This window comes from Bacteroidales bacterium, assembly GCA_014860575.1.
GTDB lineage: Bacteria > Bacteroidota > Bacteroidia > Bacteroidales > JAAYJT01 > JAAYJT01.
On sequence record JACZJK010000011.1, the window covers coordinates 57,672 to 115,342 of the forward strand.

Annotated in this window: 47 protein-coding genes and 1 pseudogene (2 of these 48 cut by a window edge); 27 read left to right on the plus strand and 21 right to left on the minus strand. The window is 44.2% G+C overall.

Annotated elements, in window-relative coordinates:
* Window positions 1-464 carry the 3' portion of a DUF4440 domain-containing protein gene (locus IH597_02160; GenBank protein ID MBE0661246.1) on the plus strand. It extends 37 nt beyond the left edge of the window, so 464 of the gene's 501 nt are visible here — the last part of the coding sequence; its start codon lies beyond the left edge, outside the window; its stop codon occupies window positions 462-464.
* A gap of 5 nt (window positions 465-469) precedes the next feature.
* Here the strand turns inward: IH597_02160 and IH597_02165 are convergent, their stop codons facing one another.
* From IH597_02165 to nuoE, 14 genes are all read right to left on the minus strand, one after another.
* Window positions 470-1,246 (minus strand): SDR family oxidoreductase, encoded by a 777-nt coding sequence (locus tag IH597_02165; protein MBE0661247.1) that lies wholly within the window; start codon window positions 1,244-1,246, stop codon window positions 470-472.
* Between the two features lie 134 nt (window positions 1,247-1,380).
* A complete protein-coding gene (locus IH597_02170; protein MBE0661248.1) occupies window positions 1,381-1,974 on the minus strand; it encodes a heme-binding protein in 594 nt (197 codons plus the stop codon).
* Window positions 1,975-2,123: 149 nt separating this feature from the next.
* Window positions 2,124-2,381: a hypothetical protein gene (locus IH597_02175; protein MBE0661249.1), complete on the minus strand. Its 258-nt coding sequence runs from the start codon at window positions 2,379-2,381 to the stop codon at window positions 2,124-2,126.
* A 22-nt stretch (window positions 2,382-2,403) separates the two neighbouring features.
* Window positions 2,404-2,661, minus strand: coding sequence for a hypothetical protein (locus IH597_02180; protein ID MBE0661250.1), 258 nt, complete (start codon window positions 2,659-2,661; stop codon window positions 2,404-2,406).
* 70 nt (window positions 2,662-2,731) lie between these two features.
* Window positions 2,732-4,162 carry a [FeFe] hydrogenase H-cluster radical SAM maturase HydG gene (gene hydG, locus IH597_02185; GenBank protein MBE0661251.1) on the minus strand — a complete coding sequence of 477 codons (1,431 nt, stop codon included), beginning with the start codon at window positions 4,160-4,162 and terminating at the stop codon, window positions 2,732-2,734.
* 115 nt (window positions 4,163-4,277) lie between these two features.
* On the minus strand, window positions 4,278-5,042 hold the full coding sequence (locus IH597_02190; protein MBE0661252.1) for an MBL fold metallo-hydrolase: 765 nt from the start codon (window positions 5,040-5,042) through the stop codon (window positions 4,278-4,280).
* 238 nt (window positions 5,043-5,280) lie between these two features.
* On the minus strand, window positions 5,281-6,222 hold the full coding sequence (gene ribF / locus IH597_02195) for a riboflavin biosynthesis protein RibF (GenBank protein MBE0661253.1): 942 nt from the start codon (window positions 6,220-6,222) through the stop codon (window positions 5,281-5,283).
* 20 nt (window positions 6,223-6,242) lie between these two features.
* A complete protein-coding gene (locus IH597_02200; protein ID MBE0661254.1) occupies window positions 6,243-6,878 on the minus strand; it encodes a redox-sensing transcriptional repressor Rex in 636 nt (211 codons plus the stop codon).
* 92 nt (window positions 6,879-6,970) lie between these two features.
* Window positions 6,971-8,089, minus strand: a complete 1,119-nt coding sequence (locus tag IH597_02205) for a hybrid sensor histidine kinase/response regulator (GenBank protein MBE0661255.1) — start codon at window positions 8,087-8,089, stop codon at window positions 6,971-6,973.
* Window positions 8,090-8,398: 309 nt separating this feature from the next.
* Window positions 8,399-8,785, minus strand: coding sequence for a response regulator (locus tag IH597_02210; protein MBE0661256.1), 387 nt, complete (start codon window positions 8,783-8,785; stop codon window positions 8,399-8,401).
* A gap of 71 nt (window positions 8,786-8,856) precedes the next feature.
* Window positions 8,857-10,854, minus strand: coding sequence for a 4Fe-4S dicluster domain-containing protein (locus tag IH597_02215; protein ID MBE0661257.1), 1,998 nt, complete (start codon window positions 10,852-10,854; stop codon window positions 8,857-8,859).
* Between the two features lie 79 nt (window positions 10,855-10,933).
* Window positions 10,934-12,655, minus strand: a complete 1,722-nt coding sequence (locus IH597_02220; GenBank protein ID MBE0661258.1) for a (2Fe-2S)-binding protein — start codon at window positions 12,653-12,655, stop codon at window positions 10,934-10,936.
* A gap of 24 nt (window positions 12,656-12,679) precedes the next feature.
* A complete protein-coding gene (locus tag IH597_02225) occupies window positions 12,680-14,626 on the minus strand; it encodes a 4Fe-4S binding protein (protein MBE0661259.1) in 1,947 nt (648 codons plus the stop codon).
* Complete coding sequence (gene nuoE / locus IH597_02230) at window positions 14,623-15,093, minus strand: NADH-quinone oxidoreductase subunit NuoE (GenBank protein ID MBE0661260.1); 471 nt, start codon at window positions 15,091-15,093, stop codon at window positions 14,623-14,625. Before nuoE ends, IH597_02225 begins: the two co-directional genes overlap by 4 nt.
* A gap of 330 nt (window positions 15,094-15,423) precedes the next feature.
* Between nuoE and IH597_02235 the strand changes: the two genes are divergently transcribed.
* Entirely contained in the window at window positions 15,424-16,137 is a 714-nt protein-coding gene (locus IH597_02235; GenBank protein ID MBE0661261.1) for a sulfite exporter TauE/SafE family protein, read from the plus strand.
* Between the two features lie 80 nt (window positions 16,138-16,217).
* Here IH597_02235 and hypB read toward each other — a convergent pair whose 3' ends face one another.
* The 6 genes from hypB to hypF all read right to left on the minus strand — a co-directional run bounded on the left by hypB (window position 16,218) and on the right by hypF (window position 22,368).
* Entirely contained in the window at window positions 16,218-17,030 is an 813-nt protein-coding gene (hypB, locus tag IH597_02240; protein MBE0661262.1) for a hydrogenase nickel incorporation protein HypB, read from the minus strand.
* Between the two features lie 200 nt (window positions 17,031-17,230).
* Entirely contained in the window at window positions 17,231-17,572 is a 342-nt protein-coding gene (gene hypA / locus IH597_02245) for a hydrogenase maturation nickel metallochaperone HypA (GenBank protein ID MBE0661263.1), read from the minus strand.
* Window positions 17,573-17,584: 12 nt separating this feature from the next.
* Window positions 17,585-18,604, minus strand: coding sequence for a hydrogenase expression/formation protein HypE (gene hypE / locus IH597_02250; protein MBE0661264.1), 1,020 nt, complete (start codon window positions 18,602-18,604; stop codon window positions 17,585-17,587).
* Window positions 18,591-19,673 (minus strand): hydrogenase formation protein HypD, encoded by a 1,083-nt coding sequence (gene hypD / locus IH597_02255; GenBank protein MBE0661265.1) that lies wholly within the window; start codon window positions 19,671-19,673, stop codon window positions 18,591-18,593. Before hypD ends, hypE begins: the two co-directional genes overlap by 14 nt.
* A gap of 206 nt (window positions 19,674-19,879) precedes the next feature.
* Window positions 19,880-20,092, minus strand: coding sequence for a HypC/HybG/HupF family hydrogenase formation chaperone (locus IH597_02260; protein MBE0661266.1), 213 nt, complete (start codon window positions 20,090-20,092; stop codon window positions 19,880-19,882).
* Window positions 20,083-22,368 carry a carbamoyltransferase HypF gene (gene hypF / locus IH597_02265; GenBank protein ID MBE0661267.1) on the minus strand — a complete coding sequence of 762 codons (2,286 nt, stop codon included), beginning with the start codon at window positions 22,366-22,368 and terminating at the stop codon, window positions 20,083-20,085. The genes IH597_02260 and hypF overlap by 10 nt, the downstream gene beginning before the upstream one ends.
* A 195-nt stretch (window positions 22,369-22,563) precedes the next feature.
* Between hypF and IH597_02270 the strand changes: the two genes are divergently transcribed.
* The 18 genes from IH597_02270 to IH597_02355 all read left to right on the plus strand — a co-directional run bounded on the left by IH597_02270 (window position 22,564) and on the right by IH597_02355 (window position 35,983).
* Window positions 22,564-23,262, plus strand: coding sequence for a Crp/Fnr family transcriptional regulator (locus IH597_02270; protein MBE0661268.1), 699 nt, complete (start codon window positions 22,564-22,566; stop codon window positions 23,260-23,262).
* Between the two features lie 118 nt (window positions 23,263-23,380).
* Window positions 23,381-24,409: a 4Fe-4S dicluster domain-containing protein gene (locus tag IH597_02275; protein MBE0661269.1), complete on the plus strand. Its 1,029-nt coding sequence runs from the start codon at window positions 23,381-23,383 to the stop codon at window positions 24,407-24,409.
* Between the two features lie 101 nt (window positions 24,410-24,510).
* Entirely contained in the window at window positions 24,511-25,245 is a 735-nt protein-coding gene (locus IH597_02280) for an FAD/NAD(P)-binding protein (GenBank protein MBE0661270.1), read from the plus strand.
* Window positions 25,246-25,263: 18 nt separating this feature from the next.
* Complete coding sequence (locus IH597_02285) at window positions 25,264-25,743, plus strand: 4Fe-4S dicluster domain-containing protein (GenBank protein MBE0661271.1); 480 nt, start codon at window positions 25,264-25,266, stop codon at window positions 25,741-25,743.
* Complete coding sequence (locus tag IH597_02290; GenBank protein MBE0661272.1) at window positions 25,744-26,670, plus strand: NADH-quinone oxidoreductase subunit H; 927 nt, start codon at window positions 25,744-25,746, stop codon at window positions 26,668-26,670. It abuts the gene before it with no gap.
* Between the two features lie 12 nt (window positions 26,671-26,682).
* Window positions 26,683-27,096, plus strand: coding sequence for an NADH-quinone oxidoreductase subunit NuoB (nuoB, locus tag IH597_02295; protein ID MBE0661273.1), 414 nt, complete (start codon window positions 26,683-26,685; stop codon window positions 27,094-27,096).
* A gap of 9 nt (window positions 27,097-27,105) precedes the next feature.
* Window positions 27,106-27,558 (plus strand): NADH-quinone oxidoreductase subunit C, encoded by a 453-nt coding sequence (locus IH597_02300; protein ID MBE0661274.1) that lies wholly within the window; start codon window positions 27,106-27,108, stop codon window positions 27,556-27,558.
* Complete coding sequence (locus IH597_02305; GenBank protein MBE0661275.1) at window positions 27,552-28,742, plus strand: nickel-dependent hydrogenase large subunit; 1,191 nt, start codon at window positions 27,552-27,554, stop codon at window positions 28,740-28,742. Before IH597_02300 ends, IH597_02305 begins: the two co-directional genes overlap by 7 nt.
* A gap of 4 nt (window positions 28,743-28,746) precedes the next feature.
* Window positions 28,747-30,609, plus strand: a complete 1,863-nt coding sequence (locus IH597_02310; protein MBE0661276.1) for a hypothetical protein — start codon at window positions 28,747-28,749, stop codon at window positions 30,607-30,609.
* A gap of 9 nt (window positions 30,610-30,618) precedes the next feature.
* Complete coding sequence (locus IH597_02315) at window positions 30,619-31,176, plus strand: DUF4040 domain-containing protein (protein ID MBE0661277.1); 558 nt, start codon at window positions 30,619-30,621, stop codon at window positions 31,174-31,176.
* A gap of 19 nt (window positions 31,177-31,195) precedes the next feature.
* Entirely contained in the window at window positions 31,196-31,621 is a 426-nt protein-coding gene (locus IH597_02320; GenBank protein MBE0661278.1) for a hypothetical protein, read from the plus strand.
* Window positions 31,618-31,956 (plus strand): cation:proton antiporter subunit C, encoded by a 339-nt coding sequence (locus IH597_02325; GenBank protein MBE0661279.1) that lies wholly within the window; start codon window positions 31,618-31,620, stop codon window positions 31,954-31,956. The genes IH597_02320 and IH597_02325 overlap by 4 nt, the downstream gene beginning before the upstream one ends.
* A 3-nt stretch (window positions 31,957-31,959) precedes the next feature.
* Entirely contained in the window at window positions 31,960-33,498 is a 1,539-nt protein-coding gene (locus IH597_02330) for an NADH/ubiquinone/plastoquinone (complex I) (protein MBE0661280.1), read from the plus strand.
* 106 nt (window positions 33,499-33,604) lie between these two features.
* A complete protein-coding gene (locus IH597_02335; GenBank protein ID MBE0661281.1) occupies window positions 33,605-34,090 on the plus strand; it encodes a Na+/H+ antiporter subunit E in 486 nt (161 codons plus the stop codon).
* Window positions 34,087-34,353, plus strand: coding sequence for a hypothetical protein (locus IH597_02340; GenBank protein MBE0661282.1), 267 nt, complete (start codon window positions 34,087-34,089; stop codon window positions 34,351-34,353). Before IH597_02335 ends, IH597_02340 begins: the two co-directional genes overlap by 4 nt.
* Window positions 34,346-34,702: a monovalent cation/H(+) antiporter subunit G gene (locus tag IH597_02345; GenBank protein MBE0661283.1), complete on the plus strand. Its 357-nt coding sequence runs from the start codon at window positions 34,346-34,348 to the stop codon at window positions 34,700-34,702. Before IH597_02340 ends, IH597_02345 begins: the two co-directional genes overlap by 8 nt.
* Before the next feature lie 107 nt (window positions 34,703-34,809).
* Window positions 34,810-35,421: a 4Fe-4S binding protein gene (locus tag IH597_02350; protein MBE0661284.1), complete on the plus strand. Its 612-nt coding sequence runs from the start codon at window positions 34,810-34,812 to the stop codon at window positions 35,419-35,421.
* A 106-nt stretch (window positions 35,422-35,527) separates the two neighbouring features.
* Window positions 35,528-35,983 (plus strand): hydrogenase maturation protease, encoded by a 456-nt coding sequence (locus IH597_02355; protein MBE0661285.1) that lies wholly within the window; start codon window positions 35,528-35,530, stop codon window positions 35,981-35,983.
* A 189-nt stretch (window positions 35,984-36,172) separates the two neighbouring features.
* Here the strand turns inward: IH597_02355 and IH597_02360 are convergent, their stop codons facing one another.
* Window positions 36,173-37,075, minus strand: coding sequence for an SPOR domain-containing protein (locus IH597_02360; protein MBE0661286.1), 903 nt, complete (start codon window positions 37,073-37,075; stop codon window positions 36,173-36,175).
* Between the two features lie 261 nt (window positions 37,076-37,336).
* Here IH597_02360 and IH597_02365 point away from each other — a divergent pair, with 261 nt between their 5' ends.
* The 7 genes and pseudogenes from IH597_02365 to IH597_02395 form a co-directional block, all read left to right on the plus strand.
* Window positions 37,337-37,672 carry a heavy-metal-associated domain-containing protein gene (locus tag IH597_02365; GenBank protein MBE0661287.1) on the plus strand — a complete coding sequence of 112 codons (336 nt, stop codon included), beginning with the start codon at window positions 37,337-37,339 and terminating at the stop codon, window positions 37,670-37,672.
* A 101-nt stretch (window positions 37,673-37,773) separates the two neighbouring features.
* Window positions 37,774-38,499 (plus strand): 16S rRNA (uracil(1498)-N(3))-methyltransferase, encoded by a 726-nt coding sequence (locus IH597_02370; GenBank protein MBE0661288.1) that lies wholly within the window; start codon window positions 37,774-37,776, stop codon window positions 38,497-38,499.
* A gap of 100 nt (window positions 38,500-38,599) precedes the next feature.
* A complete protein-coding gene (locus IH597_02375; GenBank protein ID MBE0661289.1) occupies window positions 38,600-39,256 on the plus strand; it encodes a DUF4159 domain-containing protein in 657 nt (218 codons plus the stop codon).
* A 386-nt stretch (window positions 39,257-39,642) separates the two neighbouring features.
* Window positions 39,643-46,902, plus strand: a complete 7,260-nt coding sequence (locus IH597_02380) for a right-handed parallel beta-helix repeat-containing protein (GenBank protein MBE0661290.1) — start codon at window positions 39,643-39,645, stop codon at window positions 46,900-46,902.
* 531 nt (window positions 46,903-47,433) lie between these two features.
* Window positions 47,434-52,176, plus strand: a complete 4,743-nt coding sequence (locus IH597_02385) for a fibronectin type III domain-containing protein (protein MBE0661291.1) — start codon at window positions 47,434-47,436, stop codon at window positions 52,174-52,176.
* Window positions 52,177-52,685: 509 nt separating this feature from the next.
* Window positions 52,686-53,152, plus strand: a pseudogene (gene tnpA / locus IH597_02390) (IS200/IS605 family transposase).
* A 439-nt stretch (window positions 53,153-53,591) separates the two neighbouring features.
* On the plus strand, window positions 53,592-57,671 hold the 5' portion of the coding sequence (locus IH597_02395) for a T9SS type A sorting domain-containing protein (GenBank protein ID MBE0661292.1). It continues 450 nt past the right edge of the window; 4,080 of the gene's 4,530 nt are visible here — the first part of the coding sequence; its start codon is at window positions 53,592-53,594; its stop codon lies beyond the right edge, outside the window.

A 57,671-nucleotide genomic window follows, 5' to 3' on the forward strand; every position in this document is an offset into this window, starting at 1 on the left:
CATCAATACTTGTTATTTCATCCTGCTTTCCTGAACCTGATACAAAGCATGAAGCAACCCTTGCAATACGAAACAACTGGGACTCATTTATAAACCATTGGGAAACCCAGGATGCTGCAGGCTGTGCGTCATTTTTTTCTGAAGATGGCTATAACGTTCCGGATGAATTCAGAACCCTGAAAGGACGATCAGAAATAGAATCTTTTTATAACACCTTGTTCTCTGGTAGCCAAAGCAGTAAATATGTGCACAATATCTTATCAGTATCTGTAACAGGCGATGATGCTATAGAACTGGGAGAATTTACAGTTGACTGGTTATCAAATGAAGGTGAGGCCTGGACTTACAAAGCACGCAGTATTGCCCATTGGCAAAAAGATGAAAATGAAAACTGGAAGATCAAAGGGTTCCTTTTCAATAAACCGGCTGCTGACAACGGGTCAATACAGGATCTTACAGAATAAACAAATCATTTTCCTTGTATCCACCTTACACTTTTCACCACCATACTTCTTGGTGAAATGCGAAGCGAAGCAACCATCATGCGGTTCAAAACGCCATGAATGGCAACAGGTTTCCCTTTCATCATGGCCTTGTAACCAAACTCAGCGACTTCTTTGGATGAGGGCATTTTAAACTTCTCAACCAGCTTGATGCCTTTCATATCGGCTACATCCTGAAAGCCAGATTCTGTTGGCCCGGGACAGAGTGCGGTAACTGAAACTCCTTTATCACGAACTTCGTTGTTGATGGCTTCGGAAAAGCTTAAGACAAATGCCTTGGTAGCATAATACACAGCCATGAACGGGCCGGGCATAAAAGAAGCTACCGAACCAACATTCATGATTTTTCCGCTTTCACGTGCAATCATTTCAGGTAGAAAAAGTTTTGTGAGATGAACCAAAGCAGTAATGTTTAACTGTATCATTTGTTCTTCCTTTTCCCACGGATTTCCAACAAAAGCGCCCAGGTGCCCGAAACCGGCATTGTTGATCAGGTAGTCAATCGAAATACCCTGACTCTGAACTTCGTTAAAAACCTCAAGGGCAGCATCTTTCACTGATAAGTCCTTGACGATTAAATGTACAGTTACCTTGTGTGCCTTCTCAATTTCATTTTTCAGCTCATTAAGTTTGACTTTGTTACGGGCAACAAGCACAAGATTGTCGCCGTGGCGGGCATGGATTTTGACAAGTTCAAGCCCGATGCCACTTGATGCCCCGGTGATTAATGCGGTTTTGTTCATTTCTAAATTTCAAGGTTTGATATTTTTAACAAGTTATTTTAATGAGGAATCGTATTATATATTACAGCGATTGGCTCGCAATACAAAAAGCCGTTTACCGATTACTGATAACCCATAACCATTTCTGATCCTCCTTATTCCCAGCCAATCAATTCAACCACGATATCATTGCGCCGGTTAAACATCTGGTAAGGCGGATTGTAGCCAAAATACTGAAAATGGCTGGTATGCGCAATGTTTTCTTTTTCAAGGTAAGACCTGAGTTCCTGAATCTTCTCCTGGATTTTCTGGTCTGAAGTAAATCCGCCAAAACTTAATCCAGCCATAATTACAGCCGGTTTTTTATAAATCTCTATATCGGTACGGCTTGGGGTCGGAAGGTTCTCAAGTGAGTATTTGGATGGCATCATAAACTCCATCACCATACCTTCGCCCCAGCTCATTGCAACTGGCGAAGTCATGGCAATGCTTTCATTGCGTTCGTTACCGCCAAAAATGTAAGATGCAAGAGTTCTAAAGCCATTGCCGGAGCCGGCACGATAGGTTTCAGCATCTATCCTGGTTCTGGCAAAGATCGCACTTTCATATTTCCGAACCTCAAAAGTTTGAAAATCCTGTAATATTGTATAGCTGTATTGTTCAGTTTTATTAGTGCTCATGGAAGCCCAGGTCTGAAATGCTACAAAAAGAAAAATAAGTATCCCAGTAATAATCAAAGAAGTTCTCATTGTTTAATTTTTAAGCTTTAAAGGTAAACAACAAGAAATTGCATCATTTGTTTCAAGCGGTTATAATATCCTTTGGATAATTTCAGAAAAAAATGATATCCGTAGCTGAAACAAAATGAATAAACCGTTAGGTATAATGAATTGTCTCCTTAGGTTCGGAAAATCATTTTCTCAACCTGAACCCCATCAATCTTTAAAAGTTCATTTTCAAGCTTTAACGCCTCTTCCTTGTCGTCGGTAAGTTCGAGCAGGATGAGGCCGCTTGTACTGCACATATTATCAACAACTTCGTGTAATCCCAGACGGGTTTTGATAGAACAGCCAAATTTTGTTAACGCCGATTGCACTTCTTTGGCAGCTTCAAGGCGGTCATTTATAAAAAGACCGAGGACGCGTATTTCTTTCATAGCAATTATTTTATATCAAATGTCAATACACAAAGCTCATCACCTTCACTTCAACTCCACCTATTTGCTCAAGTTCTTGCTGAAACAAATCCCATTCTTCGCTTTTGCCCGAGAGTTGCAAAATCATTATTCCGGTGCGGCTGCATACGTCGGTGGTGACTTCATGGAATCCAAGACGCGAGCGGATCAGATGGGCGTATTGTGTAAGAACACCTTGTGTCCGTCCGCTTTCTTTGATCCTATCCCTGATCAATATTCCTAAAATTCTGCTTTCTTTCATTTCTTATTGAATTATCGTCAAACTAACATAGAAAATCCACAATCCGAAATCTGAAATCGTCAATCGTAAATCAAAAATAGAGATCTCTTTCGCCCTGTTTGATCTTCTCAACCCGTTCCCTAACAGCATGCACATGGTCTTTATTTCCTTCTTCCAATTGCTTGATATTCTTTTCAATCACTTCCCATCCTTTTATCCTGGTATCTTCAGGGGCATAATCTTCAAGATACTCGGCCAGGGTCAAAATGGCGTTGGGTGAGCAAAAGCGTTTGATGAATCCCGGAACAGAGAACTCCATGAAATGCTCGCCGGTTCGCCCTAAACGGTAACAAGCCGTGCAAAATGAAGGAAGATAATCCTGCTCCAGTAATTCATCAATGATCTCGCTCAATGAACGTGTATCGTTGATTTGAAATTGCTCTTTATCAAGATCCTGTGAATGCAGTTTTTCGGCATAGCTGCCGATTTCAATTTTGGTTCCGCCATCAATCTGGGAAACCCCAAATTGCATCACTTCCCTTCGAACCGCGGCGGATTCCCGGGCTGTAAGGATCATGCCGGTGTAAGGAACGGCAAGTCTGAGTATGGCCACCAACCTCACAAATTCTTCATCAGTAACGATGTATTGTTTGCTGATATCCAGCGCCGAAGCATTTTGTATCCTTGGAAAGGAAATCGTGTGCGGCCCAACGTTATAGCAAGCTTCAAGATGATTGGTGTGGCGAACCAGGCCAAGCACTTCATAGCGCCAATCGTACAATCCGAAAAGTGCGCCAATGCCAACATCGTCAAGACCTGCTTCCTGGGCACGGTCCAATGAAGTGAGCCTGTATTCAAAATTCCTTTTAACACCACCCAAATGGTAAAGCTTGTAAATTTCAGGATGATAGGTTTCCTGGAAAACCTGGTAGGTACCTATACCGGAATCTTTAATTACCCGAAAACCGTCAATATCAAGGGGGGCGGCGTTGATGTTGACCCTGCGGATCTCACCATTGCCCTTTTTAACTCCATATACAATGCGAACCGTATGAGCAATGTATTCAGGCGAATAATCGGGATGTTCCCCATAGACGAGAATCAGCCGCTTTTGCCCGTTTTCTTCAAGCGCTTCTACTTCCTGAACCAATTGCTGATCGTCGAGTGTGGAGCGCTTTACTTTTTTATTGGTTGACCTGAACCCGCAATACTGGCAGTTGTTGGTGCATTTGTTGCCAACATACAAGGGCGCAAAAAGAACGATACGGTTTCCATACACTTTCTCTTTCAATGACCGGGCGCCTTGCTTGATTTCTTCAATAAGTTCCGGATCGGTGGCGTTGATCAACACAGCGGTTTCTTCAAGTGTAAGGCGGTTTTTATCAATAGATTTGGCAATCACTTCCCGCACACGTTCCTTAGTTGAAACGGTGTTGTTGATATGGTTCCAGATCTCATCAGGATCAATAAACGGTTTCATCCGCTGATCCTTGATGCTGCATTTTTCGGGTTGGAATATCATTTTTATGAGATGATTTAAGATTTTAATCCCGCCATCGGTGGGTATCGAAACATATATGTGTTATATGAGTGCAAAATTACGCAATTATAAGGGTTAAGGCAGTCTCAATTGCTGATTAATCAATATCTATCACCAGGTTATCGTGTGCAAGGCGAATATGGGCTGGAAGTTTGCGTTCAACTTCTTCATGCAAGCCTAAAAAATGACTGATATGCGTGAGATAGGTTCGCTCAGGCATCAGTTTTTCAACAACTTCAACCGCTTCCTCTAAGGAAAAATGCGATACATGTCTTGAGTTTCTCAAGGCATTGAGAACAAGAATTTTCGTTCCTTTCATTTTTACCATTTCCTCCACCGGTATATAGCTGGCATCAGTAATATAGGTGAAATCACCAATTCTGAATCCAAATACGCTGAGCTTGTTGTGCATTACTTCAACCGGAGTGAATTTCACATCATTGACTGTAAACGGTTTGATATCAATGAGGTGTGTAATAAGTTGCGGCGCCCCGAAAAAGCGGGTTTCAGTGAATATATAGGGAAACTCAATGCGGATGGCTTCCAGCACTTCGGCTGAGCCATAAACGTCAATATTTTTATTTAAGATATAGTTGAAAGCCCTGATATCATCGAGGCCTGCGATGTGGTCGCGGTGGCCGTGTGTGAAAACAATGGCGTCAATGTCTTCAACATTGTGACGAAGCATCTGGATTCGAAAATCAGGGCCGCAATCAATTACAATATTGCGTCCATTGATTGTGAGCATGGCAGAAGTTCTGAACCGTTTATCCCGCAAATCAGTTGATTTGCAAACAACACAATTGCAAGCTATTACCGGAACACCGATAGAAGTACCGGTTCCCAGGAATGTTACTTTCATGCTGTTTGTTGAATGCGCTGTCATTAGGCAATTGTTAGGTGTTTTAGCTTCATCCCATAAAAAGACCCAAGTCTCAAGCCCCAAATTCCAAGTCCCAAGAATTGAATCTACTTTTTTGTGGTTTGAACCATAGTCTTACTTGTTAAGTTACTAATAAAGAATAATTTATAACAATCTGACAAATCTCTTTATGAAGGCCTATACCCAACTCGGATTTTGGGATTTGGGGCTTGGGTCTTCAAAATATAAGTTCATCAATCTCTTGCTTGTCCTTGTTTAGCTGTGTTATCAATTGATTTTCGCTTTCAAAATTCATCTCATCGCGCATGCGCTTATGGAATGATATCATCATCGTTTGACCCGAAAGATCTTCGTTGCAGTCAAACAAATGCAGTTCAACCACGAGTTCCTGACCGTTCGGTTGCGACAATTGATGTGGGTTCGCTACATTGAGCATGCCACGATAGTATTTACCAATATTGCTTACACTGATTGCGTAAACGCCATCGGCGGGAATCAACTTTACGTCTTCATCAATTTGCACACGATAAATTGGTAAACCGGCTTTATCAAGCATGGTTGCTGTTCGGTACAATTCTCCAATGATGATATAATGATGATCGAGGTAGGCGTTGGCGCGCTGGATGCGGCCTTCCCTGATAGCTTCACGTATCTTGGTAGAACTTACGGTTTCGTTGTCAATATCCTGCTGGGGAATTTCTTCCACTTGAAAATTGTAATGTTTGCCTAGCTCATGCAGGTGTTCGAAATCACCTTCACGATTATGGCCAAAATGATGATTAAACCCAATAACCACGGTTCGTGCATGCAATTTCTTCACTAAAATATTCCTGATAAAATCCAATGAGCTCATTTTTGAGAACTCAATACTGAACGGTATAACGATCAGATTCTGAAGCCCAACCTTACGAAGCAACTCAATTTTTTCGCGTTGTGAACTTATCAGCCTAAGCTCTTTGCCAGCGGTATCGGGATACAGGATTTTTCGGGGATGCGGATGGAATGTAATCAGCGTAGATTCACCACCAATCTCCCTGGATATAGCGTTTAAGCGGTTCAGGATAGTTTTATGGCCGATATGCACACCATCAAATGATCCGGTAGTCACAACTGCGTTCTGAATAGGAAGAGTTTGGTTCAGATTAGTAAAGATATTCATAGTAAATTATTGAACCTGTACTATTTAGACTTTTTCTTTTTTACGAAGTATGCAACTTTTTCAAGCGAAGTGATCATGTCATATTCTTCGAGGTAAACATGGGGAGGAACATTTACCGGAGTGGATGTATAATTTAGGATACCCTTGATACCAGCCATTACTAGTCTTTCAGTTGTGTTGACGGCTTCGGAGGGAGGAACGGTAAGTAAGGCAATATCAATATCTTCGGCTTTTATAATCTCACGGAGTTTATCAACCGGGTAACAGGGAACGCCGGCGTAGACGCGGTTCACTTTATCGGGATCAATATCAAAAGCGCCAACGATTGTAAGCTTTGAGCGCTTGCCAGTAAAATAATTTATAATAGCGCTGCCAAGCAATCCAACACCCATTACAATGACTTTCGCACCGGTATCGCTATCAATGATCCGGGATATCATATTCACAAGCTCACGAACATCGTATCCTCGCCGCAGGGTTCCGGTATGGGCGATCAACATAATGTCGCGCCTTACCTGCACGGGAGTTATATGAAGCATGGCAGCCAATTCATGAGAAAATATATGTTGTTTGCCCTGGCCCAGGTGCACCAGCAATACGCGGCGGTATTGGCTCAGGCGCTCAATTGTTTTATCAGGTAAACGGGTTGCTATCATCAAAATATAATATTAATTAATCCAATTGGGTTCTTAATTCCAGATTCAAAATTCAAGATTCAAAATTCGTAAATCGTACGTCTAAAATCATTCTATTTCTTCAACTTAACAGTAAACACACTGCCTTTGTCAAGTATAGTGCTCACTTCAACAGTCCCCTCATAGAGTTCAACAATTTTCTTCAGAATGGACAGTCCCAGTCCGCTGCCAGAGATTTTCCTGGTTTTCGGGTTCTTGATGCGATAAAAATCCTGAAAAATATTATTGACCTCTTCTGCTTTCATTCCAATGCCGGTGTCGCTCACTGAAATTTCAATCTCATCGGTGTTTTGCCTGATGATGCAATCCACGCGCCCTCCCTGCACATTATACTTTACGGCATTTGAGATAAGGTTATTGAAAATTATATCCATCTCGTCGGGATCGGCCAGGTAACTAATTCTTTGTGAAGCATTCAGATAAACATCCACATCTTTCTGTATTGCATAGGGTCGCATAATGTCAATGGCATTGCGGGCAATATCATTGAGAACCACCATTTCTTTTTTCTGGACCCCCTTGCCCGATTCCAGTTTGGTCAGATCGAGCATGTCCATGATCAGGTTGCGCATTCCCTTGATTCTTTCAAGTGAGCGTTCGAGCATTTCATCATAGGCATTCAGGTCGGTGCCAAGTTGCTTTTCCTGCATAAGCAGAAGGTAGCCTTCAATTGCATTGAGCGGGGTTTTGAGCTCATGAGAAAGAACCGAAAGGAACTGGAACCTGATCTGTTTTCCCTCCTTTTTCATTTGCCGGGTCATCCTTTTCAGGAAAAGATGCTTGCTGATATTTTCAATTGAGGCGCGGAGTTCCTGTGGAGTAAATGGTTTTGGTATGAAATCATGAGCGCCATCCCGCGTAGCTTTTACAGCTAATTCGAGCGAAGCATAAGAAGTGATCATGACGACCAGCGTATCAATATTATATTTTTTAATCCATTCCAATACCTCAATGCCCTGTATTCCAGGAAGTTTGTTATCAAGAAGTATGATATCAGGTTTCATTTTCTTAATAATCTCAATACCTTCTTCACCTGAACTTGCTTCGAGCAACTCATATTCTATTGGCTCATCCATGAATGGAAAATCAACCTTGAAATCCCTCAGGATACGCATTATGCCTGAACGAATTCCGGGTTCATCATCAATTACAAGTACTTTCAGTATAGCCATTTGCCCTTATTTAAGTCCGAAGTTCAAAGTTCCAAGTCTCAATATCCAAGTCCCAAGATCCAAGTTCAAAGTCCAAAATTCAAAGATCAAAATTCAAAAGACCAATAAATCAATCCCCCTAACCCCCTTCACCAAGGGGGAATTGCTCTTCGCAAACTTATTTTCAACACTCAACTACTCCTATACACAAACCAATTAACCAATTAACCTCTCCACCTTTACATTACTCCATTACTCCACTACTCCAACCAATCGACCAATTAACCAATTGACTAATCAACCACTGTATCACTGCATCTCTGCATCACATTATATCTTCAACAACTTATTAATCTCCCTGTGCAACTGATCGGCCCGTATGCCTTTATCGAGGAAAAGATCGGCTTTAATCCATTGGCGGTCGCCCTCGGAGCGAACGTCGAAAGTCATTCCAGTTTCCGCTGTCACCGCTGTAGCAATAATGATCGGCACTTCAGGGTATTTTCGCTTCATTTTGTAGGCCAGGATGAAACCACTGTCCTCATTCTCCATCATCAGATCCAAAATGGCCAGGTCAGGCTTGAAGGTTTCAATGATGCGTTCAGCCTCTTGTTGTCCTTCGGCTGTTACCACCTCAAATCCGAATCCTTTAACCTTAAGCTCCATCTGATACAGATAGTCCATGTCGTCGTCAACTATCAGGATAATTTTTTTCATCGTCGTATATTTATTCTTTGGTAGAGACGTGATGCATCGCGTCTCTACGATGCATCGCGGCCCTAATATTTTCATTCTATGCGGTGTCTTGGTAATCGTATTTTAAAAGTTGTTCCGGTTGGCCCTGCATTCGGATCGGCATTTGAGCTCACGGTTACATCGCCTTTATGCATTTTCACAATTCCATAAATTATAGCAAGCCCCAAACCAGTTCCTTTTCCGATTGGCTTGGTTGTAAAAAACGGTGTAAACAACTTACCCAAATTATCTTTTGATATTCCAGTGCCAGTGTCAATAATATTGAAAATCACATCACTGCCTTTTGACTGCATTTCTATTGAAAGATTTCCACCGTCAGGCATAGCATCAATCGAATTTTTAATCAGGTTCGAAAAAACCTGGGTCATCTGATCCCTGTCGGCCATTGCCATAGGATCATCTTTTAGGAATTTAATTTCCACGTTAACATTGGATGGTATAATTACTGAAGAAACACTATGCTGGATTAGTTTATTCAAATCCAATTCAGTGAAATTCACCTGGTTCTTACGGGCAAAATTCAGCAATCCGCCAACGATCTTCTTACAGCGGTCAGCCTGGTCAACTATCAATTGCAAATCATCCTGAATAATTTTATTGTCATGCATTTCATCCTTCAGGATGTTGCTGTACATTGTGATCACACCAAGCGGGTTATTCAATTCATGGGCAATTCCGGCAGACAACTGCCCTAAACTTGCAAGTTTTTCTGATTGTTTCAGGGCTTCCTGGGCATTGTCTAATTTTTCGTTTGATATATTCAGTTCCCGTATGTAGTTATGGAGTTTCTCAATCGTAAATGGCAGGCACATTTCATTCTCAGCCAAACCATTGATGATGGCCACAGCATGGTCAACGCAGGATTCATAGCCGCAAGCAGCACAATCGAGGTAATCTTTTTCGGAAAACTTGCCCATGTGCTGCAATACTGATTCAATCTCTTTCCATGAAGGGCGTAGCATGCTGCGGTCGGATGGTGTAAAGGTTCTGCTGAAATCAAGTTTCGAATATTCTTCTATATCCTTTTTCCATTGTTCCTTATCAAGGTTTTCAAGTTTTACAGCAGCGTATTTACTTACATTGCTGCGCTTTTGATAGCGGCGGGCGTTAGAAGCAAAATAAGGATAAGGCGACATACCCGGGCCCATGATACAGCCCTCGCAGCAAAGCAATTCCAGGTGGTTGTCTTTGATATATCCACTTTCAAATTCCTTTATCGCTTCCTGAAATGCGCTGCGGCCCTCGGCTACGATTATATTGCCTTCAAGTATGTCTTCTTCCATTTCCATGGTTTGAAGCAAACCCCGGCTAATCGGAAACACTGCACCTTTCCCGCTGTGAGGCGGATCGAAATCGCAGGGAACAGTATTTTCGGGATTAATGCCTTTGAGTTCGAACAATTCTCTTAATTCCCTGAATGTGATAGCAACATCAATCTCAGAAGATTCGTCTTTTTTTGCAATGCAGGGGCCAATGAATACAACCTTGATTTGATTGCCAAATTTCTTTCGTAAGACCCTTCCCATGGCAACCATAGGAGATACAATCGGAGCGAGGTATGGAACCAGGTTCGGATGATAGTACTCAATAAAGGTTACTATTGCAGGGCAATCACTTGAAATTTTGGATTGGTTTTCAGTGTCATGCAGAAGCTTTTTGTATTGCAGCGCTATAAGGTCGGCACCAAACGATACTTCCACAACCTGGCTGAATCCAAGCTGTCGTATCATGCCTGCCAGGACTTTATAATCAATATTTTCAAACTCAGCCGGGAAACTTGGAGCAACCATGGCGATTACCTGTTCGTTATTTTCAATTATTTCAAGCACATCGCCGGTATCAATCCTGAAAACCTTTGCATCCTGGCTGCACACCTTTATACAATTGCCGCAGGTGATGCAGCGCTCGTCCAATACTTCGGCCTGGCCATTGATGATTTTAATAGCTTTTGCAGGGCATTCCCTAACACAGGTGTAACACACCCTGCACCGCTCCTTGATGGTATATACTATTTTGGTTTGCTTAGCCAATTTTATTTACGATTTGCGATTTGCGATTTCAGATTTAGGGATTTCTTGGAATTTTGAATTTGGCATTTGGAATTTGAACTTATAAAAGCACCTCCCTTTTGCGATATGCTGTATGAAGCAGAGATTTACAAATTTCACATCCGGGTTCATTGAGGAAAGCATGATATAGATCAGCAACCATAGGGTTTTTATGAGCGGCTTTAATTGAATCTTTTTCGTCAATATCATACAAAGCTTTTGCCCGGGCTTTTACCGAAGCAGGATCAGCAGGTATTGGCTGTCCTCCCCCATTCACACAGCCGCCAGGGCATGCCATAACTTCCACGAAATGAACATCATTTTTGCCGGTCTCTATTTCAGCCATCAGTTCCTTTACGTTGGCCATACCACTTATAATTGCGAACCCAAATTCCTTCGCTCCGATTTTCATTTTAAACTCTTTCCGTCCTTTTCCCTGCCTTGCTTCAGGTAATTTGAAATTTGGCATATCTTTTCCTGTGATCCTGAAATGCAAGGTTCGGATAAACGATTCTGTAACTCCACCACTTGCGCCATATAACTTCCCCGCCGAACTTCTGGTTCCCATCGGCATGTCAGGAAGTTCAGGCTCGTTATGATAAATATCAATACCATTAAGGCGAATCAGTTTTGCAAGTTCGCGGGTTGTAAGCACTGCATCCACATCCGTAATTCCTTTATGAGTCATTTCATCGCGTTGGGCTTCAAACTTTTTGGCTGTGCACGGCATTACTGAAACCGAATAAATATTTTCAGGTGCAATACCTTTACTTTGAGCATAATGACTCTTAATCATTGCACCCATCATTTGCTGTGGCGATTTACATGACGAAATGTGGTTCAACATCCCCGGGTTATATTGCTCAATATATTTCACCCACGAAGGGCAGCAGCTTGAAAACATCGGTAGATTTTCGCCGGCTTCAATTCTTTTTATGAATTCGTCCACCGCTTCAATGGTATTAAGGTCGGCAGCAAACGATGTGTCAAACACTTTTTGAAAACCAATTTTTCTTAGCGCTGCATTGAGTAGTCCATTGATGTCTTTTCCGGGTTTGAGGCCAAATTCTTCAGCAAGCGTAACAGATACGGTTGGTGAGTAATGAATTAGTACATGGAGTTTAGAATTGTGAAGCGATTCCTGAAGCTCCGGGAAATGTGTCTTTTCAAATAGTGCGCCTGTCGGACATACCATCAGGCATTGCCCGCAGGCAATACAGTTCGACAAATTCAGGGGCCGGTCAATGGCTGTTGCAATAAAAGTTTGGTTTCCACGACGAATAAAATCAAGGGTCGAAACACCAATAATTTCTTCACAAACCCTCACACAACGTCCACACAAAATGCATTTTTCAGGATCACGCACGATACTGGAACTGGAAGGATCGGTATTGAATTTGTTCTTCTTTCCGGTAAAACGGCGTTCCCGCACATCAAGTTCTTCGGCAAGTTTCTGGAGCTCGCAATTACCATTTCGTATGCAATACAGGCAATCGTCAGGATGATTTGATAGCAATAATTCCACAATGGTTTTGCGCGCTTTGATAACCTTTGGAGAGTGGGTTCTGATTTTCATCCACTCCTCAACCGGATGGGAACACGCTGGGGCAAGATCGGCCATGCCTTCCACTTCAACCACGCACATGCGGCAGGCACCTGTAGGTGTGAAGCCCTCCATGAAGCATAGCGTAGGCACCTTGATGCCATTTCGCGATAGGGCTTGCAAAATGGTTTCGCCTTGTTTTGCCTTTAGGCTTTTATTGTTGACTTCTATATCGAAAATCATGGTTTCATATTTTTCAGGTGCTTATCTCACGAAAATTGCGCTGAACTTGCACACATCATAGCAGATGCCGCAGCCGGTGCATTTTTCGTCAATAATGAAATATGGATTTCGTGGAGAACCATAAATTGCATTTACCGGACACTTGCTTTCGCAGGCAGTGCAACCGGTACATTTATCTACGTCAATGTAGAATGTCCGCAAATCGTGGCAAACATTAGCGCGGCATTTGCGATCGAAAATATGTTCCTCATACTCGTCTCTGAACCATTTGAGTGTGCTAAGCAAAGGATTTGGCGCCGTTTTCCCCAAGCCACAAAGCGATGTAGTTTTGATAACTTCTGCAAGACCCTCAAGTTGCATAACGCCCTTGAAGCGACCAAGTGTTTCATGCCCAGACTCTTTTAACGGACGACGGGTTATAATCTCCATTATTTCGTTCATCCTGCGTGTACCTTCGCGGCAAGGGATGCATTTCCCACAGCTTTCTTTCTGCATGAATCCGATAAAATACCTGGCTGTGTCAATCATGCAAGTGTCTTCGTCCAACACCACCATGCCCCCACTGCCCATCATCACGCCTTGTTTTTCCATTTCATCGAAATCAACCAACATGTTGAGCATACTCTCCGGAAGGCTGTTGCCAGATGGCCCTCCCAGGTGCAATGCTTTGAAGGCTTTGCCGTTGGCTATTCCACCTGCAATTTCAAAAACTATCTTTTTTAGATTGGTTCCCATAGCAACCTCTATCAGGCCTGTATTAGCAACCTTACCCGAAATTGCAAATACTTTGGTTCCTTTGCTTGAAGCTGTGCCAATTTCAGCATACCATAGTGGCCCTTTGTTGATAATTACAGGTATATTGGCCAGGGTTTCAACATTGTTTACTACAGTTGGCTTACCAAATAAGCCCGATTGAGCCGGATAAGGAGGTTTGTGATGCGGCATTGCGCGCTTACCTTCCAGGCTGCTGATCAACGCAGTTTCCTCACCGCAGACAAATGCCCCTGCACCACTCCGAATGATAATGTTGAGGTTCACACCACTTCCTAAAATATTGTTGCCGAGCAAACCATAATCACGGGCCTCATTTAATGCGATAGTCATCCGGCGCATGGCCAGGTCATATTCTTTTCGGATGTGAATATAAGCTTTGGTGGCACCAATGGCATAAGCCGCAATTGCTATCCCTTCAATAATGAGATGTGGGTCACCCTCAAGGATGGCACGATCCATGAATGCTCCCGGATCGCTTTCGTCGGCATTGCAAATTAGGTATTTCTGATCGCTGCTATGTTCGCGGGCTATCTTCCATTTTTTACCTGCCGGAAAGCCCTTGCCGCCACGCCCACGTAATCCGCTTTTATCAACAACTTCGCATACTTTTTCTGGAGTATAATTGGTGATTGCTTTAACAAACGATTTATAGCCATCAGCGGCAATGTAACTGGCAATGCTTTCAGGATTTATCAAACCACAATTTTTGAGGATCAACCTTAACTGATTATGAAAAAATGGATGTTCATCAATAAATGCTTCGTTGACCCAAGGCTCTTTAAGCCTATCGCGATATTGGCCGAGAATGTTTATACCGGGAATGATATGATGAAAGATGTCAGAAAATATTGATTCAACTTGTGGAACTTCTACGTTGGTAAATGAGATTCGCGGGCGGCCAGGTAATTGTACATCTACTATTGGTTCGGCGCTGCAAAGTCCGATACAGCCTACCTCAATAATTTCGGCATCAATATTATGATCGTTTAAGAATTGCCTGATTGCATCGCGTGTGGCAAGCGCACCTGCAACCACACCGCAACTTCCCGTTCCAACGTATATTGTAGGCTTGTTTACCTTCTCACCACGTAACAAAGCAAGCAACTCGGATTCCTCAGCGTTGAACCAGGGATTTGGATCAAGTAGTAAACGTTGTATCAACCACTCTTTGGATGCTGAATTTGATGAGTTCATGCTTCCTTGATTTTCTTTTTACAATCTTCAATTATTTGCTTCATGTCATTGCCTAAAAGGTTGGTGAAATACTTGTCGTTGATCATTAACACCGGCGCTGAACCGCAGGCACCAATGCAGCTAACCACTTCAAGGCTAAAGAGCCCGTCGCGTGTTATCTGTCCGTTGCTGATCTTAAGTTCGTTTTCAAGTTCCTCAAGTACACTTCCGGTACCCAGTACATGGCAAGCTGTACCATTACATATTTTGATATGGAATTTTGCCCGGGGTTCGAAATGGAAATAGTCATAAAAAGTGGCAACACCGTAGATTTTACTCGCCGGCAGCTTCAGGAAGCGGCTGACCTTGATGATAGCTTCTTCCGAAATATAGCCTTGCTCTTCCTGTATGCATTCCAGGATAGGGATAAGGTTATCACGTTGGGAACCAGAAAATTTCTCAATTATTGTGTCTATTTCCGCTATCATCGAAAGTGTAATTATTGGATCAGAGTATCAAATCCCGGTTGTAATTTTAAATATTAATTTATTTCGCAAATAAATTGCCGACAAAGATAATCATTTGTTATTTGATTAACAGTGTTAAGTTAATAACAGCTCCGTAATTAATCTGTTAAAGTTTTAAATAATCCTGAATATTCCGGATTCGATTAATTAATCATGACCTAAAATCTATCATATCTGTCAATGATTTGATCAGGGCATATTAATAAGCGTATAAAACCTGATAAAAATCATTTTTTTCAACCTAATGAATTTGGTTATTAGCTGCCTGAAACTTAACCCATTTTTACGATGATCACACCCGAACTCCAGCTATTACTAATAACAGCCGCGTCCATTGGGTTCATCCATACACTTATCGGACCCGATCATTACCTTCCTTTCATTGTTATGGCAAAAGCCGGCAAATGGACATTTCGAAAAACAATGCTGGTAACGGTACTATGCGGAATCGGCCATGTAGCCGGCTCAGTGATCCTGGGATTTATCGGTATTGCAGCAGGCATAGTGCTGACCAGATTGGAATTTATTGAAGGATTTCGGGGTGATATTGCCATTTGGGTGCTGATCGCTTTTGGATTGGTTTATATGGTCTGGGGTCTGCGAAGGGCATGGCACAACAAGTCACACACGCACAAGCATATCCACGAAGATGGAACCATTCACACTCACGACCATACACATTATGAGGGGCACGCCCACGTCCACGAGAACGAAAAACAGAAATCCATTACCCCCTGGGTTCTTTTCATTATTTTTGTGCTAGGCCCCTGCGAGCCTCTGATTCCGCTGCTTATGTATCCTGCTGCAATGCAAAGCACAACCGGAATCTGGGCAGTAAGCCTTGTTTTTGCTGCGGCCACAATTGGAACCATGACAACCATTGTAGCATTTGCTTATGCCGGATTAAAACCCATCAGAACCGTATTCCTTGAAAAATATGTGCATGCCATTGCAGGCTTCACCCTGTTGGTAAGTGGCTTGGCGATGCAGTTTCTGGGACTCTGAGAATTTCGGATTGACGATTTTCGATTTCGGATTTCTGATAACTGATTACTGACCACCGATCACCGATTACTGATTACTAATTACCGATTACCGGTCACCGAATTCCTCAGCCAGTCAATAAAAGGCTCCAAACCATCACCTGTTTTTGCTGAAAGTTCGAATATTTTGATGCGGGGATTGATGAGCAAAGCATTTTTTTTGGTTTTCTCCATATCGAATCCGGTGTAAGGAAGCAGATCTGTTTTAGTAATAAGACACAGATGGGAAGTGTCAAACATGTTTGGGTATTTCAATGGTTTGTCCTCTCCTTCAGCGGTGCTTAATAAAACGATCCGGTAATTTTCACCTAAATCAAACAGCGAGGGACACATTAGATTGCCAACATTTTCAATAATGAGCAATGCACCATCTTTAGGATTAAGTTGTTTCACAGCCTGGCCGACAGTTTCAGCCTCGAGGTGGCAACTGCTGCCGGTATTTATCTGTAAAACCGGAACGTCCAGTTTTGCGATGCGGTCGGCATCAAGCGTACTTTGCTGGTCGCCTTCGATCACGTAAATGGCGGCATCTTTGCCAAGCTGTTTGATGATCTCCTCAACCAGAGTGGTTTTTCCCGAACCGGGTGAACTTACCAGATTTAGGACGGTAATGTCTTTTGCTTTGCAGTAACCGCGATTTCTCTCGGCATGAAGCTGGTTTTTGCTTAGTATTTCCTGTTCCACGATCACTTCTCTTCGTACATGTTCATGGTGGTGATCATGAGAGTGATCATGATTGTGTTCATGATCATGCCCATGCTCGTGATTGTGATCATGTACATGGTTATGATGATGTTGCCCGGGCTTTATTATCCGGGTTTCCGATGGGTTTCCGCATCCGCAGGTATCGCACATGGTGGTGGGGTTTTGGGTGATTATTGAGTGATCTTTGCTAATTTGAAGGCTTATTACTTCTATTTAGAATATAAGGTCAGAAGTCCGGAGTCCGAATACTGAAGACCATTTCCAAAAGCTAAGTCTGAATACCAACTACCGATTACTGATTACCGATTTCCATCTTCCGACTTCCGACTTCTGACTTCGGACTTCCGGCTCTACTCCGCCTCAATTGATTTCACAAACAACTCCCTGCCTTTCAGGATTTTTGTTTCAAAACCTTTGCATTTCGGGCACTCTGCAACAAAGCCTATCGGTTCAAACTCCTTTTTACATATTTGACATTCAGCAACTGCTTTTTGCTTATGGATAACGATTTCCGCACCTTCAATTGATGAGCCTTTACCTGCCGACTCAAGCGAAAAACGCAATGCACTTACGTCAACACAGGTTAACTCACCGATGACAATGTGAATAGCATGAATTTTCTTCATTCCATTCTGCAGAAGCGTCTTCTCAGCAATTTCAAAAATTCCGGTGGCGACCGAGAGTTCGTGCATTAGGATGTAAATTTAACAAATCCTTGGCAATTGTTCACCGGCCAACATACTAATAATTCTCCTACCTCCGATATTGGTTTTCATTACTACCTTTCCCTGGTAATCCTCTACAATTCTACCGATCATTGCAGCATGTTTACCATGCCCTGATTTTTGTAATAATTCCAAAACCTCATCCGTTGCCTTTGGGGGAATTACAAGCAGGATTTTTCCCTCATTTGCAATATACAGCGGGTCGAATCCATAAACTTCGCACATGCCTCGGACAGGTTCGGAAACGGGGATCATAGTTTCATCAATTTCAATTCCGAAAAGTTTGTTTTCAGCTATTTCTGCCAGCACTGAAGCAAAACCCCCGCGGGTAGGATCGCGCATGAAATGTATTGGCAGGCCGGCATCCAGCAATGGCTGAATCATCAGGTTAAGTGGTGCGCAATCGGATTGCAGATCAGATGTAAATCCAAGCTGGTTGCGCGCAGCCAGAACAGCCATGCCATGATCACCGAGGGTTCCGCTGATGATGATATGATCGCCAGGCTGAATGTGTTTGCCTGAACCAATATCTTCGTGTTCTTTTCGAACCCGCCCTATGCCTGACGTGGTGATAAACAATTTGTCACATTGCCCCCTCCCCACCACCTTGGTATCGCCGCAAACAATTCTCACACTGGCGTACCTGGCAGTTTCGGCCATTGTTTGCACGATCTCTTCAAGCACGCTGAATTCAAGGCCTTCCTCAATGATAAATGCAACGCTCAGATAAAGGGGTTGAGCGCCGGCAGCAACAAGATCGTTGATCGTTCCGCAAACTGCAATTTTGCCAATGTTTCCTCCGGCAAAAAACAGCGGTTGCACCACGTAAGCATCGGTGGTAAAAGCAAGCCTGCCTTCAACGACTGGCATAACAGCAGAATCAGCCTGGGCTAAAAGCACCGGATCATTGAAGTGCTTCAGGAACACTTTTTCAATCAGCTCATGCATCAGTTTTCCACCGCTGCCATGTCCCAATAATATTTTTTCATGAGTTTGCATACCTGAAAAAGCTTTGACAGGCGCCTTCGGCGGAGACCATACAGGCACCTATTGGGTTAGCCGGTGTACATGTTTTTCTAAAAAGCTTGCATTCCGTTGGTTTTAGTAAGCCTTTGAGTACATCGCCGCAGCGGCAGCCAGTCGGATCAGCAGGTTCATTTGTGCTCAGGCCATAAACCACAGATGCATCAAAGCCTTTATAGTTTGCTGATGGTTTTAACCCGCTATTTGCAAGAATACCTAGGCCTCGCCACCATGCATCACATGGCTCAAACACCTGATTCAGTATTTGTTGTGCTTTCACATTTCCTTGGGACTTCACTGCTCGGGTATATTGAATTTCAACCGCTGCATTTTTATTTTCCTGCTGCTGAACCAGCATCAGGATGGACTGCAGTAAATCAAGTGGTTCGAACCCTGAAACAACACAACCCACACCGAATTGGTCAACAAGGGGTTCGTACATTTTTGTTCCTGATATGGTGCTTACGTGACCTGGACAAAGATAGGCATCTACCTTAACGCCCTCATGGATAATAGCGGCCATGGCCGGAGGCATGATTTTGTGGGCGCTGTATAAAAAGAAATTTTTTAACCCCAGTTCGTTTGCTTTCTGCAATGCAACAGCGCTGGCCGGGGCTGTGGTTTCAAAACCAATTCCTAAAAAAACATGGTTTGTTTCCGGATCTTGTGCTGCCATTTCTATGCATTGCAGCGGCGAATAAACAATCCTGACATTAGCTCCATCCGCCTGTGCTTTTTCCAGGGTGGATTCAGAACCCGGCACCCTTATCAGATCACCGTAAGTACAAACCATCGTTTGGTCGCGCATTGACAGTCCAATAGCATGATCAATAAAGCCCCGGCCTGTGACGCAAACCGGGCAACCAGGGCCGGAAAGCAGCGTGATGGTGTTGGGCAATAGCGCCGGAATTCCAAATCGGTGCAAAGCCATGGTATGGCCACCACAAACTTCCATGATGGTGATTTCGCGAACAGCTTCCTTATGAATCCGCTCCAGTAGAGTTTCACAAAGTTCACGATCACGGAAGTCGTTGATGAATTTCACGGGAAGGGGTTTGTTGTTATAATTGTTATAATGGTTGTAGTTGTTTTAGAGTTCGGCGTTCCAGGTGCCAAGTTCGACGTTCCAAGTTCAACGTTCCAAATGAGGATGTATATTCTCTGATTACTGAATACTGAAAACCGATCACTGATCACCGATTACCGTTTACCAACTCCCGACTTCGGTCTTCCGACTTCGGACTCCCGACCTCACCCCTTCATCGCTCTGACCAACTCCAACTGCGCCAGTGCATCCTCCTCGCTGATTAGTTGCAAGGCAAAACCCGAATGGATCAACACATAATCGCCCAAACTGACTTCTTCGAGCAACTGAATTCCAACGCTGATGCTTGTTCCGCCCACATCTACCAGGGCAGTTTCGTTTTCAATGGAAATTACTTTTCCGGGAACACTTAAACACATAACATCATCCTCCTTTTTGCGGCCACCGCCAGTTGACCGAGTGAAATTCCACCATCATTGGGCGGCACCTGCGAATGCATAAAAGTACTAAAGTTTTTTATTCCCAACGACTTGATAATTTTTTCTGCAAGAATTTTGTTCTGGAATGAGCCGCCTGAAAGCACCACTTTTCTAATTCCCGATTTTTTACTTGCAGCTATCACACTCTGGATCGCCAACCCAGCGACTGCATTGTGCAATTTAGCGGAAATAAAGCCAATGTCTTTTTTGTTTTCAAGGTCTTTCATTAATTCCTGAACCAAGGGTTCAAGTTGCCATATCCCTTCCCTGATAGTTGCAGCATAAGATGCTTTAATTTTTTTATCAGCCAGCGCCTCAAGCCGCATGGGGCCTTCGGCTTCGAAAGCAGGCGAAATACATAGCCCTGTGAGGGCTGCCACCGCATCAAAGAGCCGTCCGAGTCCGCATGAATATGCAATGTTTATGTTTTTTTGCAAAGCCTCTGAAATCAATTTAAATTGCAAAAGCGGAACCGAAGGAAATAATTTCCCGGCGTAAGCAATACAGTCCTTTCCGAAAGCCTGGTAAAGCAAAGCCAGTGCAATGCGCCAGGGTTCCTCAATGGCTTTATCACCGCCTGGTAAAGGTATGTAGGCCATATGAGAAAAACGTTTGTACTGAACAAGGTCAGCAATCATTACTTCACTGCCCCAGATGTTGCCATCAACACCCAAACCTGTTCCATCGAAGCTGAGACCGATAACAGGCTCATCAAGCTGATGCTCTGCCATGCAGGACGCAATATGTGCATGATGATGCTGCACATGTACTACGGGCAGGCTAAGTGATCCGGCAAACTGCGTGGATAAATAATCGGGATGCAGGTCTGCAGCAACCAGGGTTGGTTCGAACCGGAAAAGGCGCTTGAACCGCTTGATACTTTCTGTAAAAAACGCATAGGTTTCCATGTTTTTCAGGTCGCCTATATGCTGACTCATGATGGCCTGATTGCCTTTGCCAATGCAAAACGTGTTTTTCAGCTCTGCACCAACGGCCAGAATCCCTTCAGCATCAAGATTCAATTTAACCGGTTTCGGAACAAAACCGCGCGAACGTCTTATCATTACAGGCCTATCGCTGATCACTTTCACAAGCGAATCATCCACCCGGTTGTATATATCACGATTGTAGGTTACAAAAGTATTGGTGATGGAAGTTAATTGATGTTTGGCTTCTGAATCATCAATCACAACGGGTTCATCCGAAATATTTCCACTGGTAAACACAATGGCCGGGGTTTGCAGCACTTCAAAAAGCAGGAAGTGGATAGGCATATAAGGTAAAATAGCGCCAATAGTGTCGAGCCCATTATTTATAGCAGCTGATAACTTCTTTTTTGAGCGCAAAAGAACAATCGGCCTTTGCCAGGATCCCAACAGGTTTTTCTCAGTTTCTCCAATATAGGCATATTTTTTTAGCACAGCCAGATCACTGAACATAACTGCCAGTGGCTTTCCATCTCTTTTCTTGCGAACCCTGATTTGATTCACTGCATTCTCATTCATGGCATCGCAGATAAGCTGATAACCGCCGGTTCCTTTTAACGCAATGATTTCACCGCCTGCGATTAAAGATTTCGCCTCCAATAATAACTCACTGATATTAATATTTCTGGGTGGCTTGCCGGTTTCAGCAATCCGGTAAACCGGTCCGCAATGGTTACAAGCCACTGGCTGGGCATGAAAGCGGCGATCAAGAATGTTCCTGTACTCTGACTCACAAAACTTGCACATTGCAAAAGGAGACATGGTGGTCTTGGGGCGATCGTAAGGTAAATCTTTAATAATTGAAAACCTGGGGCCGCAATGGGTGCAGTTAATCAGGGGATAGGCGATGCGGTGAGCTTGTGTTTTCATATCCCTCAGGCAATCCTCACAAAGGGCAATATCAGGGCTGATCTCGGTAATTCCTAATGATGTTTCCCTGCTTTTAGTGATCTCAAAACTTTGCTTAGGTTCGCACGAAACCGGCTCAACCGAAACAGATTCAATATCGGAAGCGGCAGGCGCTTCGTTTATAAGCGCTTCCAAAAACTTCTGAACAGACACTCCATTTTCCTGTAAAAGAATCAACACGCCGTCGGTACGGTTCTCTACCCACCCGTGAAATCCCATTCGTGTTGCAAGCCGGTAAACATAAGGACGGAACCCTACACCCTGAACAAGGCCTTTAACTGTGATGAGGGAGGCGGGGGTTGTTGTGGGAGGGTGGTTCATTTTGGTTTTGTAATTTTTATAAGCCGGTTTCAGTAATCGGTTCTTAACAAAATCACCCAAAGATAGCACAAACTAAAATTATTCGTATATTTCGCCACTTTTTCATTCCTGCTACCTGGCCAAACTCATTTTCAAACTCCTGGTTCGCTGAAACATTTCTTTAACGGGGCTTTTCGTACGCCAAACCGTACTGCCATGTTAGTAGATATCAAATGTCAGGATTGTCCGGTTCACAAAGGTTCATATTTTAACAGTCTGGACCCTTGCGATCTTAGAGACCTGTGGCATAAAAAAACCTGCTATTTCTATAAAAAAGGACAGGTGATTTTTTACGAAGGCAAGCGGCCACTGGGTATTTACTGCATTCACTCGGGCAGGATCAAAATCAGCAAGCTGGGGATTGAGGGCAAGGAACAAATTGTCAGAATTGCGCAGGCAGGTGATTTGCTTGGTTTGCGGTCCCTGATTTCCGGGCGGAATTATGCCAACTCAGCAACCACAATTGATGATTCAATAGTATGCTTTGTAAACAAAAGAAAGTTCTTTCAGACTACCATCCGCTACCCGGAAATTTCCACCCGTATTATGATAACACTCAGCAAACTGCTGGAAGAAGCCGAGCAGAAAATCACCTCCATGGCTCAAAAACCTGTGCGGGAGCGCCTGGCTGAAGCATTACTCACCCTCAATGACGTTTTCCACAGCGATGGCTGCCCCAACACCATCATCAGTCTTACCCGCGAAGACCTTGCCAACATGGTAGGAACCGCCAACGAAACCGTAATCAGATTACTCAGCGAATTCAAAGAAGAAAAAATGGTGGCAGTAAAAGGGCGGAAAATTTTTATTCTGGATAAAAAGGGCTTGCAAAGGATGGCAAAGCTTTATCAATAAACTCGTCGGGGTGTTTCCCTACCCAAAACCTGATAAAAATCATTTTTTATCATGACCATTATCATTGTCTCCCCAGGCTGCCCATTTTATTATTGCCGCATCGTTTTGAATGCAGCCTATGAACAACCTGCCCGAACCGGAAGTACTGGTAAAACATTACGAGCTTACCGCCGAAGCATGGCAAAAAGCCATCGGCGCCATGCTTGGTTCCCACACCGTATATGCCCCTGTGAAACGCTGGGGCAGCATGGATTATGAACCCATCACCGTTGAAAAAATTCGCTCCATCGTTTATAATGAACCCAAGCCGGTTTCACCCCTCAAGCTTTTTCTCTTGCCCGTAAAGGAAAATGTAGTACTCGAACCCGATATCGTTCGACCCCTGGTGGTGATCGGCACTCCTGCCTGCGACCTCTGGGCGCTCGACCTGCTTGACAAATTCTACCTGAACTCCGATCTTATTGACCCTTACTATAAGTTGCGCCGTGAAAAGTTGATCCTCATCGGAACCGATTGCCATTCCTCGCTGGAACATTGCCACTGCACAAGCTATGGGATCAATCCGGTTCCGGAAAAAAACCAGGACATCCTTATAAGCGTTATTGATGGCAAAGTACTGCTCGAGGTTCACACAGAAAAGGGAGAGAGGTTACTGGAAAGCATTAAAGGTGTTGCCGAATTCCAGGCTGCCGGAAATAGTTTGCCAGAAACATTGCTTCAAAAGCGCCGTGAGGTTAAATCAGCCATTGACAAGGCCAACAAGCAACTTCCCAATTACCAGGAAACCACCAGCGCTGTTAAAAATGCCGGTGAAGAAATCTGGGAGAAATACGCCAAAACCTGCGTTTCCTGCGGCGCCTGCGCCACCATCTGTCCTACCTGCACATGCTTTCTGCTGATTGACAGGCCCGGGTTCGAAAAAGTGAAACAAATGGATGCCTGCCAGTATCCCGGTTTCCAGCGTGTGGCCGGCGGCGAAGACCCGCACCGCCAGCATCACATCAGGTTCAGCAACCGCTATTTCTGTAAATATGTGTTCAGGCCGGAGAAATTTGATGCGTTAGCATGCACGGGTTGCGGGCGCTGTATTGAGGCCTGCATCGGCAGGATCAACAAAAACGAACTTTTTATTGAGATCACCAGGTAATTAATATAAATAAGTTGTCAGCAAACAATAACATATACAAACCATTCAAGGCCCGGCTCGAGAAAGTCATCGAGGAATCGCCGCTCATCAAGACCCTTGTCATGGTGCCTGAAACTGAATTCTCGTTCAAAACGGGGGAGTTTATAGAACTAACACTGGACGGAATCGGAGAGGCGCCATTCACCCCATCTTCTTCACCTTTTGTAAAAGACCGCTTTGAAGTCACCATTATGAAAGCCGGCTACGTTACCGGCCTCATGCACGAGTTGCCCGTGGGTGAGGTGCTTGGTGTACGCGGGCCTTTCGGGCGAGGTTATCCTGTGGAAGAATTTTTCGGCAAGGAGGTACTAATACTGGGCGGCGGTTGTGGCCTTGCTCCCATACGCTCACTGCTTTACACATTGATTGAATACAAGGATAAGATCAAAAAAGTGATCTTGGCTTACGGTTCAAAAAGTCCACAGGATTGCATTTACAAGCCGCTTTTCAGCTACCTCAACAGCATTGATAATTTCGAAGCATATCGCACGGTTGACGAAACAACGGATGATTGGGACGAAAGCGTCGGGGTTGCAACAGTATTGTTGGATAAAGTAAAGGTGGATATTCCGAACGCTATTGCAGTGGTTTGCGGTCCGCCGGTGATGATGAAGCATGGAACCTTCAAATTGCTCGACATGGGCTTCTCGGAAAAAGATATTTACCTTTCGATGGAGAAAAATATGTCGTGCGGCCTGGGCAAATGCGGGCACTGCATGATGGGCGAGTACTTTGTGTGCAAAGACGGGCCAGTTTTCACCTACGACGAAATAAAAGACCAGCCGGATATCTGGTAACATTAAAAAATGAGTTTCATGGCAAAGAAGCTTTTCATAGATATGACCAAGTGCAGGGAGTGCGAAGAATGCACTGTGGAATGTGTGTATGATCACCATCCTGTGAACCGGGGACTGAAAAGCCTTCTTGAAACGGCCTCGTTTCAGTTCACCTGCCGCCGTTGCCAGGATGCGCCTTGCATAGAGGTTTGCCCTGCCGAAGCGCTGGAGCGCAACAAAGAAGGGATAATAGAAAGAGCGCTGAACCTCTGCATAGCCTGCAAGTCGTGTGTGGCCATTTGTCCGTTTGGCACGCTGATGACCCAATTTTTCGATTTCAAAGCGCCCAAATGCGACCTATGCAATTTTGACGAGATGGCCTCTTCGCTAAGGTGCATGGAAACCTGCCCCAAACACGCACTCACATTAACAGAACAGGAACCCGACGAATCAAAATATATTTTCGAACTCAACGACAAGGTAGTGGTAAAAGAATATGCATGGGAAAAACTCAAGTAAATGACAAACCTCTTACACATACTCCTCTTCCCCGGCCTGCTTTTCCTGCTGGTTGCCGGTGGTTTTTTATCCTGGTTCGACCGCAAGATTACAGCCTGGGTGCAATTCCGCAAAGGGCCGCCGATGCTGCAACCGCTCTATGATTTTGTGAAGCTGATGAGCAAGGAAACCATACTGCCGCGCAATGCCAGCCGGATGACTTTTCTTTCAGCGCCCATCTTTTCCGCTGCCGGGGCAGCCATAGCCGGTTTGCTGATCGTATTGCCCGCATTCGGCGTTTCGGGCGGATTCCGGGGCGATCTTATTGTGATCTTTTATGTACTGGCCATACCATCGCTTACTTATATTATGGGTGCGATGGCAAGCGGCAACCCGCTGGCTTCGCTGGGCGCGTCACGTGAAATGAAGTTGATCATCGCTTATGAGCTGAGTTTCCTGCTAATAATTGCAGCCATCATCCTCAAATCTGATTTTGCGATTGATATTGCCGGCATCATGGCTGCACAGCAAAGCGACGGAGCATTTATTGGCAGTATTTCAGGTGTACTTTTATTCATTGCACTACTCATGTGTATACAGGCCAAACTGGGTTTCGTACCTTTTGATGCCGCCGAAGCCGAAACAGAAATTGCATCCGGCTTCCTGATAGAGTATTCCGGTCCGCCACTGGCTTTTATCAAACTCTCGAAATATTTTTTAATCCTTGTGTTGCCGGTCCTCGCAGCAGTGCTGTTACTCGGTGGTTTTAACCTGGAAGGTTGGGGCATCCTCTGGGCCGTGCTGAAGATTTTGCTGGTTGTGTTGCTGGTAACGCTTGTCAGAAATACTAATCCGCGGCTGACTATTAAACAGGCGATGCGGTTTTTCTTTGTCTGGATGAATTTGCTAGTGATTGCGGCTATTGTGTTACATTATTTAGGACTTTAAAACTCTATACACGTGGGATTTAAAGAACATTGTTTTAAGAAATCGTTATGGTTGTTCCATTTTGGTGGAGCATCCTGCAACAATTGTGACATCGAAATTCTCGACTGCCTCACACCCCGCTACGATGTGGAGCGTTTTGGGATGGTGCTGGTAGGTAGTGTGCGCCACGCCGATGTGCTGCTCGTAAACGGCAGCATTAACGCCAAATGTCGCAGCCGACTGCTAGAAATTTACAAACAAGCACCCAAACCCATTGTAGTTGTAGCAATCGGCGCTTGTGGTTGCACCGGCGGCATCTTCGCCGAAGGAAACACCTTTGCCGGGCCTGTGGATAAGATCATTCCGGTAGATGTTTACATCCCGGGCTGTCCGCCAAAACCCGAAGCCATCCTGGCCGGAATTGTGAACTTTTTAAATAAAAACTAAACGACAACCATGGATAACCAGGAACTCATAGAACTACTGAAATTCAAGTTCAAGAACGATATACAACAAGTGTATATCAGGTTCAAGAACCGTGTAACGCTTCAGGTGAAAAAAGAAGGGCTCCCTAAACTGGCTACTTACCTTTTTAAGGAGCACCGTGCAAGGTTCATCATTGCCTCGGCCATGGACAATAGCGATAAATTCGAGATCGTGTATCATTTCAGTAAAGATGACAGCGGCTTAATGCTGAACCTCAAGGTATTCCTGCCTAAAGAAAAGCCGGAAATAGAATCATTGGTTCCACTGTTCGTAGCAGCCGATTGGATCGAAAGGGAAATGCATGAACTTTTTGGCATCAAATTCCTGAACCACCCCAACCTGGTTCCATTGATCTCAAATGGTAACTGGGAAGACAAGGCTTTCCCCTACGCTAAGAAAACTGTAAAACAGAAGCAATTATGAAAACAGTCATACCGGTCGGACCCTATCACCCGCTGCAGGAAGAGCCTGAATTGTTCAAGCTTTACTGCGATGGCGAAACCGTTGTGGACATTGACTGGGAAACAGGCTACAACCACCGCGGCATTGAAAAGATCAACGAAAGCAAGACTTTTGAACAGGTTTTCTTTGTGGTGGAACGCATTTGCGGCATTTGCTCCACTTCACATCCTTTTGCCTATGCCAACGCCATGGAAGAGTTATCGCATGTAAAAGTTCCCGACCGTGCCAATTATATCCGCTGCATCATCGGCGAGTTGGAACGCCTGCACAGCCATCTGCTTTGGGTAGGGCTGGCCGGCCATTTTATTGGCTACAACACCGTTTTTATGTGGACATGGAAATACCGTGAACCCGTACTTGACCTTTTCGAAATGATCACCGGCAACCGCAACTCTTACGCCATGTTTAAGATTGGCGGGGTAAGGCGCGATATTCCCAACGATAAATTCCCCGCCATCCGCAAAGTGTTGGCTGGTTTGAAACCCAAGGTTGATCTGTTGCTCGGTGCTGTGCTTGACGACCCGGTCATTCATGCAAGAACCAAGGGCGTTGGAATATTGACAAAACAGGATATTATTGATTTTTGTGCCGTTGGGCCTACTGCACGTGCATCGGGTCTGGCGATTGATATTCGCAAAGATGATCCTTATGCCGCCTATGGCATGCTCGACTGGAAAGTGATTACCGCCGAAGAAGGTGATGTATTTGCCAAAGCTGCTGTCAGGTTCCTTGAAATGTACGAATCCATTAAAATTATTGAGCAATCATTGACCGCGATGGAAAAACTACCTGAAGGTGATATTAGCGCCAAAGTAAAAAATATTCCTGATGGTGAGGGATGTGGTCGAGCCGAAGCGCCACGCGGTGAAGTATTTCACTTTGTGAAATCCGATGGTTCGAACTCCCCGGTTCGCCATAAAATACGCGCACCGAGTTATGTAAACATTGCCACGTTTAAAAAGTCCTGCATTGGTCAAAACATTTCTGATGCTACACTGGCGCTGGCTGCTGTTGACCCATGCTATTGCTGCACTGAGCGCATGGCCTTTGCCTACGATGCTTACAGTAAAAAGAGAATCATGGATGGAAACGATCTGATAAGGCTTTCGCAGAAACGCACCGAAGAATTGAAACGCAAACTATAAACCCATGAACGAGTTGCATTTAATCATACTGTTACCGATTTTTGCTGGCATTGTGCTATTTTTTGTGCCGGAAAAATTCATACGGTTCAAGTCCATCGTTTCAGTGCTGGTGGCAATTGTTGTGCTTTATTGTGCCTTTGTGGTATTTGGTATGGAGAATCAGCTGTTCCGATTTGGATTGGGGCAAGGATATTTCCGCGATCACCCAACCATATACAACCTGCTGAGAGTTTCATCCAATTTTATGACCCTGCACCTGGATGGATTAAGCCGCCTGGTGGTATTGTTTTCCAGCCTTTTTGCACTGCTGATCCTGATCTATTCCGTTGTTTATATCTCGGTTCGCAAGATGCCGAGGCAATACTATCCTCATTTTCTGATCACTATAGGCAGCGCTGCCGGCGCCATCATGGCCGACAATCTGCTGATCTTTGTCTTTTTCTGGGGTGTGCTGGGCTATACGCTTTACATGCTTATCAAAGGAAATACTGACGCTGCTGCATCTACTGCCAAAAAAACATTTATCATGATCGGCGCATCCGACGGGATCATGATACTTGGCATTGCCCTGCTTTGGAAAATGAACTATGCCATGCAGATTTCCACCATCAGCGTTCCTACCATGAATGTTTTGCAGATTGTGGCATTTTTGTGCCTACTCATCGGCGCGTTTACCAAAGCAGGCGCTTTCCCATTCCATACCTGGGTTCCGGATTATGCACAACATGCGCCGGCGAGTTCATCGGCTTATTTGCCGGCATCGCTGGATAAGTTGCTGGGCATATATTTCCTGGCCCGCATCTGCAACGATATGTTTGTGTTGAACCAATGGCTCACACTCACACTTGTCATTATTGGTGTGCTGACCATCATTATTGCTGTGCTGATGGCATTGATTCAGCATAATTACAAACGTCTTTTAGGATATCATGCCGTTTCGCAGGTAGGTTATATGGTTATGGGGCTTGCCCTGGGAACTCCGCTTGGAATTGCTGGTGGTTTGTTCCACATGATCAACCATGCCCTTTATAAAAGCGGTTTATTCCTGAGTGCCGGCGCTGTTGATCGCATGACCGGCAAGGAAAACATCGAAGACCTGGGCGGGCTTTCGCGGGCTATGCCTTTTACTTTTTTTGCAGCTTTAATATTCGCACTTTCCATCTCAGGCATACCGCCGCTGAACGGGTTCGCATCAAAATGGCTGATCTATCAGGGTATTGTTGAGTTCGGAACACAACCCGGCGTAGCCAACCAATTGTGGATGGTGTGGCTGGGATTGGCAGTGTTTGGCTCAGCGCTAACGCTGGCCAGTTTTATCAAGTTTATCAGCGGGATTTTCTGGGGTCGTATTAAGGAAACCTATATGAGCCTGCATAAGGTATCGCCCGTGTTATGGGCGCCACAGATTTTCTTAGCCTTGCTCTGCATTGCCTTCGGTGTGTTTGCCACTTCATGGGTCATACCTAAACTGATCATGCCCATTACCGGTGATTTTGAATACTTTGGGCTTTTCCAGTCATCCTACCTGGGATTGCTGGTGTTGATTTCCATTGTGCTGGGCTGGTTGATCTATTGGATCGGCAATATCCACAAAGTACGCGTTGAAGACAATTTTATCCTGGGGGAAAAGGCTATAAAAGACACGGGATTTCCCGCACTTGAATATTACAAAACCATTAGCCAGGCCGGGTTCTTTGCATGGATGTACCGCAAGGCCGGAAAAAAATGGTTCGACATTTATGATATTTCAAAAAGCATTGTGCTGGGATTCAGCAAGGGACTGAGTTCACTGCATACCGGAATACTTCCCGTGTATGCTATTTGGATCATCGCAGGATTACTTATAATGATGATAATTTTTATTTAAAGCATAGCCATGGAATATATTATAAGCGTTTTACTTATTCTTATGATTGCCGGATCCATTTACACCCTGCATGCCAGCGACCTGCTTTCGGCCATTGTATCCTACGGTATCGTGGGCTTTGGCCTCGTAATCATTTTTCTATTCCTGAAAGCACCTGACCTGGCAATTGTGCAGATTGTGGTTGAAATCATTACACTGATAATCATGATTGCAGTGATCCGTAACAGCAGTAAAGAAGACCTGCAGGAAGGTGCCACCATTAAGTTAGAAGGCGTCAGGTATGTAAATCTGCACCAGTTGATTTATATTTCCGGAGCCACGCTTCTCGGAATTGGCCTGGTTTACTATTTCATTCTGTCAACGGCTGGACTGGATGCTTTTGGCGTGCATGAAATGCGCATGTCGCAGGTGTATGTGGAGCAGGGTGCCGAACTTACCGGAAGTGCCAACCTTGTAACGGGTATTCTTTTCGATTTCAGGGGTTATGACACGCTTGGCGAAGCCACAATTTTAATATCGGCAGTGGTTGGCATCTTAACAATTTTGCGAATAAAGGGGAGGAAATAGCATGCAAAGTGATAAAGGAATGACCATCATCGTCAAAAAAACAACCCAGATACTGGTGGGGATAATTGTGCTATTTGGCGCTTATATCATCACTCACGGGCATCTTACACCAGGTGGAGGATTTGCCGGAGGAACGATCATTGCTGGTGCATTTATACTGCTTATTCTTGCTTATGGCGACGACGTAATGCACCTGCGTGCTACAAAAGAGGATTCGTCGCAGCTCGAAAATATTGCACTTTTCATGTTTCTGCTTTTTGGATCCCTGGGCATGTTCATGATCCCCTCAGTTTTTTTTAAAAATTATTTGCCTTTGGGAACCGTTGGCGAATTGCTGAGTGCCGGTGTAATTCCATTGTTTAACTTTTTTGTGGGCATTGAAGTCGCGGCAGCATTGTTCACCATTTTCCTGGCATTCGTAATACTAAAGGAGGAAGACAAATGACATTGTTTTTATTGTGCTTTTTGCTGTTTCTGGTTGGCTTGTATGGTGTAATCACCAGGCGCAACCTCATTAAGATCGTTTTGGGTCTTTGCATTATGGAATACAGTCTGAATCTGTTTTTTGTCCTTATAGGATATGTGCATGATGGAATTGCTCCAATCATCACGAAAGGTTCGGAAAGAGCCACTTTTGTTGACCCGCTGCCACAAGCTATGGTACTCACAGTTATTGTGATCGGACTGGCCACCACCGCCATGTTGCTTGCCATTGCCATCAGGCTTTACCGCAAACACGGCACTTTCGACATCAGAGAAATCAATTCATTGAAAGGATAGGAAATGAAAGCTTTGATTCCATTATTTGTGATTCTGCCGCTGGCCGCCGCCTTCCTGATACCAATTTTTGCAGGCAAAGTGAGAGGCTTCGATAAATACCTGGCCTCTACGGTAATGCTGTCAACTGTGGTATTCAGCCTGTGGTTGTTATTTGTACCTGAACCTTATCCACTAATTTATAAAATTGGTGGTTGGGAACCAGTGAATGGAATACCTATCGGATTATATTTTGTACTAGATGGATTGACCGTTTTCATGCTCTGTATCATCTCGGTTGTTGGATTTCTTTCAGCTTTCTATTCGATAAACTATATTGCCAAGTTTACCGGTGAAAAATATTTTTATGCCCTTTTTTGCCTGATGGTGACTGGGATGAACGGAGTAGTGCTGGCCGGCGACCTTTTCAATCTGTTTGTTTTCCTTGAAATTTCCGTAATTGCCTCATATGCCTTGGTGGCCTTCGGTATCGAAAAGCAGGAACTGGAAGCTTCTTTCAAATACCAGGTAATGGGTGGGCTGGCTTCATTACTAATTGTGCTGGGCATTGCCATGCTTTACTGGCAAACCAAAACATTAAACATTGCAGATATTGCGCTGGTGCTTGAAGGTGTGAACGACAAAAAGTTCATGTTGTTTACCCAATTCCTGCTACTGGCAGGCTTCGGGTTAAAAGCAGCTTTAATCCCTTTTCATGCCTGGCTGCCTGATGCACATTCCTCAGCGCCATCGCCCATTTCGGCCATGCTATCTGGAGTACTTATTAAAGCCATCGGAATTTATGCAATCATTCGCCTGTTCTTCAATATGTTCATGTTGAGTACTGATATCGCCTGGGTAATTATTGTGCTTGGCTCGCTATCAATGATATTCGGCGTTTTCCTGGCCATTGGCCAATGGGATTTGAAACGGCTGCTGGCTTACCACAGCATCAGCCAGATGGGATATGTAATTCTGGGAACCGGAATAGGTATGCTAATCCTTGCCAGAGGTGGGGATTTGAAAGTGGCTTCGCTGGCTATTGCAGGAGGTTTGTTCCATCTTGTGAATCATGCCGTATTTAAAGGATTGCTCTTCCTGAATGCCGGCGCTATTGAATACAGAACAGGCACAAGAAAACTGCAGGAAATGGGTGGATTATCGGAAAAAATGCCTATTACTTCTGCGACTTCTTTAAGCGCTTCTATGGCAATTTCGGGCATACCACCGTTTAATGGGTTCTTCAGCAAGTTGTTGATTATCGTAGCCGCAGTACTTGGGAAATTCTATTTATTGGCGCTGTTTGCCGTAATTGTTAGCATCATTACACTGGCATCTTTTATGAAGGTTCAAAAATATGCATTTTACGGTTCATCCCTTCGCCGTGAAATTGAAAAAATAAAGGAAGTGCCTTTTGCCATGAGTTTCTCGATGATTGTAATGGCTTTGCTTTGCCTGGCCTTGAGCCTGTTGATTTTCCCGGGGATCAGAGAAACGATTTTAATGCCGGCAGTGGAAAGTTTGATGAATATGGGAAATTATGGAGTTGAAATATTGGGATATTGAATTTCAGATTGACGATTTCGGATTTAATTTTGAAATTTTAGACTTTGAATTTTGATCTGGTGCCTTGGAACTTGGATTTGGAATTTTGGACTTTAGACCTTAAAATATGAGAAGCATTGCATTATTCATCCTGCTCTTTGGTTTCTGGCTGATATTTACCTTTAGTTTGAAAACCGACCATATAATTGTGGGAGCGTTGCTGTCACTGGTTATTACACTATTCTTCGGGAGGTATTATGTGGAAGAACCAGTGAAATTTCTTCACCCACACAGGTGGTTGTGGTCAATAATCTATATCATCATTTTTCTATGGGAATGTGTGAAAGCCAATTTTGATGTCGCTTACCGGGTCATACATCCCGATTTACCTATCCACCCAGGCATCGTTAAAGTGAAGCTGAATCTTCAAACCGATATGGCACGTGCTATCCTGGCCAATTCCATTACCATGACTCCGGGAACCATCACTGTGGATATACAGGACAACTACATTTACATACACTGGATTAATGTGCGGGGGCAAAGACCCGAAGAGTATTCATACCGCATCTGCGGAAAATTTGAAAAATATATTGGGAGGATTTTCGAATGAACCTGTTGACCAACATCTTTCTTTATTCGCTGATAGCCATGTGTTTCATGTGCTTTTACCGGGTAGTGCGCGGCCCCACCATCGCCGACCGCCTGGTTGGGATTGATATTCTCGGCATTCTTGTAGTAGGAATAACAGCCATCATTGCTTATAAAACCGGTATGAGTTTTATACTTGATATTGGAATCGCCTGGATCATTCTGAGTTTTATCGGAACATTAACGCTGGCAAAATATTTATGGAGGAACAAGCTCAATGAATGAAACCATTAGCATCATACTGATTATCATCGGCCTGCTGTTCGATTTTTTCGGGTGCCTGGGGCTGATACGTTTGCCGGATGTGTATAACCGCCTGCAATCGGCAACCAAATGTGTTACTTTGGGAACCTGGTGCATTTTACTTGCATTGCTGATACGCTTTGGTTTCACAGAGATAGGTATGAAAGCACTGATTGCCATACCATTGTTGTTTCTAGCTTCCACTGTGGCAGCTCATTCCCTGGTTCGCGGTTCATACCATTACGGAATAAAACTTTGGGATAAAAGTGTTCGTGACGAATACGCTGCCGATGCAGGGATTGATGAAGGAGTCGGTAAGAAAGCAGAATAGTTGCTGGTTGCTGGTTACTGGTTTGTTTTGAAGTAGTAAATGAGATTAGGTTTAACCGGAGTTTAAAATCGTAAATCCGAAATCATAAATCGAAAATAATTGTAGAGATGAGATATCCAAAACTAAGGGAACTGAAAGAAGCAGTTGTTTCGCTGGTCACACCAGCTTATACGACCCGGTTCCCGTATAAGGCACATGAACCTTTTGAAAATTTCAGGGGCAAACCAGTGGTGAGTGAAGAGCATTGCGTTGGCTGCCAGACATGTGCCAATGTGTGCCCGCCTGGAGCCATCACCTACTCCGATGATAAACAAACCGGTAAACGTACCATCGTCCGTGATTACGGTAAATGCATTTTCTGCGGACAGTGTGAAGAGCATTGCATTACAAAAAAAGGCGTGAAACTGAGCGATAAGATATTTGATCTCTCTACTTTTAATCGCGAGGAATTGGTTGAAACCCAGGAACGGGAACTCATTCTCTGCAATTCCTGCGGAGCCATCATCACTACCCGTGATCACATGCGTTTTCTATACTCTAAACTCGGACCCAAGGCATTTTCTTCTATCCTTAATCTGAACCTGTTCAACGAACATCTGCAGCTGGCTGATCCTGCAAAAACCAAAGTTGAAGTCCGCGATGGCCTGAAGCGCAAGGATATGTTCAACATCATTTGTCCGAATTGTTTGCGGCAGGTGCTGGTCAAAGACCTTTTGTAATTTCGGATTGACGATTTACGTCCCGATAGCTATCGGGATCGGATTTAGGGTTTCCAACTTTCGTCTTCCGACTTCGGTCTTCTGACTTCCAACTAAAATCCAAACCATGCTCAACTCACTGCAACATATCTTCCACCAATCCCACTCCAAAATCCTCATCATCGCCATAGGCAACTTTCTCCGCAGCGATGACGGAGCAGGCCCCCGAATCCTGGAAAAACTCAAAGCTACCGATCGCATTCAATTACTTAATGCCGAAACCAATATTGAGCGTTACATTAAACCGATACAGCAAAGCGGCGCTGATGTGCTGCTTTTCATTGACTGCGTGCACTTCGGCAAAGAAGCGGGCTATGCAGAACTCCTCTCGATTGACAAGATTGAGGATCACACCTTGCACAGCCATAATATTTCGCTAAAGCGTATGAAGGAGTTTTTTACTGTTCCTGCTTATGTGCTGGGAATACAGCCCGGGACTTTGAAAGTGAGTGAAAGCATGAGTCCGGAAGTTGCGAAAAGCGTTGAATTAATTGTGAAAAAAATTGATGCGATGATCGGGTAAATATCAAACGAATTCAATTTGTCTGGCTCAAACGCATCATTCGATCTAATAACTTTGAGATCAAAAAAAAATCGCTTATACGAGAAGCAGTCTAGCCACTTGGTGCGGAATCGGGGCAACGGCCTGTCTGGTTGTCATCTCCCCTTCTCATCATCTCATCTTCTCATCTTCTCATCTTCACCATAACCCCTACTTCTCCATAATCCAGACTCCTTTAAAAACAGCATCGAGTTGACGGCGCATTTTTTGGACTTCGGTCAGATCGGAAAAATCATAGACAGAAATTCGGTAATTTCCTTCTTTTTCGACCACCTTAGCATCAGCATAGCCACCAGCCTGAAGACGCTTTACTTCAGTTTTTGATTGGGCTTCTTCCTTAAAACTTCCTACAATAAGGTAGTAAGTGATTTGGGGCTCTTCAGGTTCGGTTTCAGGATCAGCATCATTTTCTGATTCTTCAATATATTCATTGATCAACCAGTCGCTTGTTAACATTTTGTTGCCAGTGCATAATTTTACTGATGTTTCCTGGTCAATTACCTCTCCGAACCAAATTGAGGCGTAGCCCTGGTAAATAGCTACTCCCATCGCTTTCCAGGATTTCTCTTTCCAGCGGTCACGGTTCAATAGCAAATCATTGGTGGGCCCAAATATTCTCCACTGATTAAGCGCACTCAAAGGAGATATTTCAACATTCTCCCATAAAATCAATTCCTGGCCATTGCCTTTGTAATCAGTTAATTCTCTGGGTTTGTTCCACATGCAGTTGGTTCGGTTTGGATCCTTTGCATAACAGCATGGCGACCAGTTTCCTTTCTCTGACCAGGAATGCAGGTTGCAACCAAAAAGATCAGGTCTGTTTTCGTGAAGATCCCTTACGTGAGCATAAGCAACATAAGAAAGTGAAGCAGAAAGTGGTATTATCTCGAACCCATATGTCATACGGTATTCGTTGATGAGACGATAAAGATGCAGTTCATCTGACGATACGCAGAACTCCACAGGTAAAACATTTTTAGGTTTTCCACGCTGTGCAAGGTTCAACAGCGGGATCACCAAAAGAATAATAACAAGAACGAAATCTTTCTTCATGTAAATTTTTCAGATAATCTAATTGTGTTTTAAAATCAAAGCATCCTGAAATGTTAACGAGGCTTAATCTAACCTATTGCTAAAAGTATCCTGGCATTAATGGTTTTATACTTGTGACAATCTTTATGCCATATACCCTATATGGATTGAAAAATATTTTTTCAGAGATTAAAACCGCTTGGTATAGATGGAATTGCTAACTTCGTCGGATATAGCACAAACTACTGAATCATTTTATCTTACAAACCTAAATAACATCAAATGAAAACATTAGCATTAATTCTGATTCTTGCTCTCACAGCATTCAGTTGTGGTGGGCCAACGCAAACCAATGAAAATGAGAAAATGCAACCTGGAATTGAGTTGACAGAACTCAAGCTCGATGTAAAAGGCATGACCTGCGAAGGCTGCGAAAATGCCATCATCCGCTCAGTTGGCAGCCTCGAAGGCGTTCATGAAACCCATGCTTCACACACTGATGAGTTGGTTACAGTTTATTATGACCCTGAACTTACAGATGCCGGACAAATTACTGCAGCCATCATCAAAACAGGGTATGAGGTAGTCACTGACAATCCAAAAACAGAGGTTGAATGAAAATGGAAAATTGAACACCTGAGCGCTATTCCTAAAGTAAATTCAAAATTTAAGATTCAATATTAATAATTCGTCCTTCGTAATTCGTAAATTAAATTAACATGAATCTATTTTACGACCCAACTATCACGTTTAGCCCGGCCATCCCCCTGCCTTTCCTGCATTTTCTGAATGAGGAAGAATCCAGGCATTGTGTCAAGGTTTTGCGCATGCGGGTCGGAAATGAAGTTTATCTCACCAACGGTCAAGGCTTCCTTTTTACCGGGAAATTATGCACGCTTAACCCCGGTTCATGCGAAATCGAAATTACTGCATTAACAAAGCATGAACCGGCAGATTATTCCATTCATATTGCAGTGGCTCCAATAAAAAATATGAGCCGCTTTGAGTGGTTCCTCGAAAAGGCAACAGAGATTGGGATTAATGAAGTGACACCTTTGATTTGCGCCCGTTCAGAGAAGATTTCGGTTCGTACAGATAGGATGAATAAAATAATCACTGCCGCCTTGAAGCAAAGCCTTGGCGTTTTTCATCCTATACTAAATGAACCTGTAGGTTATAAAAAATTCCTTGAGAAAACCAGAGAATCGGGCAAATATATAGGTTGGTGCGAAACCAAAGATGAACCTTTGTTCACAAGTATCTGTTTGCCTAGGAAAGACGTTGTTGTACTGATTGGGCCTGAAGGCGATTTTACGGCTGAAGAAGTAGTGTTGGCAAAAGAAACCGGTTATCTTCCAATAAGCCTTGGCAATAATCGTTTAAGAACCGAAACCGCAGCGCTGGCAGCATGTTTTGCCGTGCATTTTGTAAATGGAAAAATTTGAAATCTAATCTCCTGTCAGACCGCTGGAAGCGGTCGGACGGTAAGATCCGCGAAAATCTGCTAAATTAGTGTCATCAGCGTTCTAATCAACATTTCAGAAAATGAGAAAAACCATATTCATAAGCCTTGTTGCAATATTACTCTCCATAAACTCATTTAGCCAGGCTCCGTTGCGTATAGCCTTAATGAAATACAGTGGTGGCGGCGACTGGTATGCTGATCCTACTGCACTGCCCAACCTCATTGCATTTTGCAACAACGAACTAGGCACCAACATCCAGGCAACCCATGATATAGTTGACGTTGGCAGCAGCGACATTTTTAATTACCCATTTGTACACATGAGCGGTCACGGCAATGTGGAGCTTTCAATACAGGAGGCACAAAATCTCCGCAACTATTTAATTTCAGGTGGTTTCCTGCATATTGACGACAATTATGGCATGGATCCATTTATAAGACCGCAAATGAAAAAGGTATTCCCTGAACTTGACTTTATAGAGTTGCCGGCAAATCATGAACTCTACAAACAGAAGTTCATTTTCCCTCAGGGTCTGCCTAAGGTTCATCAACATGATGGCAAGCCACCACAGGGTTTTGGACTTTTCTGGGAAGGCCGTCTTGTTTGTTTTTATACTTACGAAACCGATTTAAGCGATGGCTGGGAAGATGCTGAAGTGCACAACAATTCACCGGAAATGCGTGTGAGAGCCTTGCGCATGGGTGCGAACCTGATCCAGTTTGTATTCACGCAGTAATGCTTTTGGATTGCTTAAATTCATGGTTAATATCAGCCTTGGGTTAATAATTTTCATTCACACATAAATAGCACGTAATCATAGCCTTATAGATCCAATATATCTGCTGGGTCCGGCTTAATCTCTTGCCTGAAATTTATTTTCATCTGAAAGCTAAAAGTTATTGACTTTCGGGTTCGAATGGCTTACTTTAGCTGCCCGAAGTTTTGATCATATTATTGCTCCTCTTTACTCCTTCAGACTCTTAACAACTCTTTTTGCTATTTTACTCTACTACTACACTATCTCGCATAGCTTTTGCTACTTAGCAATACATTTATTCTGCACATTTAAAATCAACATATACCAATCCAATTAATTCAATTACAAACCAAAAACCAATGATTATGAAAAAACTAATTACTCTTTTAATGGCCGTTGCCTTGACCTCAACAGGCTTATGGAGTCAAACTATCGGCCCGAACCTTAATGAAGGTTTTGAGGGAGGAGTTATACCTGACAACTGGACTGTCTTAAATGTAGATGGCGGCACGCAAGTGTGGAATGCTCAGACTGTAAACCCAAATACAGGGACTTACTCTGCACGTGTAAGATATGAAAGCTCTACGCTTGACAATAATGACTGGTTGATTACACCTCCTTTATGGGTAACATCATCCACAACCGATGAAATCAGTTTCTGGATGAGAACATATAGCGCAAGCTACACAGACCCCTGGGAAGTTTTGATATCTACAACGGATACCAGCCCGGCATCTTTTACGATGATAGACAATGGCACGGGAAATCTGGCCAGCTATGTTCAAAAAACATACTCGTTAGATTCATACGGAGATGCCATCGTATATCTTGCTGTGCGTTATATTGGTTCAAATGACTGGTATCTTTATGTGGATGATTTTGTGGGTCCACCGGTAGTCTTACCCTCATGCCCACCACCAACAGGGCTGGCAGTGAACAACATCACAACAACATCTGCAGATTTAAGCTGGACACCTGGCTTTGATGAAGATTTATGGAATGTCAAATATGGCGCTCCAGGCTTCGATCCTGATATTGCAGGCACATTGGTTTCAGGAATAAATGTAATACCACACACACTTTCAGGTCTTACACTCTTAACCAATTATGAAGTTTATGTTCAGGCAGATTGTGGTACCAAAGAAGTGAGTGATTGGGTTGGACCAGTGTCTTTCCAGACACTTGGCAATCCTCTCTCAGGCAACTATACCATCAACAGTACACTGGCGACAGGTGGAACCAATTTTGAGAGTTTCAATGATTTTGCCGCTGCTATAAACCTTGGTGGTTTTGCAGGCCCGGTGGTTGTTGATGTAGTTGCAACTACAGGCCCTTACAATGAGCAGGTTATGTTTAGCGATTTACCAAACAGCAGCGGCACAAACACGCTGACAATTAACGGCAATAACGAAATCCTGGAATACCTCTCAGCAAATACCAACGAACGCGCTACACTTAAATTTGATGGGACCGATTATGTCACTGTGAATAATCTGATTGTTAAGGCACTGGGATCGGTAACAGGGGAATATGGCTGGGCCGTATGGCTCGCAAATGGTGCGGATTACAATAGTTTTTATAATTCCCAGTTTGTTGCAAGCACTTCAGCTACACTGACAAATTTTGCCGGCTTTGTAACCAGCAACAGCGCTACAGGAGCCACTACAGCAGGCCTGGCAGCAAGTAATCTGACAGTTGAGGATTGCACTGCAATTGGTGGCTATTATGGAATGATTATCAACGGACCCTCCACTGCACCTTTTTCTGACAACAATTCAATTATTAATAACGAAATCAAAGATTTCAACCTATACGGTTTATACTTGCGTGGCCAGAATAATTCCATGATTTCGGATAACATAATCACGAGGCCAACAAGAACCACTACCGGTACCTTGTATATGCTATATGTTACCCAGGATATGACTGGAACTACAATTATGAATAATCAGATGTATGATTTCTCTCCATCAGTAGCAAGTACATCTACTGCGCACGGAATTTATGGAACTACCATAAGTGCTACTCCTGGCCAGGAATTACTCATTGCTAACAATGTGATTTTTGGCTTTCAGAATATGAATGGTATTCAATATGGCATGTATATGACAACCACTGATAACACCAGGTTTTATCACAATTCCATGTCGCTTGATAATGTTGGGCATTCGGGATCTAGCGTAATAAGAGGGTTGTATCATTCCGGAAACCTGGCCACAATTGATTTCCGTAACAACATCATTTCAATTACTTCAAACTCAACAGGTATTAAATATTGTATGTATTTTGTTCAAACACTTGCAAATATTCCAAACCTAACAAGTGATCACAATGTATTGCATATGGGCGCTACAGTCGGAACCAACCATTTAGTATTCTGGAACGGAGGCGGAGGTCCCAGCTTTACAACTCTAACCGATTGGCAGGCAGCCGGTGGTGGAATATATGATCAAAACAGTGTGGATGCTGATCCAACCTTTTTTACTCCTCTGTTGACTCCTTTGAATCCGGCAATGAATAATATTGGTGTAAACCTGTTAACATTTGTACCAGAAGATATCTTTGGTGTTGCCCGAACAGCAACTCCCGACCCCGGAGCAATTGAGTTTGATCCGCCCTCTTGCTTCCCACCCACTGTACCTGTCGTCTCAAACGTTACACATAATTCAGTAACATTGAGCTGGAACCCAGGCAGTGATGAAACGTTATGGAATCTTAAATACGGAGCGCCTGGTTTTGATCCTGACATTGAAGGCACTCTTATTACGGGTATCACAACCACCACCTACCTTCTCGAAGGCCTTGCTGAAAATACCAGCTACGACGTTTATGTGCAGGCCGATTGCAATGTTCGTTCACTTAGCAGTTGGGCCGGCCCTGCTCAGTTTACAACAATGTATGCAAATGATCTGGCTGTCATTGGCATAATCTCGCCAACGTCAAATACATGCTATGATGGCTCAGAAGTTGTTTCAATATTAATTACTAATTTGGGCGGAGCTAGTGTTGATGTTTCCTTTGATGCATCATACCAGATTGATGTAGGAACACCGGTTACCGAAACTGTGAATCTTACAATTACACCAGGAGATACAGTTACATACACATTTACCACACCAATTGATTTTGTTATAACCGAAGAATTTACTTTTGACCTTACAGTTTCTGTGGATCTGGCTTCCGATCTGAATTCTAACAATGATGAAATGGGTATGCCGGTAACCTTCTTTATTATTCCTGATCCGCCAACAGGCATTGATGGAAATACAACTGCAGGCAATACAGCTATGCTGGAAGCCACTTCCACTCTTGATGTGAAATGGTATGCCAGTACCGATCCGGGAGACCTGGACGTTTTATACACAGGAGCAGTATTTACCACACCGGTTCTTTATACTTCAACACCTTTTTATGCTGCAGCCAGTTCTGGTAGCCAGGAAAATGCCGGCAAACCTGCCCCAACAAGCACAACAAATACGTCCGGTAACAATTGGGGTCTTGTTTTTGATGTTGTCAATGCTGATGCAACTATAAGAACTGTTGATGTATATTCCGTTGGTACAGGTGGACAAATGAGTGTTGAGTTACGGGATAATGCCGGCGCCTTAATAGAAACCCTGGGGCCATTTACATACCCCTCCGGTACTACTGGTGATCCTACCATTGTGACCTTCGATTTAAACCTCTCAGTTCCTATTGGTACGGGTTACAGACTTCTTGGAGTTAGTATGTCAGGAAATCTGATCCGCGAATCCTCTGGCAACACCTATCCTTACAATTCTCCCAGCGGTAATGTTGTAGTAACAAGTGGCTATATTTCAGGCACGAGCACAACTTATTATTGGTTTTATAATTGGGTTATTGGAGATTTTGGCTGCGAGAGTGAAAGAACCGAAGTTTGGGCCAATATGCCTGAAGGTGCAGTTGGAGGAAACGTTTCACAAGCCAGCCGGAGCGTTATTGAGGGAGCACGAGTATTTTCAAATGTGGGGAACTTCGAAGCATTCACGGACGCATTTGGTAACTACCTTATTGAAGATGTGGGTGCAGGAACCTATGACTTTTATTGCGAGGCTGATGGGTATTTCACACAGTTGGTTGAGGATGTGGTAATACTCGAAAACCAAACAACCACATTAAACTTTGAACTGGGTTTTGCTGAGATTTCAGTTGATCCTGCCAGTATTGCAGAAGAATTACAGGAGGGTCAGACCTCAACAAAACAGCTAACCATCTCTAATCCTGGAGGAACCGAGACACTTACCTGGAGTGCCGCTGTTGGCCTTCCGGTTGGTGGCGGAAAAGCTGCACTATTTGCATATCCTGAGAACCAGGGAGAGAATACATTGTCAGGAGATGTGGATGCCAATCCTGATTCACAACAATATTTCCAAGAATTAAGCCGCAATGCTTTTGATTTATATGGATATTTCCCAACCGGTGCTCCGGGATCTGAATATTCTGTGGTAACCGATGGCCAGTATATTTACACGGCAGCATGGGATGCCAATGCTTTCAACAAATATGATATGAACGGTACCTTTATTGAGCAATTCTCCATAACCGGAGCAGGAAATGTAAGAGACCTAACCTATGACGGCCAGTATTTCTACGGTTCGGCTAACAACAATATCATATTTGAAATGAATTTTAGCACCCAGACGCTTGTTAGTTCAATCACTGCCCCTGTCGGTAACCAGATTCGTGGTATTGCCTACGATCCCGTTAATGATGGTTTCTGGGTTACAGGAACAAGTTTCTCCGGTCCTTTCAGGCTTATAAGCCGCGCTGGAGCTTTGGTTCAGGAAATAACAACTACTGTTGGTGGAATAAGTGGTCTGGCTTATGACGGCGTTTCTCCGGGAGGGCCTTATCTCTGGGCCTATACGCCAGCTTCTTCGGTAACAGGCGAACAAATTCTTGTCCAGATTAATATGACAACGGGTGCTGCGATCCAGTCAGTTGATTTAACTAATATAGGAATATTTCAGGCGGGAGCTGTTTCAGGTGGATTAAACATCACCAACCAGGTTGTGCCAGGAGTCTGGACATTTTTAGGACTTGCACAAAATAATGTTGTGTGGTTAATGGAACTCTCAGGTTGGTTAACACTTGATCCAACATCGGGCACAGTTGCTCCCGGTGGAAACAATGTTGTTGATGTGAATTTCAATACTGCGGGTTTAAGTGTTGGTACATATGAGCTCAGTATAGTAATCACTCATGACGCACTGGAAGTAAACAGGGGTGTTCTGAGTATACCTGTTACTCTTGATGTTGTGGCAGCCTCCTGCCCCGCACCAAACAATTTATATGCAGCAAATATCTCCTTCACAGAAGCTGATCTCGGTTGGACTCCAGGTGGAACCGAAGGACTTTGGAATGTTGAGGTAGGAGTACCAGGATTCACTCCCGGACAAGGGCAAAATGTTGATGGTGTTATTGGCACAGGTGATAATCCATGGTTAGTCAAGGAACTTAACCATTCAACAGATTACGAGTTTTATGTTCAGGCTGATTGCGATGAGCTCGGCGAGACCAGTATCTGGGCAGGGCCATATAGCTTTTCAACGCTTGAACTTTGCCCTGCACCAACCGCCCTCACCGCCACCAACATTACTGCTACAAGCGCTGATCTTGGATGGACAGTGGTTGGAACAGAAACCATGTGGAATGTCGAAGTCGGTGCGTCTGGATTTACTCCCGGCACCGGCAACTCTATCCTCAGCGTAACAGCTACCATGGTTAACCCGTGGACTGCAAGCCCGCTTGATGCCATTACTACTTACGATTTCTACGTCCAGGCTGATTGCGGAAGCGGGGAAGAAAGTTCCTGGGCCGGACCATTTGAGTTTAGCACACTGTGCGGCGTTAGCGACTTGCCATTTTCCGAAGATTTCACCGGGCTTCTTGCAACACAAATTCCTGAGTGCTGGTCAAAAGCAGATTTAGGTCTTACAAACTGGGGCGCAGTGTTAACTGGCAATGCCGGAGGAACTTCACCAGAAATGAGATTCTACTTTTCACCCTCTTTCACTGGAGTATCCCGGTTGATTACCCCGCCAATCAGCACCGGGGGTAAACTTGATCTCATGGTTAGAATGGATCAGTTCCTTGATGACTATACTACCAATGACGGAGAATATATCGCACTTGAATACTCTGTGGACGGCGGAACTAACTGGACCGAGTTCTGGCAATATCTATGCACTGCAGACTATGGCGCGGTATATGATTTGATTCCTTTTACACTTCCACCAGCTACCGATGAATTCCTTATCGCATTCAAATTCAGTGGATATTCATTTAACATTGACAACTGGTATTTCGATAATGTACTCATTGATGAATTGAAATATCCTGTTACCTTTAATGTGGATGTTACTACGATCTCAGGGTTTAATTACGATACCGAAGTCATCTACATCGCCGGGGATTTCCCCGGGGCAATATGGAACGAGCCGGGAACCAACCCCAATTTGCTCATGAGCCGTGTTGGTCTAACTAATGTGTACACGATCACCCTTGATCTGCCTCCTGCAAGCTACGAGTATAAATATTTCCGCAATGCCGGCTGGGACGGCGGTGAATGGGCCGGTGGAGCTAACCGCAATATCGCTGTTGCCGGAATCGTTGAAACTGAAGATGTCTTTGGTGGAGACATCACTTTCGCTAACCTGCAGTGGCCTCCTGATGGAACCATTACCGAGGGCGGAAGCTTCATAGCTTATGGACAGGCATTTATCCCCAACGGCATAACTGGAGCCGCCGGTGCCACCTTTGGTCTTGAAGCATGGGTAGGTGTAAGTACAACCGATACTGATCCTGCGGGATGGAGTACCTGGGTTCCTGCAACATTCAACAGCCAGTCAGGCGATAATGATGAGTTCCAGGCTGACATTGCATCCGGACTTACACCCGGAACTTACTACTATGCTTACCGCTACCGTTTTGGCCAGGTTTATGGCGAATACCTCTATGGCGGCTATAATGGCGGTTTCTGGAATGGTATCACCAATGTTTCCGGCGTACTTACTGTTAACTCAGCCGGCCCACCATCTTACAGGCTTGTTTCAGGTGCTGTTGATGATTGCCTTGATGCAACCGACGAAGTGGAAATTGATGGAGCAACTGTTGAAAATGGCGCAATCGCCGATATCCGTTCAGGAGGTATCATCACTGCCACTGACTTTGAAGTGAAAGACGGCGGAACCGCATACATGACTGCAGTCACAAGCATCACACTTGGCGATGAAGTATTGATCACACCGGGAGCCACCGGATTGTTCCTGGCAAAGATTGATACCTTTGATCCTTGTGTATTGCCGCCAGCGCTCGTTGCTTCTGTTGAAGAGGTTATCCCGGATATACCTGCTGTTGCATCCTTCTTCAAGGTATTCCCGAACCCGACTACCGGATCGTTCAAACTTGAGCTGACAGGAGTTGAAGAATCATCTTCCATCTCTGTTGAAATATTCGGCATGATGGGCGAAAGGGTATTCCAGGATCAACTGTTTGGTTCGATGCTGTATGAGTTTGATCTTTCCAGTATGCCTAAGGGCATCTATTTCATCCGTGTACTCCAGGGCGATGAAATGGGAATAGAAAAAGTGATCAAACAATAATTCTTTTGACCCAACACCGCCGGTGTACGCAGCACCCGGCGGTGTTTCCTCCGCCAAATCGCTCAGGTTTCGAGTAAACATAAACCTTCCACCCCGCCAGGGATTGTAGTCCTGGCGGGGTTCTTTTTTTCTGATAACCCCATTTTAAAAAAGTACGCAGCCTGTCCCGATAATCATACAAGTAGTTGTACTAAAAATCAAATCCACCCCAGTAAACATACAGCTCGCCCCAATCCAAAAACCATATTTACTACTCATCTCCCGATAGTTTTCTCCTCATAATTCATGGTTCATAATTCATAACTCACCGCTGCATAAAAAGCCCGATAAATTATTCCCAGACTATTGACTTAGCCAGCAAAATAAACTACTTTAGCAGTCTTTTTCCCCATATCTGATACAGATGAACCAAAATCCTGAGTTTCAACAACAATTCGCCCGGTTTACTCCAACCAATAAACCGGGTTCACTATACACAACTCAGTTATTAAACCAGTAATTCAACTTATGTTAAACCAAAAACCAATGATTATGAGAAAAATTACAAGACTACTTACGTTGCTGATTGCAGTATTATGTACATCAGCGCTGGTATTTGCACAAAGCAATACCATGTCCACCTCAGCAACTAAACCAATTGTTGCCAAAGAGACAATTAATAATTTGCAGAATGCTTCCATCTCAGATTTACAACAAAATGTTGAAAAGAAAACATCAATTATTCCTTATGATCCAAAGCAACATCCTACACCCAGGCAAGGTGGCGATGATATTGCCACTGCCTTTGTAATTTCTAGCCTACCCTATTCAGCAACAGGAACAACAACAGGATATACAGACAACTACGATGCAATTTGTCCATACAATGCACCTGGTTCCCCCGATGTAGTTTATTCCTATACACCTGCTTCGAATGGCTTTATTGATATTTCATTATGCAATGATTTAACAGATTATGACACAAAACTTTATGTGTATGATACACAGAATCCAATAACAGGAGACGAAATTGCATGTAATGACGATGCGTGCAGTACCTTGAATTTTCCTGATCCTTATGTAAGCCAGATACTGGGTGTTGAGGTATTTAGTGGTGTCACCTACTACATTGTTGTTGATGGGTATGGTGGGGATAATGGAAATTATGAGATCACAGTTACACAAGGGATTGAGCCTATTTCATTGGATTGTCCTCCTGGTACTGTATTTTCACTACCACCATCAGCCGGTTATAATTCTGGATCAACCAGCGATGTAAGCCCAGGCTATAAAGTGTTTAATTTTTTCACAGGCGTAGAAGATGTTACCAGCATTCGTTGGTGGGGTGTGAATGCATTTTTCAATGGAACCAGTTGGGAGGAATGCTCAGAAGACCCCCGCGATTTCCAGGTTGAATTCTGGAACAATGATGCCGGCTTGCCTGATTTAGCTGGTGGATCGGTTGCAAACTATAATGCAACGCTTTCGGGTACACCAACCGCAAATTTCTTTAATGGTTGGGAAATTTATGAGTACAACCTGACTGTGAATGTAACATTAGGTTCCGGTTGGATTTCCATCTGGGGCAACCCTGAAGGCATAGCCAATTGTTGGTTTATGTGGATGAACACTCTCGAAACTGGTACCGTGGCACAACAGTTGGCTATTGCAACGAGTACTTTTACACCAACTACTCAACCTATGAGTATGTGTTTAGGTGGAACTCTGCCTGCCTGCCCACCCCCCTCCATGCTAACAGCAAGTAATATTCTAACTACAGAAGCCAATATAGGATGGACCCCAGGTGGTTCAGAAGTCCTTTGGAATGTAGAGGTTGGCTTAACAGGTTTTACTCCTGGAACAGGGAATGAGGTTGCAAGTGAATATGGCACAGGTGATAACCCAATCCTGGTTAAGGATCTGACCCCCGGCACCACCTATGAAGCATATGTGCAGGCCGATTGTGCAACCAGAGAAGAAAGCTCATGGGCCGGCCCATTGGTATTTACTACACTGTGTGAATTTACATGCCCTCCTGAAGCTATTGCTGAGAGCGAAGCCTGCGGTGATACAATTAATAATGGATGCAACCTTGTTATCCCAACTTTTGAATCAGTTAACCCCGGCGATGTTATTTGTGGCACAGTTTGGGCCGAAGACGACTTAAGGGATACAGACTGGTTTGAACTTGTTCTGACAGAACCAACACAGGTGATCTTGCATGCATATGCCGAAACCGAGTTGGTTTTTGGATTATTGGCTGGTATTGATCCAACAAGCCCTGATTGTGCAGATGTTACAGGAATAAGTCCTTTTGATATCACAGAAATATGCACACCTGTTTCGCTTGACCTGGGTGTCCTGGTATCAGGCACGCATTGGTTCTTTGCAGGTTTGCCAATTTTTGATGGCTATCCATGTAATATCAATTACTGGCTTGAATTTGAGACGATTGAGGTTGAATGCCCTCCTCCTACAAATCTTGTCGCCACTACCCTATCTACCACAAGCGCTGAACTTACCTGGACAGCAGGCGGTACTGAAGCTGAATGGGAAGTAGCAGTTGTTAATGCTAATGATCCGGAACCTACAAGCGGCACCGTTGTGAGTTCACCTAGCTATACTACCACAAGCCTCACCCTTGGTTCTAGCTACGATGCCTATGTACGTGCAATCTGCGTTACTCGGGCACTGAGTTTCTGGACAAAAATAACCTTTGCTGTTAATTATTGTCCGGCAGGGCCGACTTCTGCTGACGATTCGGATTTATTCAGGGTACAGATTACCGGACCAGATGTAAACTTTGACCACAACGTTGGTTGCACCGGAATTCTCGGAGCACAGGATTTTACCGGCCTTGGTGCAATACAGTTGCAACAGGGGGTTGAGTACACAATGACACTCACTATGGGGCAGTGCGGAACAGGGGCTTATACAAATGTTGGTAAAGCCTGGGCAGACTGGGATCAGGATGTTGCTCTCGTCGAGCCAGATGAACGCTTAGGTGTAGTGCAGGGAGCTACTTCACCAACCGGCGTTGCATATAATTTCAACTTCACTGTTCCGCTTGACGCTGAGCTTGGTATGACTGGTCTGCGTGTGATGCAGCGTGAAACATCGGATCCGCTAACGGTTACTCCTTGCGCAGTTTATAGCTGGGGGTCTGTTCATGATTACCTGATTGAAGTACTTCCACCACCCGCTTCACCAGTATTTAGCATTCTACCTACTGATTGGGATTTTGGAGACATCGAAGTTGGCCAACAATCAGCACCCAAAGTTTTCACCATCAGCAATGAAGGGCCGGGCGTTTTAACAGTTTCTGCTCCTACATTGGACAATAATGTTGATTTTACACTTGATTACGAAGCCACCGATTATCCTGCTGAACTGGAAGGCACTGAAACAGTTACTTTCAATGTGGTATTTCATCCTCAATCAACAGGTCCTGCTACCGGAGAGGTAAGTATAAGCTATGATGATACTGAGGCAATAGCTACAGTACCACTCAGTGGTGAAGGTGTTGTAAGGCCTGCTGGTTCTACTTGTGGCAATCCTTACCCTGTTTCTCTTCCACTCGTAGCTTATGCTGATAATACTGAGGCTTACGGCAATGATTATCTGGGTAGTTGGGTGACACCTGCAACGGACTACCTTAACGGATATGATTTTGTTGCGCAGTTTACTCTTACTGAGGCCGGGTACCTGAGTGGAAGTGTTGTTGGAAGCTGGACTGGTGTGATCATTGTTCAGGATTGCCCTGACGCTATTACACCTGCCACCCGCTTGGCGCTTGGAAGCGGTTCTAATGGCGGGTCATTTACAAATGTCATACTGAGCGCCGGCAGCTATTTTGCCATTGTTTCAACATGGCCTACTCCAAATTTCACGGCTTTCACATTAAATTTATCCTTTGAGCCGCTTCCAACTTGTCCTGCACCCACCTCTCCCTTAGCCACAGCTATCACAGAAGGAAGCGCACAATTGGGATGGACTGAAAATGGTTCGGCAACTATGTGGGATATTGAGTACGGAGTTTCTCCTTATACCTTTACAGGAACGCCAACAATCAGCGGTGTAACCAACCCTTACACTTTAAGCGGACTTGATCCGGTGACAACTTACCAGTTCAAGGTACGCTCAGATTGTGGGGAAGAGCAAAGCGATTGGTCGGCTACACAAACTTTCACAACTCTCTGCGAAGTTTACAGCCTACCACTGTTAGAGACTTTTGATGGTGCAACATTCCCTCCCCAGTGCTGGAGCAAATATTCCGGATTACTGGCTGATCCTGCAACACTAACGACTTCCACTTTAGGTTGGATAAGTGATGATTGGCTCAATATTGCATCTAACCCGGATAAAGCGGCAAAAATTAATATCTATGGCGCTGACAGGTATTTCTGGCTGCTTAGCCCATTGCTTGATCTTGGCGACGGAAGTAGCACATACGAATTATCTTTTGATCTTGCCTTGATGACATGGAATACTTCCAATCCTCCAGAAACAGATGGTGCCGATGATGTATTTGCAGTAGTAATCTCAACAAATGGCGGTGTAACCTGGACTTCAGCAAATACACTTCGTTTATGGGATAATGCCGGATCACCCTATGTTTATAACGATATAAACTACCTGGGAGAAGAAGTTGTTATTTCATTGGATGGATATACAGGAGTTGTCCAGATCGGTCTTTATGGAGGATCTACAACAGTTGATGCAGATAATGATTTAATGGTTAACAACTTCAGCATTGCTGTTGAAGAACCCACAGTTCCTGAAAACCGCACCGTGGATGGTGTTACCGTTGGCAACGGAGATGATGAGTGTTTTGATGCTACCAATAACATCACGGTCACAAACACTGTGATTGCCGCTGGCGGTATTGCTAACTTCATTGCTGGCGTAAACATTATCTTCGGTGATGGATTTGTAGTAGAATCAGGCGCTTATATGTGGGCACGCATTGACAATGTTTATTGCAACCCACCGGCAATGCTGTTAGCAATTGAGGAAACGATCGAAGCTGTGCTGCCCGAAATTACTGCACCGGATGCATTCTTCAAGGTATTCCCCAACCCCACTACCGGCAATTTCAAACTTGAACTGCTCAGCACCGATGAAGTTGGTATCAATGTTGAAATTTATGGCATGATGGGTGAGAAGGTGTTCCAGGATCGCCTGTTTGGTTCAATGCTGTATGACTTTGATCTTTCGAATATGCCTAAGGGCATCTATTTCATCCGCGTCATTAAAGGCGATGAAATGGGAATAGAGAAAGTGATCAAACAATAATTTTTAAGACCCAACCCCGCCGGTGTGCGCAGCACCCGGCGGTGTTTTCTACACTAGAAACCCCGACGGCTTTTCAGCACCGCCGGGGTTTTTATTTCCGTCCGACCGCTCTAGCGGTCTGACGGATAAAACAAAACAAGCAGATATTTCACCAAAGCGCAGCACCGGCAGCAGGGTAATGAACCAAATAAGAAATTCCACCTAGACGCGTAGCGCCGGCAGCAAAGTAACGAACCAAACAAAGACATCCCACCCAGGCACGTAGCGCCACCAGTATCGTAACGAACCAAGCATAGACATCCCGCCAAGGCGCGTAGCGCCGGTAGTATGGTAACGAACTAAGCAAAGACATCCCTTAAGGCGCGTAGCGCCGGCACTATTGGTAACATACAAATCAAGATATTCTACCAAGGCGCATCGCACCGACAGTAAAGCAAAAAACCTAAATTTGTAGTCCTTTGACTAATCATTTTAAAACGATTAAGCAGCAACATAAAACCATTTTCAATATGGCGAACGTTTACACCCAAATCAACATCCACGCAGTATTTGCTGTGCAAGGCCGTCAAAATCTCCTGACTAAACCTGTCAGAGAGCGATTGTTCCCATACATCTCAGGGATTTTGCGTAACACCGGTGTTTATCCTTTGGCAGTAAATGGCTGGCAAGATCATGTGCATATATTTTTTGAGATGAAGCCAGACATCTCATTATCCAAAACGATGGAACTTGTGAAATCCAACTCATCAAAGTGGCTCAACGATCAGTTATGATCATGGGTAAGTTTTCCTGGCAAAGAGGTTATGGTGGTTTCTCATACTCACGATCCCAGCGTAACAATGTAATCTACTACATTACAACACAGGAAGAACATCATCAAAGAGCTATAAACTCTTTCCGTAATGAGTATATAAGGATTCTTGAGGATTTTGAGATAGCGCATGATCCCAAATATTTATTCGATTTTTATGATTAGAGAGCTGTCAGCGCTATGCTCCTGCTTTCTTTCAGCATCGCAGGATTTACCATAATTCCAGCGCTATGCGCCTATAACAAAGGCATTCCGATAAAGCGCAACGCGCCTGCAGTATAGTATAGAACCAACCGTATATTCTGTTAAAGCGCCTAGCGCCGATAGTAAAGTAACGTACCACACAAAAATATCCCACCCAGGCGCGTAGCGCTGCCAGTATGGTAACATCCAAATCATGACATCCCACCAAGGTGCATAGCGCCGAAAATATAGTATAGAACAAACCTGATATTCCGCTTAGGCGCGTAGCGCCGAAAGCATGGTATCAAACCGAGCAATAATATACCACCAAGGCGTATCTCACCCATGTTATTTTCTTGAATGCTTTTCTTACATTTGCGCCTGTTTCCAATCCATTATCCTCATCCTTAACTCAAATTTTATGAAAATCAATAATTATCATTTCCTGAGTAGAATCATCCGGGGAAAAGCTAGCCTCTTGCTTGCAATGACCCTGTTCGCAATGCTTCAGCTTTCAGCACAGGATTTTGCCATTGAGCTCGGCCGCAGCGGCAGCGTTAAAAACATTAGCAGCGACAATATGCAGCGCTTAAAGATTGCATATTCCTATCCCGGCATAGGTTCATTCAACATAAAGTCAGAAGAGGGAATGTTTAACGAAATTTTTATGCCCGATGCATTTTGGATTGGTGAACTGGGCACTCCAAAATTACCTGCTTCAAAGGATCTAATCGAGATACCCTTTGGTGCCGAAGTTTCAGTCAAAGTGTTGGGATACTCTGTAAACGAATATAAGCTCAGCAATTATGGAATTGAGAACTTACTGATGCCTGTGCAGCCCTCGGTTCGCAAGGATCAAAATGTGGATGAATTACCTTTTGAGTTCAAAACAGAAATTTATGAGAAGGATGCTTTCATAGCCCATGAAATTGCCTCCGTTGAGATATTGGGTGTAATGAGAGGCATGCGTATAGCAAGGCTAACGGTGGCGCCCGTGAGTTATAACCCAGTGAAGGGCATTATCAGGGTTTTCAACGATATTGAAGTTGAAATCAGTTATTCCAATGCAGATTATGAATTGACGGACTACATGAAAGCCTCCACCTTTTCTCCTTACTTTGAGGTGGTGCGCAACAGTTTGCTCAACGACCCCTCAAAAGATTATCCCTCTCATCCCGATCTCACCAAATACCCGGTAAAGTACCTGATTGTATCGCCCCGCATGTTTGAATCCGATTTGCAGCCTTTCATTGAATGGAAAACCATGAAAGGATTTGAGGTCACCGTGGGTTATACCGATGTGATCGGCACTTCATACACGGCTATCCAATCGTGGGTTCATGGCCAGTATAATGCAGGCACGCCTTCCGATCCGGCTCCCAGTTTCCTGCTGATTGTGGGTGATTCGCCGCAAATTCCTGCTATTACTGGTTCTTCATCCGGGAAAATGACAGATTTATATTATGCCAGCGTAGATGGCGATTATTTCCCCGAATTGTATTACGGCAGGTTTTCTGCTACCAACTCTACACAGTTGCAGGCCCAGATTGCAAAGACGATTTATTATGAAAAATACCAGTTTTCAGATCCCGCTTATCTCAATAAAACCACACTGATTGCAGGTGCTGACGCGACCTGGAACCCCAGGGTCGGACAAGCAACCATTAATTATGGAACCAATAATTACTTCAACGCTGTGCATGGTTATACCGACGTTTACACCTATCTGACCTCACCTTACACTGGCTGTTATGACGCCGCCAAAATCGCCGTAGGTTTTATCAATTATACAGCCCATTGCGGCGAAACATCCTGGGGTGATCCTTACCTTTCGCAAAGCAACGTAAATGCATTTACTAACACAGGAAAATACCCGCTTGCAGTTGGAAACTGCTGCCTGGCGGCTGATTTCGGAACCAACGAATGTATTGGCGAAACCTGGCAGCGCGCTGCCAACAAAGGATCGGTGGCGTATATCGGTTCGTCGCCGAGTTCTTACTGGTTCGAAGATTTTTATTGGTCGGTGGGCGCTTTTCCGATCCAAGGAACCAACAACGGCTATGTTCCAACTTTCCAGGAAACCACCTGGGGCGCTTATGATGGCCCTTTTGTGAGCGATTACGTTTCAACCGGAGGGATTGTGATGGTTGGCAACCTGGCCGTCACAGAGGTTCATATTCAGGGCTATCCCAGTCATTCCAGTCCGTTGTACTATTGGCAGGCATACAATGTGCTTGGCGACCCATCGCTGGTGGTATATCATACAGAAGGCAGCACGAATGTGGTGAGCCATATGGCTATTTTGCCAATCGGTCATGATACATACGAAGTTACTGCTTTACCTGGTTCCTATGTTGCCATTTCAAAAGATGGGGTATTGCATGGCGCTGCATTGGTTGGGCCGTCAGGCGTAGTTCTGGTTCCGATCCAGCCGGTTTTAACGAATGGTACAGTGGATATTGTGGTCACAAAACCCCAATACATTCCATACATGCAGCAGGTTCCTGCCGCAGCGCTTGCCGGTGCTTACATCACGCTTAATTCTTATACCATCAACGATGAAGATGGCAATAACAATGGAATGGCTGATTACAATGAGGAATTCAGTTTGAATGTTACGCTCAAAAATGTTGGGACCGATCCGTCGGAGGAAATTCTGGCAACACTTTCCGGTTCTGATCCTTATGTGACTCTTACCAGTAACGCAACACGCAACTTTGGTGAGATCGCCAGCGGAGCAACCAGCACATTAAATGATGCCTATAGTTTTTCTGTCGCTGATAATGCTCCCGACCAGCACATGGCGGAGTTTGAACTCCAGATGACCGATGGTTCAGAAAACTGGACGGTGATGCTGCAAATCACTGTGAATGCACCGGAATTTACTATTGCAGCAAGCATAACCCTTGATGATGCTGCAGGCAACAACAATGGACAGGCTGATCCGGGTGAAACCCTGAATCTAGTTTTCAATGTGAGTAATTCAGGACATAGTCAGGCGCTGAACCTGTTTGCCTTGCTATCATCCGGAAACCCTTACATCACCTTCAATACAAATTCACTGAATATTGCGGCCCTGGATGCCGGGCAAAGTACTAATGTTGAATTTTCTGTGAGTATTGATCCCAATGCTCCTGCTGCATCACAAGTAGCGCTTAACCTTGATGTCAGTGCCGGTTCTCATAGTGCGAATCGTGATTTTTCACTAGTAGTAGGCTTGATCATTGAAGATTTTGAAAGCGGTGATTTCTCGCAATTTAACTGGTCTTCTGGCGGTAATCAGCCCTGGATAATTACTAATGTGAACCCTTACGAAGGAACGTACTCGGCAAAATCGGGTACTATTTCCGATAACCAGTCCTCTCAACTTATCCTTGAGTATGATGTAGCTGCCAGCGATAATATTTCATTTTATCGCAAAATCTCCTCAGAATCTAACTATGATTTCCTGAAATTCTATATCAACAATATGGTTGTTGGGCAATGGTCGGGAGATGTTGCCTGGAGCGAGGTTTCTTATCCCGTAAATGCCGGCACACAAACTTTTAAATGGGAATACATGAAAGATGGCTCAGTTTCAAGTGGGGAAGACTGTGCCTGGATTGACAATATCAAACTTCCACCCTCTTCGGCGGCCTGCCCCTCCCCTTTCAACTTGCATACTACCTTGATTTCAACCAATTCGGCTATGGCCAACTGGTCTTCCGGTGGTGGTGCCGTATCCTGGGATCTGATCTGGGGAACAACAGGATTTGACCCTGAAACCACAGGAATACTGGTAGAAAACCTTACTGCAACCAATTATCAACTTGCGGATTTAGGCCCATTGTCAAGCTACGACTTCTATGTAAGATCAAATTGCGAAGATGAACTTTCCAGTGCCTGGAGCGGGCCTGTCAGTTTTACCACGCTATGTTCCGCATTCAGCCTTCCGTTTGAAGAAACATTCTCAACCACTACAACCGCTTGCTGGTCCTATCCTGAAGGCCAGGGTAACTGGGGTATTGGAAGTTCCTATCCACCGCCATCATCTCAAAGCGGACCTCCCAATGCATTCTTTGGCTGGTCTCCAACACTGACAGATTACTCACATTCACTTACCAGTCCGCTGATTGATGCTACCGGAATGGCTGAAATTAAGTTGAACTTTTTACTGTTACATGATAATTATGGAAGTTCAACCCTTGAAGGTATGGCAGTGGAGTATAAATCGGTGTGCTCAACTGAGTGGATTTTGCTTGAGGAATTCTTAAATACTGGTCTTGGCAATACAACACAGGAATATTCAAGGCTCAACCAGGCGCTTGAAGGAATGGAAGGTAAACAGTTCCAGGTACGGTTCCGTGCTCACGGAACCAATAGTTTCAATATTGATGGCTGGGGGCTTGATGATATTCTCATCCAGGGATCAACGCCAGTTGTTCCTGGAAACCTGAGCATTGAGAACATTATTATTGGAACCGGGGAGGTAGGTTGTTACAATGCCACACAAACCATCACT

Excerpts from the sequence above, each read along its gene's own strand:
- IH597_02320 (MBE0661278.1), top strand. The coding sequence starts at position 31,196 with ATGACCATCATCGTCAAAAAAACAACCCAGATACTGGTGGGGATAATT.
- IH597_02340 (MBE0661282.1), top strand. The coding sequence starts at position 34,087 with ATGAACCTGTTGACCAACATCTTTCTTTATTCGCTGATAGCCATGTGT.
- IH597_02290 (MBE0661272.1), top strand. The coding sequence starts at position 25,744 with ATGACAAACCTCTTACACATACTCCTCTTCCCCGGCCTGCTTTTCCTG.
- IH597_02205 (MBE0661255.1), bottom strand. The coding sequence starts at position 8,089 with ATGGCTATACTGAAAGTACTTGTAATTGATGATGAACCCGGAATTCGT.
- IH597_02210 (MBE0661256.1), bottom strand. The coding sequence starts at position 8,785 with ATGAAAAAAATTATCCTGATAGTTGACGACGACATGGACTATCTGTAT.
- IH597_02175 (MBE0661249.1), bottom strand. The coding sequence starts at position 2,381 with ATGAAAGAAATACGCGTCCTCGGTCTTTTTATAAATGACCGCCTTGAA.
- IH597_02335 (MBE0661281.1), top strand. The coding sequence starts at position 33,605 with ATGAGAAGCATTGCATTATTCATCCTGCTCTTTGGTTTCTGGCTGATA.
- IH597_02310 (MBE0661276.1), top strand. The coding sequence starts at position 28,747 with ATGAACGAGTTGCATTTAATCATACTGTTACCGATTTTTGCTGGCATT.
- hydG (MBE0661251.1), bottom strand. The coding sequence starts at position 4,162 with ATGATATTCCAACCCGAAAAATGCAGCATCAAGGATCAGCGGATGAAA.
- IH597_02285 (MBE0661271.1), top strand. The coding sequence starts at position 25,264 with ATGGCAAAGAAGCTTTTCATAGATATGACCAAGTGCAGGGAGTGCGAA.
- IH597_02385 (MBE0661291.1), top strand. The coding sequence starts at position 47,434 with ATGAGAAAAATTACAAGACTACTTACGTTGCTGATTGCAGTATTATGT.
- IH597_02225 (MBE0661259.1), bottom strand. The coding sequence starts at position 14,626 with ATGAACTCATCAAATTCAGCATCCAAAGAGTGGTTGATACAACGTTTA.
- ribF (MBE0661253.1), bottom strand. The coding sequence starts at position 6,222 with ATGAATATCTTTACTAATCTGAACCAAACTCTTCCTATTCAGAACGCA.
- IH597_02165 (MBE0661247.1), bottom strand. The coding sequence starts at position 1,246 with ATGAACAAAACCGCATTAATCACCGGGGCATCAAGTGGCATCGGGCTT.
- IH597_02270 (MBE0661268.1), top strand. The coding sequence starts at position 22,564 with ATGTTAGTAGATATCAAATGTCAGGATTGTCCGGTTCACAAAGGTTCA.
- IH597_02365 (MBE0661287.1), top strand. The coding sequence starts at position 37,337 with ATGAAAACATTAGCATTAATTCTGATTCTTGCTCTCACAGCATTCAGT.
- hypE (MBE0661264.1), bottom strand. The coding sequence starts at position 18,604 with ATGCAAACTCATGAAAAAATATTATTGGGACATGGCAGCGGTGGAAAA.
- nuoE (MBE0661260.1), bottom strand. The coding sequence starts at position 15,093 with ATGATAGCGGAAATAGACACAATAATTGAGAAATTTTCTGGTTCCCAA.
- hypA (MBE0661263.1), bottom strand. The coding sequence starts at position 17,572 with ATGCACGAACTCTCGGTCGCCACCGGAATTTTTGAAATTGCTGAGAAG.
- IH597_02300 (MBE0661274.1), top strand. The coding sequence starts at position 27,106 with ATGGATAACCAGGAACTCATAGAACTACTGAAATTCAAGTTCAAGAAC.
- IH597_02325 (MBE0661279.1), top strand. The coding sequence starts at position 31,618 with ATGACATTGTTTTTATTGTGCTTTTTGCTGTTTCTGGTTGGCTTGTAT.
- IH597_02380 (MBE0661290.1), top strand. The coding sequence starts at position 39,643 with ATGAAAAAACTAATTACTCTTTTAATGGCCGTTGCCTTGACCTCAACA.
- IH597_02345 (MBE0661283.1), top strand. The coding sequence starts at position 34,346 with ATGAATGAAACCATTAGCATCATACTGATTATCATCGGCCTGCTGTTC.
- IH597_02360 (MBE0661286.1), bottom strand. The coding sequence starts at position 37,075 with ATGAAGAAAGATTTCGTTCTTGTTATTATTCTTTTGGTGATCCCGCTG.
- IH597_02375 (MBE0661289.1), top strand. The coding sequence starts at position 38,600 with ATGAGAAAAACCATATTCATAAGCCTTGTTGCAATATTACTCTCCATA.
- IH597_02350 (MBE0661284.1), top strand. The coding sequence starts at position 34,810 with ATGAGATATCCAAAACTAAGGGAACTGAAAGAAGCAGTTGTTTCGCTG.
- IH597_02190 (MBE0661252.1), bottom strand. The coding sequence starts at position 5,042 with ATGAAAGTAACATTCCTGGGAACCGGTACTTCTATCGGTGTTCCGGTA.
- IH597_02280 (MBE0661270.1), top strand. The coding sequence starts at position 24,511 with ATGGTGCCTGAAACTGAATTCTCGTTCAAAACGGGGGAGTTTATAGAA.
- IH597_02330 (MBE0661280.1), top strand. The coding sequence starts at position 31,960 with ATGAAAGCTTTGATTCCATTATTTGTGATTCTGCCGCTGGCCGCCGCC.
- IH597_02275 (MBE0661269.1), top strand. The coding sequence starts at position 23,381 with ATGAACAACCTGCCCGAACCGGAAGTACTGGTAAAACATTACGAGCTT.
- IH597_02170 (MBE0661248.1), bottom strand. The coding sequence starts at position 1,974 with ATGAGAACTTCTTTGATTATTACTGGGATACTTATTTTTCTTTTTGTA.
- hypB (MBE0661262.1), bottom strand. The coding sequence starts at position 17,030 with ATGTGCGATACCTGCGGATGCGGAAACCCATCGGAAACCCGGATAATA.
- IH597_02180 (MBE0661250.1), bottom strand. The coding sequence starts at position 2,661 with ATGAAAGAAAGCAGAATTTTAGGAATATTGATCAGGGATAGGATCAAA.
- IH597_02370 (MBE0661288.1), top strand. The coding sequence starts at position 37,774 with ATGAATCTATTTTACGACCCAACTATCACGTTTAGCCCGGCCATCCCC.
- IH597_02260 (MBE0661266.1), bottom strand. The coding sequence starts at position 20,092 with ATGTGTTTAAGTGTTCCCGGAAAAGTAATTTCCATTGAAAACGAAACT.
- IH597_02355 (MBE0661285.1), top strand. The coding sequence starts at position 35,528 with ATGCTCAACTCACTGCAACATATCTTCCACCAATCCCACTCCAAAATC.
- hypF (MBE0661267.1), bottom strand. The coding sequence starts at position 22,368 with ATGAACCACCCTCCCACAACAACCCCCGCCTCCCTCATCACAGTTAAA.
- IH597_02315 (MBE0661277.1), top strand. The coding sequence starts at position 30,619 with ATGGAATATATTATAAGCGTTTTACTTATTCTTATGATTGCCGGATCC.
- IH597_02200 (MBE0661254.1), bottom strand. The coding sequence starts at position 6,878 with ATGATAGCAACCCGTTTACCTGATAAAACAATTGAGCGCCTGAGCCAA.